This window comes from Microcoleus sp. LEGE 07076, assembly GCF_015207455.1.
GTDB lineage: Bacteria > Cyanobacteriota > Cyanobacteriia > Cyanobacteriales > Microcoleaceae > Microcoleus.
Window position 1 is genome coordinate 1 of the sequence record NZ_JADEWV010000020.1, and the last position, 49,218, is coordinate 49,218.

The 49,218-nt window shown below is 45.5% G+C and carries 44 protein-coding genes; 19 read left to right on the forward strand and 25 right to left on the reverse strand.

The genetic code is table 11. The features are described 5' to 3' along the window. Positions 1–396: 396 nt before the first annotated feature. From IQ270_RS05225 to IQ270_RS05240, 4 genes are all read right to left on the reverse strand, one after another. Entirely contained in the window at positions 397–1,380 is a 984-nt protein-coding gene (locus IQ270_RS05225) for a GntR family transcriptional regulator (RefSeq protein WP_193972188.1), read from the reverse strand. 732 nt (positions 1,381–2,112) lie between these two features. Next, on the reverse strand, positions 2,113–3,801 hold the full coding sequence (locus tag IQ270_RS05230; RefSeq protein ID WP_193972189.1) for an adenylate/guanylate cyclase domain-containing protein: 1,689 nt from the start codon (positions 3,799–3,801) through the stop codon (positions 2,113–2,115). 42 nt (positions 3,802–3,843) lie between these two features. Continuing rightward, positions 3,844–5,235 carry an aminopeptidase P family protein gene (locus IQ270_RS05235; RefSeq protein WP_193972190.1) on the reverse strand — a complete coding sequence of 464 codons (1,392 nt, stop codon included), beginning with the start codon at positions 5,233–5,235 and terminating at the stop codon, positions 3,844–3,846. A 128-nt stretch (positions 5,236–5,363) separates the two neighbouring features. Next, positions 5,364–5,501, reverse strand: coding sequence for a hypothetical protein (locus IQ270_RS05240; protein ID WP_193972191.1), 138 nt, complete (start codon positions 5,499–5,501; stop codon positions 5,364–5,366). A 133-nt stretch (positions 5,502–5,634) separates the two neighbouring features. On the opposite strand from IQ270_RS05240, the gene IQ270_RS05245 reads away from it, so the two are divergent. Then, positions 5,635–6,078 carry a DUF4332 domain-containing protein gene (locus tag IQ270_RS05245; protein ID WP_193972192.1) on the forward strand — a complete coding sequence of 148 codons (444 nt, stop codon included), beginning with the start codon at positions 5,635–5,637 and terminating at the stop codon, positions 6,076–6,078. A 114-nt stretch (positions 6,079–6,192) separates the two neighbouring features. Continuing rightward, a complete protein-coding gene (locus tag IQ270_RS05250) occupies positions 6,193–6,543 on the forward strand; it encodes a Spx/MgsR family RNA polymerase-binding regulatory protein (RefSeq protein ID WP_193972193.1) in 351 nt (116 codons plus the stop codon). Positions 6,544–6,554: 11 nt separating this feature from the next. On the opposite strand, the gene IQ270_RS05255 is transcribed toward IQ270_RS05250, so the two are convergent. The 6 genes from IQ270_RS05255 to IQ270_RS05280 all read right to left on the reverse strand — a co-directional run bounded on the left by IQ270_RS05255 (position 6,555) and on the right by IQ270_RS05280 (position 12,556). Beyond that, positions 6,555–7,001 carry a GNAT family N-acetyltransferase gene (locus IQ270_RS05255; protein ID WP_193972194.1) on the reverse strand — a complete coding sequence of 149 codons (447 nt, stop codon included), beginning with the start codon at positions 6,999–7,001 and terminating at the stop codon, positions 6,555–6,557. Beyond that, entirely contained in the window at positions 6,982–8,601 is a 1,620-nt protein-coding gene (locus IQ270_RS05260) for a cyclic peptide export ABC transporter (protein ID WP_193972195.1), read from the reverse strand. The genes IQ270_RS05255 and IQ270_RS05260 overlap by 20 nt, the downstream gene beginning before the upstream one ends. Positions 8,602–8,708: 107 nt before the next feature. Then, positions 8,709–9,308 carry a Uma2 family endonuclease gene (locus IQ270_RS05265; protein WP_193972196.1) on the reverse strand — a complete coding sequence of 200 codons (600 nt, stop codon included), beginning with the start codon at positions 9,306–9,308 and terminating at the stop codon, positions 8,709–8,711. A 168-nt stretch (positions 9,309–9,476) separates the two neighbouring features. Next, on the reverse strand, positions 9,477–10,076 hold the full coding sequence (locus IQ270_RS05270; RefSeq protein ID WP_193972197.1) for a Uma2 family endonuclease: 600 nt from the start codon (positions 10,074–10,076) through the stop codon (positions 9,477–9,479). Positions 10,077–10,103: 27 nt separating this feature from the next. After that, positions 10,104–10,613 (reverse strand): OsmC family protein, encoded by a 510-nt coding sequence (locus IQ270_RS05275; RefSeq protein ID WP_228056094.1) that lies wholly within the window; start codon positions 10,611–10,613, stop codon positions 10,104–10,106. 383 nt (positions 10,614–10,996) lie between these two features. Further along, positions 10,997–12,556 (reverse strand): NAD(P)H-quinone oxidoreductase subunit N, encoded by a 1,560-nt coding sequence (locus IQ270_RS05280; RefSeq protein WP_193972198.1) that lies wholly within the window; start codon positions 12,554–12,556, stop codon positions 10,997–10,999. A gap of 43 nt (positions 12,557–12,599) precedes the next feature. On the opposite strand from IQ270_RS05280, the gene IQ270_RS05285 reads away from it, so the two are divergent. Next, positions 12,600–12,785: a hypothetical protein gene (locus IQ270_RS05285; RefSeq protein WP_193972199.1), complete on the forward strand. Its 186-nt coding sequence runs from the start codon at positions 12,600–12,602 to the stop codon at positions 12,783–12,785. Positions 12,786–12,858: 73 nt separating this feature from the next. Here IQ270_RS05285 and IQ270_RS05290 read toward each other — a convergent pair whose 3' ends face one another. Continuing rightward, positions 12,859–13,377: a GNAT family N-acetyltransferase gene (locus IQ270_RS05290; protein ID WP_193972200.1), complete on the reverse strand. Its 519-nt coding sequence runs from the start codon at positions 13,375–13,377 to the stop codon at positions 12,859–12,861. 546 nt (positions 13,378–13,923) lie between these two features. Here IQ270_RS05290 and IQ270_RS05295 point away from each other — a divergent pair. The 4 genes from IQ270_RS05295 to IQ270_RS05310 all read left to right on the forward strand — a co-directional run bounded on the left by IQ270_RS05295 (position 13,924) and on the right by IQ270_RS05310 (position 17,946). Further along, complete coding sequence (locus IQ270_RS05295; protein WP_193972201.1) at positions 13,924–14,115, forward strand: hypothetical protein; 192 nt, start codon at positions 13,924–13,926, stop codon at positions 14,113–14,115. Between the two features lie 97 nt (positions 14,116–14,212). Next, on the forward strand, positions 14,213–16,960 hold the full coding sequence (gene topA, locus IQ270_RS05300) for a type I DNA topoisomerase (RefSeq protein ID WP_193972202.1): 2,748 nt from the start codon (positions 14,213–14,215) through the stop codon (positions 16,958–16,960). A gap of 380 nt (positions 16,961–17,340) precedes the next feature. Then, the gene (locus tag IQ270_RS05305; protein WP_193972203.1) at positions 17,341–17,589 is read left to right on the forward strand and encodes a DUF4926 domain-containing protein; all 249 of its coding nucleotides are present in this window, start codon (positions 17,341–17,343) and stop codon (positions 17,587–17,589) included. A 102-nt stretch (positions 17,590–17,691) separates the two neighbouring features. Then, positions 17,692–17,946: a hypothetical protein gene (locus IQ270_RS05310; protein WP_193972204.1), complete on the forward strand. Its 255-nt coding sequence runs from the start codon at positions 17,692–17,694 to the stop codon at positions 17,944–17,946. A 28-nt stretch (positions 17,947–17,974) separates the two neighbouring features. On the opposite strand, the gene IQ270_RS05315 is transcribed toward IQ270_RS05310, so the two are convergent. Genes IQ270_RS05315 through IQ270_RS05325 form a run of 3 tightly spaced genes read right to left on the reverse strand, consistent with a single transcriptional unit; the run spans position 17,975 to position 19,707 of the window. Continuing rightward, positions 17,975–18,613, reverse strand: a complete 639-nt coding sequence (locus IQ270_RS05315) for an MvaI/BcnI family restriction endonuclease (protein WP_193972205.1) — start codon at positions 18,611–18,613, stop codon at positions 17,975–17,977. Between the two features lie 8 nt (positions 18,614–18,621). Continuing rightward, positions 18,622–19,485, reverse strand: coding sequence for a site-specific DNA-methyltransferase (locus IQ270_RS05320; protein WP_193972206.1), 864 nt, complete (start codon positions 19,483–19,485; stop codon positions 18,622–18,624). A gap of 48 nt (positions 19,486–19,533) precedes the next feature. After that, entirely contained in the window at positions 19,534–19,707 is a 174-nt protein-coding gene (locus IQ270_RS05325) for a hypothetical protein (RefSeq protein WP_193972207.1), read from the reverse strand. Between the two features lie 385 nt (positions 19,708–20,092). Here IQ270_RS05325 and IQ270_RS05330 point away from each other — a divergent pair, with 385 nt between their 5' ends. After that, positions 20,093–20,956 carry an Rpn family recombination-promoting nuclease/putative transposase gene (locus IQ270_RS05330; RefSeq protein ID WP_193972208.1) on the forward strand — a complete coding sequence of 288 codons (864 nt, stop codon included), beginning with the start codon at positions 20,093–20,095 and terminating at the stop codon, positions 20,954–20,956. A gap of 52 nt (positions 20,957–21,008) precedes the next feature. On the opposite strand, the gene IQ270_RS05335 is transcribed toward IQ270_RS05330, so the two are convergent. From IQ270_RS05335 to IQ270_RS05345, 3 genes are read right to left on the reverse strand one after another with little or no spacing between them, the layout of a single operon-like run. Then, on the reverse strand, positions 21,009–21,362 hold the full coding sequence (locus tag IQ270_RS05335) for a DUF5615 family PIN-like protein (protein ID WP_193972209.1): 354 nt from the start codon (positions 21,360–21,362) through the stop codon (positions 21,009–21,011). Between the two features lie 4 nt (positions 21,363–21,366). Continuing rightward, entirely contained in the window at positions 21,367–21,693 is a 327-nt protein-coding gene (locus IQ270_RS05340) for a DUF433 domain-containing protein (RefSeq protein ID WP_193972210.1), read from the reverse strand. 55 nt (positions 21,694–21,748) lie between these two features. Then, positions 21,749–21,964, reverse strand: a complete 216-nt coding sequence (locus IQ270_RS05345; protein ID WP_193972211.1) for a hypothetical protein — start codon at positions 21,962–21,964, stop codon at positions 21,749–21,751. A 386-nt stretch (positions 21,965–22,350) separates the two neighbouring features. Between IQ270_RS05345 and IQ270_RS05350 the strand changes: the two genes are divergently transcribed. The 4 genes from IQ270_RS05350 (at position 22,351) to IQ270_RS05365 (ending at position 27,483) form a co-directional block, all read left to right on the forward strand. After that, positions 22,351–24,822, forward strand: a complete 2,472-nt coding sequence (locus tag IQ270_RS05350; RefSeq protein WP_193972212.1) for a phosphoketolase — start codon at positions 22,351–22,353, stop codon at positions 24,820–24,822. A 203-nt stretch (positions 24,823–25,025) separates the two neighbouring features. Beyond that, the gene (locus IQ270_RS05355) at positions 25,026–26,045 is read left to right on the forward strand and encodes an ATP/GTP-binding protein (protein WP_193972213.1); all 1,020 of its coding nucleotides are present in this window, start codon (positions 25,026–25,028) and stop codon (positions 26,043–26,045) included. Continuing rightward, positions 26,038–26,724 (forward strand): DUF3226 domain-containing protein, encoded by a 687-nt coding sequence (locus IQ270_RS05360; RefSeq protein ID WP_193972214.1) that lies wholly within the window; start codon positions 26,038–26,040, stop codon positions 26,722–26,724. The genes IQ270_RS05355 and IQ270_RS05360 overlap by 8 nt, the downstream gene beginning before the upstream one ends. Positions 26,725–26,844: 120 nt before the next feature. Next, positions 26,845–27,483 (forward strand): histidine phosphatase family protein, encoded by a 639-nt coding sequence (locus IQ270_RS05365; protein ID WP_193972215.1) that lies wholly within the window; start codon positions 26,845–26,847, stop codon positions 27,481–27,483. 41 nt (positions 27,484–27,524) lie between these two features. Here IQ270_RS05365 and psaK read toward each other — a convergent pair whose 3' ends face one another. Beyond that, on the reverse strand, positions 27,525–27,785 hold the full coding sequence (gene psaK, locus IQ270_RS05370) for a photosystem I reaction center subunit PsaK (protein ID WP_193972216.1): 261 nt from the start codon (positions 27,783–27,785) through the stop codon (positions 27,525–27,527). Positions 27,786–28,033: 248 nt separating this feature from the next. Between psaK and IQ270_RS05375 the strand changes: the two genes are divergently transcribed. Further along, complete coding sequence (locus tag IQ270_RS05375; protein ID WP_193972217.1) at positions 28,034–29,248, forward strand: acetate kinase; 1,215 nt, start codon at positions 28,034–28,036, stop codon at positions 29,246–29,248. A 178-nt stretch (positions 29,249–29,426) separates the two neighbouring features. On the opposite strand, the gene IQ270_RS05380 is transcribed toward IQ270_RS05375, so the two are convergent. Next, complete coding sequence (locus IQ270_RS05380; protein ID WP_193972218.1) at positions 29,427–34,289, reverse strand: CHAT domain-containing protein; 4,863 nt, start codon at positions 34,287–34,289, stop codon at positions 29,427–29,429. An 84-nt stretch (positions 34,290–34,373) separates the two neighbouring features. Between IQ270_RS05380 and rnhA the strand changes: the two genes are divergently transcribed. Then, positions 34,374–35,279, forward strand: a complete 906-nt coding sequence (rnhA, locus tag IQ270_RS05385; protein ID WP_193972219.1) for a ribonuclease HI — start codon at positions 34,374–34,376, stop codon at positions 35,277–35,279. A gap of 709 nt (positions 35,280–35,988) precedes the next feature. Here rnhA and IQ270_RS05390 read toward each other — a convergent pair. Next, positions 35,989–36,561 carry a dual specificity protein phosphatase family protein gene (locus IQ270_RS05390; protein WP_193972220.1) on the reverse strand — a complete coding sequence of 191 codons (573 nt, stop codon included), beginning with the start codon at positions 36,559–36,561 and terminating at the stop codon, positions 35,989–35,991. A 327-nt stretch (positions 36,562–36,888) separates the two neighbouring features. Here IQ270_RS05390 and blaOXA point away from each other — a divergent pair, with 327 nt between their 5' ends. From blaOXA to IQ270_RS05410, 4 genes are all read left to right on the forward strand, one after another. Continuing rightward, entirely contained in the window at positions 36,889–37,761 is an 873-nt protein-coding gene (gene blaOXA / locus IQ270_RS05395; RefSeq protein WP_193972221.1) for a class D beta-lactamase, read from the forward strand. Between the two features lie 428 nt (positions 37,762–38,189). Beyond that, complete coding sequence (locus IQ270_RS05400; RefSeq protein ID WP_193972222.1) at positions 38,190–39,140, forward strand: ABC transporter ATP-binding protein; 951 nt, start codon at positions 38,190–38,192, stop codon at positions 39,138–39,140. A gap of 51 nt (positions 39,141–39,191) precedes the next feature. Beyond that, a complete protein-coding gene (locus IQ270_RS05405; protein ID WP_193972223.1) occupies positions 39,192–40,850 on the forward strand; it encodes a hypothetical protein in 1,659 nt (552 codons plus the stop codon). 793 nt (positions 40,851–41,643) lie between these two features. Next, complete coding sequence (locus IQ270_RS05410) at positions 41,644–42,282, forward strand: pentapeptide repeat-containing protein (RefSeq protein ID WP_193972224.1); 639 nt, start codon at positions 41,644–41,646, stop codon at positions 42,280–42,282. A gap of 88 nt (positions 42,283–42,370) precedes the next feature. Here IQ270_RS05410 and IQ270_RS05415 read toward each other — a convergent pair whose 3' ends face one another. From IQ270_RS05415 to IQ270_RS31815, 4 genes are all read right to left on the reverse strand, one after another. Continuing rightward, on the reverse strand, positions 42,371–43,432 hold the full coding sequence (locus tag IQ270_RS05415; protein WP_193972225.1) for a TIGR03032 family protein: 1,062 nt from the start codon (positions 43,430–43,432) through the stop codon (positions 42,371–42,373). Positions 43,433–43,683: 251 nt separating this feature from the next. After that, positions 43,684–44,028 carry an endoribonuclease MazF gene (gene mazF / locus IQ270_RS05420; protein WP_339384333.1) on the reverse strand — a complete coding sequence of 115 codons (345 nt, stop codon included), beginning with the start codon at positions 44,026–44,028 and terminating at the stop codon, positions 43,684–43,686. Continuing rightward, the gene (locus IQ270_RS05425; protein WP_193972227.1) at positions 44,025–44,267 is read right to left on the reverse strand and encodes an AbrB/MazE/SpoVT family DNA-binding domain-containing protein; all 243 of its coding nucleotides are present in this window, start codon (positions 44,265–44,267) and stop codon (positions 44,025–44,027) included. Before IQ270_RS05425 ends, mazF begins: the two co-directional genes overlap by 4 nt. A 418-nt stretch (positions 44,268–44,685) precedes the next feature. Then, a complete protein-coding gene (locus tag IQ270_RS31815) occupies positions 44,686–44,871 on the reverse strand; it encodes a hypothetical protein (protein WP_193972228.1) in 186 nt (61 codons plus the stop codon). Between IQ270_RS31815 and IQ270_RS32230 the strand changes: the two genes are divergently transcribed. After that, positions 44,791–48,159 carry a DUF4347 domain-containing protein gene (locus IQ270_RS32230; RefSeq protein ID WP_339384334.1) on the forward strand — a complete coding sequence of 1,123 codons (3,369 nt, stop codon included), beginning with the start codon at positions 44,791–44,793 and terminating at the stop codon, positions 48,157–48,159. The genes IQ270_RS31815 and IQ270_RS32230 overlap by 81 nt on opposite strands. A gap of 97 nt (positions 48,160–48,256) precedes the next feature. On the opposite strand, the gene IQ270_RS05440 is transcribed toward IQ270_RS32230, so the two are convergent. Then, a partial coding sequence (locus IQ270_RS05440; RefSeq protein WP_193972230.1) for a glycosyltransferase family 2 protein occupies positions 48,257–49,218 on the reverse strand: 962 nt, incomplete at its 5' end.

The window sequence follows — 49,218 nt, forward strand, 5'->3', positions numbered from 1 at the left end:
GGCGTGCCTGCTTTCGATCGCAGTTTTAACATTAATTGATGGTTGAATTTCAATTGGCATAAATGATTAGTCAGTTGTTAGTTGTTAGTTGTTATTGGTTAGTTGTTGTTTGTTATTTGTTATTTGTTAGTTGTTAGTTGTTGTTGGTTAGTTGTTATTGGGAATGGAAATTAACTAATTACTGTTGACTGTTGACTGTTGACTAATGACTAATGGCTGTTGACTAATGACTAATGGCTGTTGACTAATGACTAATGGCTGTTGACTGTTGACTAATGGCTGTTGACTGTTGGCTGTTGACTGTTGGCTGCTAACAAATAACCAATAACCAATAACCAATAACAAATAACCAATAACCAATAACCAATAACCAATAACCAACAACTAACAACTGACTTACCCCAAGCCCAACTCGCGCTTGAGCAAATTAATCGACTTAGAGCCGATGTAATTTTCAGAGCATATCAGTTGCGGGGGACGAATAATATCCTCTCTGGCAGCGTTAATGGCAGCTTTTACTGTAGCAAAACTCGGTTGGTCGCAGAAAATTGTTCTCGCCGATCGCACGATCGAGTTAATCTTGTAGGTATCCGACAGCAAAGCCGTCATCACCAGCAAATCCTCGCCCCGGATACTGTGGATGATCACTTCGGTCGATCGCAACATTCCCGGACTCAAGCTGACCAAACCCAAATAACTATCTTTCGGCAAACCCCCCACAAGCTGGATTTCCTGATCGTAATCGTAAATGTCTACGGGAATGACTCGCACCGAACGCGGTGCCGAAATTGATTCTGCTTCTCCGATAAAATAGCGACTCGTGATCACAGTTCCCGAAGAGATTTGATCCAAAAAAATACCTAGCTGTTCCATCGGCACTAATTGTATAGGAATCCGCAAAGCTTGTTCGAGTTCTTTCGCCATCAGCTCGCCCACGCCGATGTCTTCTGTGGGGGCTGTGACGACGACTCGGGCGCTGCACCTGAGCCGCCAGTCAATTTCGGCCAAAAATAATTCCCTCGCTTGGTTGAGCGTACAGCCCTGTCCCAGCAGTTGATCCATACTTTCTTGCACTATTCTGTTAGCGAGGGGATATTCTTCGAGGATCGCCGATTTGACCTTACTGCCACCTTCGTGGCCTTGAGCGCGGACGTAAATGCCCGATCCGGCTTGGGCCTCTACCAGTCCGGTATTTTCAAGCTGTCGGTAGACTTTGCTGATGGTGTTGCGGTGCAAACCCGTCTGCATCGCTAGTTGTCTGGTACTGGGCAAGCGGTGTCCGGGCGGAAACTGGCGCGAGGCGATCGCAAACCTGATTTGATTAAATAGTTGTGTGGATGCGGGGATATCGCTATCTGTTTGAATATGAAATTGAACCATATTAAAGGCTCCGAGGACTTCAACTTAGTATTTTTATAACGTTGAGTACCGCGCGGGATTGCTCGGATATCTCTGTGTATAGCATAATCTGATTTGGTTCATCTGTTGGTGTCGTTTTGCTTGGCTGGCGATCGTGCCTGATTGTTCAGCTACTTTCAAGTCTTAGCTGTAGGGTGCGTCAGGCAAAATAATTCTCAATTCTCACTCCCAATCTCAGAACTGACGCACCATTCATTAGTTGGTGCGTCAGAATCAGATTGTGAATTTCTCGCACAAATTTTACGCTTCTGACGCACCCTACTTCACTGAGGCTTCATTAGTTGGTGCGTCACAATCAGATTGTGAATTTCTCGCACAAATTTTACACTTCTGACGCACCCTACTTCACTGAGGCTTCATTAGTTGGTGCGTCAGAATCAGATTGTGAATTTCTCGCACAAATTTTACGCTTCTGACGCACCCTACTTGACTGAGGCTTCATTAGTTGGTGCGTCACAATCAGATTGTGAATTTCTCGCACAAATTTTACGCTTCTGACGCACCCTACTTGACTGAGGCTTCATTAGTTGGTGCGTCACAATCAGATTGTGAATTTCTCGCACAAATTTTACGCTTCTGACGCACCCTACTTGACTGAGGCTTCATTAGTTGGTGCGTCACAATCAGATTGTGAATTTCTCGCACAAATTTTACGCTTCTGACGCACCCTACTTGATTGACACACTTCTACATTTAATCTCCGGCTATCTCCATCTCCCTTACTGTTTTTCTACCCGTCAGCCAATAAGTCCGCATTTTCCCTTTACCTTTAATCTCGATCTCACCACGATCTTCAAATTCATATTTATCCTGCAGCCACTCATGAGTATAGTGGCTGACTTGAATGCGGCCAGGTATGCCGTGAGATTCCATGCGGCTGGCTGTATTCACCGCATTTCCCCACAGATCGTAAATGAATTTTTTAGTACCGATTACCCCCGCCACCACCGGGCCGCTATTAATCCCGATGCGGATCTCAAAATTCGCCTCTAGCTTCACATTTAATTCCTGAATTGCTACTAGCATATCCAGTGCCATTTCCGCGATCGCCTCTGCGTCATCCGGGCGTGCGATGGGAATACCACCCGCTACCATGTAAGCGTCCCCAATCGTCTTGATTTTTTCTAACCCGTGCTTATCAGTCAGTTTGTCAAAAGTCGAAAAAATTTCATTCAACAAGTATACTAACTTAGTTGCAGACATAGTGGTAGAAATTTGAGTAAAATTCACCAAGTCAGCAAAAAGAATAGTTGCTTTCTCAAACTTGTCGGCAATTACCCCCGGTTCGTGCCTCAACCTGTCGGCGATCGGTTCTGGCAAAATATTTAGCAGTAAATCCTCAGTTTTTTTCTGTTGTTTTCTGAGTGCCGATTGCATCTTCTTGCGCTTGGTGATATCGTGAAAAAATACAGAAATGCCGTCGTAACTAGGAAAAGCCCGGACTTCAAACCACGCTCTTAAGGGACGGTAATATTTGTCAAAATTAACTCCCACTTGTTTGGCTACAGCTTCATGACACTCTTCATAAAATACCGAACTTATTAAATCGGGAAACTCTTCCCAAAAAATTTTACCAAAAAGTTCTTCTGGCGAACGCTGCAAAAATTGCGATGCTTTGTAATTGACGTAAGTAAAACGCCACTGGAGATCGAGAGCAAAAAAAGCATCGCTCATTCCTTCTAAAAAATTGACAATTTGCTCGTCAGTAGAACGGAGTTTTGCTTCAACTTGTTTTTGCCTGAACTGCGCCCGCTTTAATTTACCATAATTAATTCGCAACTCCATTTGGCTAATAACTTGCCTTCCTAAAGTCCGCAGCGCTTCTAGTTGTTCTGGGGTGAGAGCGCGGGGGACTGTATCTATCGCGCACAAAGTGCCGATCGGGAAACCATCAGGAGTTACTAGCGGTGCTCCAGCATAAAACCGAATATTGGGATTGGAAGTTACTAGCGGATTCCCCGCAAAGCGATCGTCTTCTAAAGCATTAGGTATAACTAGCAATTCGTCGGGATTTAAAATAGCGTGAGAGCAAAATGCTATCTCTCTCGGAGTTTCTGGTGCGTCCAAGCCGACTTTTGACTTAAACCACTGTCGGTTAGCATCTACCAAGCTGACTAAAGCAATAGGAGTGCCACAAATATACGATGCTAAAGCTGTGAGGTCATCAAAAGCTTCGTCGGCACCTGTATCGAGAATATTGTAGCTATGAAGTGCTTTTAGTCTCTCTTCTTCGTTGCTAGGCAAAGGTGCAGCTTGCATCGGCGGCGGCGAAGATACACGGTTGCGAAAAATGCGCGCAAGTCTCCTTGCTGCGAACTTTTGGATTTTTGATGCCAGTTTTTCAACTAGCATCAAAAGACCTGTTTGCCAAGCTTTACTCATCTTTATTTATTTTTTCACGCCTGATTGAACTGCGATGGATCCTCATGCACCTAGGGCAACTAACTCCTCAATTTCCTGAGCTTTCGCTGGTAACTTCCCTGTCAATACTTCTCTACCCTCTTCGGTAACAAGTATATCATCTTCAATGCGTATTCCGCGCAGGTCTGCGAATTTTTCCAACTCGTCCCAGTTTACGAAGTCTTTATATTTGACGCGAATTTCTGAGTTATTCAAAATTGCTGGAACTTGATAAAATCCCGGTTCGATCGATACCAGCATTCCCGGACTCAAAACTCGATTCAGCCGCAAAAATCCCAACCCAAACCGACTGCTTCTGACTCTTGGGGCTGCATAGCCTGCCAAATCTCCCAAATCTTCCATATCATGAACATCCAAACCGATTAGATGTCCGATGCCGTGCACGAAAAATAGCGCGTGAGCATCCATTTCCACCAAATCTTCAACATTGCCCCGCAAGATACCCAAATCCACCAATCCGGCAGCTATAATTCGAGCAGCTAACAGGTGAATATCAAGATATTCCACGCCGGGACTAATCTTCTCAATACAAGCATCGTGCGCCGCCAAAACGAGATCGTAAATTGCTCTTTGAGTTGGCGAAAATTTCCCAGAAACAGGCCAAGTGCGGGTCACATCGGCCGCCCATCCCATTGACGATTCGGCACCGACATCTGCTAATAGCAAATCTCCTGTTTGTAGCGGATTGTGATAGTGCTCGCTGTGCAGAACTTCGCCGTGCACCGTGACGATACTGGGATAGGCGCAGGTCATATTTTCTGAGACGATCGCACTTTCCATTGCAGCGCGCACCCCTGCTTCAATTCGAGCATTTCGAGTGGCCGCCATCCCCGCTTTGTGAGCTTCTACGGTGACAGCCGCAGCTTGACGCAATTCGATCAAACTAGCTGCATCGTGACTCAGGCGCAGAGATATGACTGCCTGAGTTAATTCTAGATCAATTCCGGTTGGCGCTTTGGACGGTGCAAGAGGGCGAGCGAGAATTTCACGCTGTTGCAACTGAGTCACAGAATCCTGAAGGGCGATCGTTGCCGCATTTGTCGATCGCGCTTTTAATTCAGTCATTGAAAAAGCAGCATCAGCCCCAATTATTTCAGCAATTTCTGCTCGTTTCGGCATTTCCCCGTGCCAAATAGTGCTGCTAGCAGGTGCGTCATCTAAGAACAGTTCTAATTTGCCCGCTTCTAAGCGAATCGCAGCATTTTCCAACGGCAAACCCGCGAAATATAGAAAGTGACTGCTAGCGCGAAAAGGAAAAGTAAGCGCCGGATAATTGCGAGGAATGCTGCGACCCGACCAAAGAATTACCGGAAAATTTATTAAATTAGCCAGTTTGTGTCGCCTTTGGCGTAAAGCATCTCTTAACAAATCATCACCTTTTGTAGTAATATTCATGAATAAAAACAGATAATTTTGACTTGTGTCTGTAGTAAGGACTTAAATCGGTTAATTTTCAGAGGTAAAATAAATAAAGCCCTAACTTCCAATGTACCAGCTCTTTAGAAAAAAGTCTAATCTTTATATTATTGCTTGCTGTCATCTTTTTCACTGTTTTTTTGAGCGTGTCTGTCCTCATCCCCGAGCTGATTTTGCTCGGCAAAAATCTGCCCCGACTGCAAGGACAAAAAGCCTGAAAGTGCTGCTAGGCAAGTAATTAACATTTCCTGTTGCAACACAGGCGATCGGCAAAATTCCTCGATCGAGTTTTTAGAGATTTTGTGACATAAGCGATCGCCTCTATTGACTGTTTGATATTTGACACTTTAAAGTATAAGTAAATCCACCGAAAATAACATGAAAAGTTCTCACATAACTCGTAAAAATTCCGTACAACTACGTGACTGGCCGATCGAACACCTACCGGGCTTGAGCAATGAAAATCTGTCTCAACTACAACAGTGCGGCATCACCACAACCGCGCAATTAATTCGGATGACGAAAACACCTGCCGCCAAAGCCTTGCTAGCACATCAATTACAGATTAACATTCAATCTGTGAATAAATGGGTAGCAATGGCAGAGCTTGCTCGTATTCCGAGTGTCGGCTGTCAATATTGCGGGCTGTTGCTGCACGCAGGCGTTGCTTCAGCGTCTCAATTAGCTCAAATGCCCGTCGAGAGATTGCACCAACAAATCCTGAGACTGCACGTAGCGACAATGCAGCGCAATGATTTGACTCCTTCGGTCGATCGCGTGCAAAAATGGATTCAACAAGCTAAATTAGTTAGCGGTCATTAGTTATTGGTTATTAGTTATTAGTTATTGGTTATTGGTTATTTGTTGCTTCCAATGCCCAATGCTTTTCGACCCAATTCCCAATTCCCCATTCCCCATTCCCCATTCCCAAATATTATGTCTGTTCAAGTTTACGGAATCCCCAACTGCGGAACCTGCAAAAAAGCTTTCCAGTGGCTCAAAGATAACGCTGTCAATTACGAGTTTGTTAACACAAAAGAACAGCCACCCACTCGCGAAACCATTGACAACTGGGTAGCTACTTTAGGTTTTCAACCAATGCGAAATACTTCCGGTCAATCTTATCGCGCCTTGGGCGACGAGAAGAAAGATTGGACGAGTGAAAATTGGGTGGAAGCCTTTGCTAGAGATGCAATGCTACTGAAACGTCCTCTTTTTGTCAAAGATGGAACGGCTGTTTTAGTAGGTTTCAAAGCAGAATTAATTCGCGAAAAATTAGGGATTTGAACAAACTAAATTTACCGCATTTTTCGCATAAACTTCATTTCACCGATATCATCAGTGAAACCCCAGCGTTTGTAAAATGGGATCATTTTCGGCAAACAGTTAAGATTCATATTCTCCACGGCTTGCAGTTGGGGATGATTTAAGACTGCATCCATCAACACCTTACCCAGTCCCATCTTTCTGCATGTTGGGTGGACAATCACATCCAAAATCGTGCCTCTGTAGACAAAATCAGTCATGACGCGGGTAAAGCCAATTAATCGTAGCTTGCGGGGCGGGACGCCATCGCCCTCATCGACCAAACCTATGATAACATCCGTGGCGGCAAGCATTTTCACCACATCCTCCCGCGTCCGCTTGTTACACCAGAATTCGTTTTTGTACAAATCCATCAAGTCGGAAACCTGACTTTCAGTCAAAGTTGCGACGATTCGGTACTTATCCATGTTGTCGGTCATACTCAATTTTACCGTAATCTAGTTTAATTGCGCGATCGGCTAGATCGAAATAGCGATCGTCGTGACTGATGACAAACACCGTTTTTCCCCGTCGCTTCAACTCCGGTAACAACTGCTTGTAAAAAATATCCCGAAAAAACGGGTCTTGATCCGAAGCCCACTCATCAAACAAATAAATCGGCCTGTCTTCCAAATAAGCTGTCAGCAAAGCCAGCCGTTTTCGCTGTCCCTGAGACAAAGCAGTCGTAGACAAAACCCCATCTTTCACCTCAACCTTCTTATCCAAATGAAACTCTCGCAAATATTCTGCCGCCTGCTTGTCCAAATCGTGGTTAGCCATCCCCAAAAGGCGATCGAACAAATAGAAATCAGAAAAAATCACCGAAAAATGCTGCCTGTACCATTCTCGATTCCCATCGGTAATCGGCTGTCCGTCTAATATAATTTCCCCAGATTCAGGAATATACAAACCAGTAATTAACTTAGCCAAAGTTGACTTACCACTGCCGTTACCGCCAATTATAAACACCAACTCACCCGGATGAAACTTCAAATTCAGTTCGCCCAATATAAAATTGCTATCTTCTTTATCTCCCGGATAGCTGTGAGTTGCCCCCTTTAATTCAAGAGTCTGCCACTCAGAGGTTTCAACCATTTTAACCGCCGAACTTATCTCAGCTTGACTCGCCAAAGCCAATCCCATTCTCTCGATTTTTTCGACGGAAGTATTAGCTCGAAAAATCGCCGGCAATCTTTGCAAAATATTCTGAAACGGAGACATCAAATAGGTACTTGTCAGAATGTACGCCGACAAAACAGGCGTAGAAACGGGCACAAACTTGGGCAAAGCAAATAACAGCAAACCCATTAACATAAAAAATAGCAACTGCCCAACTCCAATCGCAACCGCACCAGTATTCAAAGCAGTCACATTATAATCGCGGGAAGCATCAGCACTCATCTGCAACTCTTCCGTAAAAAACTCTTGTCGGCGCAAATAATGCAGTTTTAGTTCCTTAATTCCGTCAGTAATGCTGCGAAAATGCTTAAACAATATATCTTGTTCTTCTCTAGCTAAATCGAAGAATTTCCGCATTTTGTTTAGCAACAACTGCACCGTACCAATCATCAGCACCAAAAAACCAAATACAACCACAAAAACCGTACTAGAAATCGTGCTTAAATAAGCTAAGCAGCCAACAACAACGGCGATATCAACACACAGAAAAGGAATCAGAAATATAGTATTAGAAAGAGTTCCCACATCATCAGTCAAAGTTGCCAGCAAGCGGTTAGCCCCCAACTCTTCTAAATTCCGTAACGGAGTAGACAAAATGCCGCGACTCAAACTCAGTCGCAGATTATAAACAGCTTCTTGAGAAAGATAGATTAACAAAAATTGAGAGACAAAGCCGCTCAAAAGAGCCAAGATTGCCAATCCCGCAAAATACCAGACTAAATTAGCATTAGAATTGTCGCTGATGGCGCGGTTAATTAGGGCAATTAACATAGCGCTGGAACCGCCGCTGATTAAGCCGGTGAGTATGGCGATGGAAACATTTAACCAAGAAGCTTTTAAGAGTAGCCAGATTACATTCATCCGATTTTATTCCAAATTTAAGCTTTCAACTCAGGCTCTAACTAGGTAGGCATGGATAACCTTAGCAGTGACTGAGTTAAACATCGCATCACCCAATAGCATGAATTTCATTCCTGTACTTCTGTTTCCTCCGTCTCGAATACAACCAGCTCATAAATATCACTCACCAACATTTGCACCCCCACCGAAGTGAAAGAAACTGTTGCAGATTCTCCATTATATTCTTGAAACAACCATTGATTTGATTCATTTTTAATATATTGTTGGATGAAAAATTCTTGTTGGCTGACTAATACGTACTCGCGGAATTCAGGGATAGATCGATAAAACCGAAACTTATCCTCTCGGTCAAAATTTTTGGTAGACTTAGAAAGCACTTCTACAATCAGTATCGGATTGAGTATTTCATCCTTGCGTCCCTCAGTGCAAACTAATTCTCCTTCAACTACCATCACATCCGGGTAAGTTCCCCGTCGGTACTGAGGAATCCACAACCGCAAATCGCTCATAAATGGTCTTGCATTCTTTCCCCGCAAAGCAGATTTTAAGAATGCATAAATATTACCGATTATCTGGCTGTGATTAATTGTGCCGCCTGTCATCTGTACAATTTCTCCATCGCGATATTCATTTCTAAACTCGGCAGCTTCTTCTAATTGTCGGTACTCATCGGCCGTATGAAAATTGGGCTTGGTTTTTACTAACATTTTTACACCTTCACTATCTTTTATCCGCGTCAAAAAGTTTCGACCATTCGGTACTTATCCATATATATCGTCCCTCATAAAAATCAGAGGACTAAATTGCTCACCAACCAAATTAGTATTGTTTTACTGTTCCCAATCTGTAAATTGCATCACCCAACAACATAAAATTTATTCTTGTACTTCTGTTTCCTCTGTTTCAAATACTACTTTATTGTAAATCTCACTCATAGACATTTGGACTCCCAGCGCAGCGAAAGCAACTCTTGCTGCTTCTCCTTCGTATTCCTGAAACAACCATTGATTTGATTCATTCTTAATATATTGTTCCACTAAAAATTCTTTTTGGCTGACTAATACGTACTCGCGGAATTCAGGGATAGATCTATAAAACCGAAACTTATCCTCTCGATCGAAATCCGTTGTAGACTTAGATAGCACTTCTACAATCATGATTGGATTAAGTATCTCATCACTGCGCCCTTCGCTAAAAACTGGTTCTCCTTCAATCACCATCACATCCGGGTAAGTTCCCCGTCGGTGTCGGGGAATCCACAACCGCAAATCGTTGTGAAAAAGCTCAAATGGCTGTCCTTCAAGCAAGTTTCCCAAAACTCTACTCAAATTTCGGATAATCCGACTGTGATTAATTGTGCCGCCTGTCATCTGTACAATTTCTCCATCGCGATATTCATTTCTAAACTCGGCAGCTTCTTCTAATTGTCGGTACTCATCGGGAGTATAAAACTTTGGCTTGGTTTTTACTAACATTTTTACCTCAACGGTTGCGACTGTTTTTTAATTCTTGACTTCAGAAGCATTCATTTCAATAACTGTTGCTTCATTGAACACGGGAAAATTTACCGAATTCGCAATATAACAAACATGATGTGCATTGTCGTGCAAACTGCGTGCTTTTTCCAAATCATTACCAGCTTCGATGGTTGCGTGCGGATGCAAAATTACCTCCGTAAACCGAATTTTGCCATCTTTTTGTGCCATTTTTCCCGTCGCTTCATCCGAGTAAGAAATTACCCGAATCCCAGCACGAGCACACAAAGCGAGATAGCTCAACATATGGCAAGCTGACAGCGACATTACTAATAAGTCTTCAGGATTGTACAGCGCAGCATCGCCTCGAAATGTTGGGTCTGCTGAACCTACGAATGGTGGCTTACCCTCGATATTTATTGTATACTGGCGAGAATAAGCATCATAAGATGAAGTATAACCTTGACTGGCACCTGTCCAAACTGTATGGATGCGGTGTGTTCTTTGGTCATTATATATTAATTGGCTAGTTAACATTATAATTAATATTATATCATATCAATATCGTCTCGCTTTTTATATCAAACAATAAAAAATAATGCAACAGAAATTGTAGGGTGTGTCGCCATCAACAATCCCTAAAAAATATCGACAATTTAACAGCGACGCACCCGATCGACAGGGTCAGTGTAAACAGATACAACATTTGTGTAGCAATCTTTTGTTGAAATGGTATTAGCAGGGGCTATTGTCGCTTGGTGCGGATCCATGAGATTGTTGAGAGAATTCAAGGATTGTGGAGGGCGACACACTCTACGAATACTGTTGCGTTTTTAAAACTAGATAGAAAAATCGCCTAACTTGTTACAGTTAGGCGCTAGATCATCTTTCAAAATTCGCGCAAATTAATCGTTGCGAGATCAAAGATTCGATTCGATTTTTGCAGCAGCTACAACAGGCTGCACGTGACTGATGGCAGACTGCAATATGGGAGTTTTAGCAACAGCATCGTTGGCTAAATTAAACAAAGGGTTGGATAAAATACCTGCCAATGTTGTCGCAACCAAGGTGAGTACGACGCTGACTTGCAAAGGTCGCATTCCCTGAAGGTTCCAGCGAACTTCGGGATAATTTTTCACTGCGTCTGACATCTCTTGAGGTTCTTTGACTACCATCATTTTGACGACGCGGATGTAGTAGTAAATCGAAACTACGCTGGTAATTAATCCCAGGATAACTAAGCCGTAAAGTCCTGCTTGCCAGCCTGCCCAGAACAGGTAGATTTTGCCAAAGAAGCCAGCTAGGGGCGGAATTCCGCCGAGAGAAAGCAGGCAAATACTTAGGGCTAAAGTTAGCAGCGGGTCTTTTTGGTACAAGCCGGAGTATTCGCTGATTTGGTCGGTTCCAGTTCGTAGCGAGAACAGGATGATGCAGGCGAAAGCGCCTAGGTTCATAAACAGGTAAACCAACAGATAAAATATCATGCTGGAGTAACCGGCTTCGGTTCCTGCAATTAAACCCAGCATTACAAAACCGGCTTGGGCGATCGACGAATAAGCCAAAAGCCGCTTCATGCTAGTCTGGGCGAGGGCAACTACATTGCCCAACACCATGCTGAGTATGGCTAAGGCTGTGAATATGAATTGCCACTGGGCGGTAAGTGCGGGGAAAGCACTGGTTAACAACCGGATGGCTAAGGCAAAACCGGCGGCTTTGGAACCGACGGAAAGGAAGGCGACAACTGGTGTGGGCGAACCTTCGTAAACGTCTGGAGTCCATTGGTGGAAAGGAACTGCGGAGATTTTGAAGGCGATGCCGGCGATCGCAAAAACCAAAGCAATTACCAAACCGAGAGATTGACCGTTATTAACTGTAGAAAGGTTGGCTGCGATCGCACTTAGCTGAGTTTCGCCGCCAGACAATCCGTACAGCAGCGAAATACCGTAGAGAAACACCGCCGAAGAAGACGCTCCAATTAACAAATATTTCAAAGCAGCTTCATTGGAACGCGGGTCGCGTTTTGTGTAACCTGTCAGCAAATAAGACGAGATACTCAGAGTTTCCAACGAAATAAAAATCATCACCAATTCATCAGCGCCAGAAAGGAACATTCCCCCCAAAGTAGCGGTGAGCAAAATGCCGATAAATTCCGCTAAAGCAGTACCAGTTTGCAGTACGTAGCGGACGGATATCAAAATAGTGACAGCGGCTGTCAAAGCGATAATTCCGCGAAACACCAAACTCAAGGCATCGCTGTTAAAACCGCCCAGAAACGAGATGGTATTAACGTTGTCCCACTGCAAACACAAGGCAGCGACGGCGGCCAGCAAGCCGGCAACAGCAACGTAGGGAGTCCAACTAGAGGAACTGCGGCCTACGATTAAATCGCCGACGAGAACCACCAAGAGGGTGACGATGACAATTCCCTCCGGCAAGATAGTTCCAGCATTTAGCTGGGCGGCAAGAGTAGCAAAATCCATATTTTCAGACAATTTTGGGTAGTACAAGGCCGAAACGGCTGTAATGGGCAGCGAACTCGTAAAAATTCTTTACCAAACACCGATTGTAGCGGATTACAGCTTCGCCAACCGAGTTGGGCGGGTGTTTGTTGCTGGTGAGGTGGCGGGGATTCTGCCGCAAAAGCGATCGTACTGCGGAAAAATCGCCATTGGGGCCGATCGGGCAAATTTTTTTTCCTTCACCCGTTGACACCGAGGCAACGTAAGGCGTTTAGGATTGATTGATTGGCGATCGACTCTGAACAGAAAGGAGGTAACTGTCTTTACCGCGATGCTATCGCCCTTTGATTCTCCCAATCTGCTCGGCTGAGGCGATAAACAAAGCAGTCATCGTCGCCAAACTTTCGCGGTTCAACAAATTGGAAACCAAGACGTTCGTAGAAGCGGTGGGCGCGGGTATTGTTCGCAAGCGGATCGATCAGTACAGCCGTCACAGCAGAGTCAGCGAAACATCGAGCCAGTGCAAGCTGCATCATTTGTGTGCCGTAGCCTTTGCTCAATTCTTTCTCCTCTCCGATCCAGATATCAATGGCGCGGAGATTGGCAGCAACATCATCACCCCAGTAGTGACTGTCCTCAAGTGCTGGATCGATAATCTGGATAAATCCGATCGGGCGATTGTCGATTTGAGCAATCAATTGTTCTCTCCAGTCGGGAGTGCGATCGAGTTCTATCTCCCAACCCCAATCATCGTTAGTTTTTGCGTCAATTATGTGAGGTTGCTCGTCCCAGCGTCGCAGTAAATTTAAATCTGCGGGGGTAGCAGGGCGTAAATTTATCATGGCTTTTTTGCATCTAAAACTTGTTGCAGCTTTGCTGTCGCGCCCAAACGATCGCCTCTTTGGCAAACATCTGCCGTTTTGCGAAATAGGCGATCGCTAAATCACGGAAACCACTGGATAATTATAACTTTCTTTCACCACTAATATCGTTTTCGGTTGCATCGGAATGATTTAACCTTACTAGAACACAGAGAACACAGAGAGGTCGGAGAGAAATGAATAATTCCGTTAGCATCGGAATTGATATAAACCGTCCTTCAATCCAATAGCCAATAGAAAGCTGATTGCTCTTCGTGTCAATTATTTGACCGTCTATTTTAATATTGCATCTGTGTGTATGTGCCTCACATCTGCGGTTGAATTATCAATCGAAGATTTACGCAAATTTGTAAGGCGTTCCCAAAATCGGATCAAAAATTAGTCCCACAATATCTGATGTTAGCTGGCGATCGCCAATCGGTCAAATAGTCGATCGCGCTTCTAGTCTTTTTGCAGGGAAACCATCAAATCTATCCCAATCTCAAATCTAAAACTTAAAATCTAAAATTGAGGAACCATCCGCCCGCATCCAACAGTCTCAGCATCGAGTTACCTGCAATTCTGCTACAGTCAGTCATGACATCCCCGTGCATCTTCCAGAGACAAGGGTTCCCAGCCTCTGCGCCGACAGCAGTAAAATCCCATCAGCTTGTCGCAGTCAGCCCGATCGGCAATAACTTACAAATTAAGGTAGTTTGAAAATAACCCCTAAAGTTCCCATAAACCTTGACATCCGACCTACACTCTGTAAATTAGACACTCTAACTGCGCCGCCATCCATATTTAAAAAGATGCCATGTCAACTTTAGTCATCGTCGAATCTCCCACAAAAGCCCGCACCATTCGCAACTTCCTGCCCTCCACCTACCAGGTAGAGGCATCGATGGGTCATGTCCGCGACCTCCCATCCTCCGCCGAAGAAATACCAGAAGCGGTTAAAGGAGAAAAATGGGCGCAACTCGGCGTAAACGTGGAGGCAGACTTTGAACCCCTCTACGTCATCCCCAAAGATAAAAAGAAAATTGTTAAAGAACTCAAAGATGCCCTCAAAGGCGCAACAGAACTGATTCTAGCCACTGACGAAGACCGCGAAGGCGAAAGCATTTCCTGGCATTTACTGCAAATCCTCAAACCCAAAGTTCCCATCAAGCGGATGGTGTTCCACGAAATCACCCGCGAAGCCATCCGCGATGCTTTGACTCACTGTCGCGACATCGACAATCGAGTCGTACAAGCCCAGGAAACTCGGCGAATTCTCGATCGACTCGTCGGATACACCCTTTCTCCGCTACTGTGGAAAAAAATCGCCTGGGGTTTGTCCGCCGGCCGAGTCCAGTCAGTCGCCGTGCGACTGTTGGTACGCCGCGAACGCGAACGCCGCGCCTTCCGCCAAGGTAGCTACTGGGATTTGAAAGCCGTTTTGGAAAAAGGCAAAATTTCCTTTGATGCCAAACTCGTCACAGTCGGGAATGTGAAAGTTGCCAACGGTAGCGATTTCGACGAAAATACCGGGCAAATTATTGCAGGCCGCCGCGTCATGTTGCTGAACGAAGACCAAGCCAGGGCTTTACTTTCGCGAATTCAAAACAAACCCTGGACTGTCGGCAATATTGAAGAACGACCAGTCACCCGCAAACCGTCGCCGCCTTTTACGACCTCGACTTTACAGCAGGAAGCTAACCGCAAGCTGAGGCTGGGTGCGCGGGAAACGATGCGAATCGCCCAAAGTCTCTACGAACGCGGTTTTATCACCTATATGCGGACGGATTCGGTGCATTTATCCGAACAGGCAATTACCGCTGCCCGCAGTTGTGTCCAAGAATTGTACGGTAGCGAATACCTCAGCCCGCAACCGCGCAAATACACGACCAAAAGCAAAGGTGCCCAGGAAGCCCACGAAGCTATCCGCCCGGCCGGCAGCACTTTTCGGACTCCGCAGCAAACGGGATTGGATGGCGTGGATTTCCGCCTCTACGATTTGATTTGGAAGCGGACAGTCGCTTCTCAAATGGCAGATTCGCGCCAAACTCACGTGACGCTGTTAACTCAGGTGGAAGATGCAGGTTTCCGTTCCAGCGGGAAACGCATTGATTTTCCGGGCTTTTTGCGCGCCTACGTGGAGGGTTCCGATGACCCGGATGCGGCTTTGGAAGACCAAGAAGTGATTTTGCCGGCGCTGAAGGTGGGGGATAAGCCTAATTGTAAAGATGTAGAAGCTGTCGGCCACGAAACTCAGCCTCCCGCCCGTTTCACGGAGGCTTCTCTGGTGAAGATGTTGGAAAGCGAAGGCGTTGGCCGTCCGAGTACCTATGCGAGTATTATCGGTACAATTGTCGATCGAGGATACGCAAAATTAATAGCTAACGCGCTGATTCCGACCTTCACCGCTTTTGCTGTCACGACTTTATTAGAAACACATTTCCCGGATTTAGTAGACACGGGTTTTACTTCTCGCATGGAACAAACCCTCGATGAAATTGCCACGGGCGAGGCGAAATGGTTGCCGTATTTGCAAAAGTTTTATACAGGGGAAACGGGACTTGCAACGCAAGTTAAGGAACAGGAAAGTCAAATAGACGCGAAAGTTGCCCGAACTGTGATATTGGAGAATATCACAGCCAAAGTTTGCATCGGTAAATACGGCGCTTACCTCGAATCTGAAAACGAAGAAGGCCAGGTAAAAGCATCGATTCCCCAGGATTTGACTCCGGCAGATTTAGACCCAGAAAAAGTTGAGTTTCTGTTAAAGCAAAAAACTGAAGGGCCAGAAAAATTGGGTTTGCACCCGGAAACTGGGGAACCGATTTATGTGCTGATTGGCAATTACGGGCCCTATGTTCAGTTGGGGGATGTTTCGGAAACGAACAAGAAACCGAAGCGTTCTTCTTTACCGAAGGGGACGGATAAGGATAGTGTGACGGTTGATATGGCGGTGAGTTTGTTGACTCTACCTCGGTTGTTGGGGACTCACCCGGATACGGGGGCGAAGGTGCAGGCTAATTTGGGGATGTACGGGCCTTATGTGGTGCATGACCAGGGTAAGGTTGGTAAGGATTATCGATCGATCAAGCCGCCTGATGATGTTTTGACGATCGAGATCGATCGGGCATTAGAACTATTATCGCAGCCGAAAGCCGCCCGCGGCCGCGGTAAATCGGCCACACCTTTGAAGGAATTGGGCGCACATCCAGAGTCGGGAGAACTCCTCAATGTTTACGACGGCCGTTATGGGCCCTACGTCAAACACGGCGATATCAATGCTTCTTTGGCTAAGGATGAATCTGTGGAGAATTTCACCTTACAAAAAGCCCTGGATTTGTTAGCAGCGAAGGAAGCAGCGGGCGGCGGCAAATCTAGCAAGTCGAAGAAGTCAACGAAGACAACTGCGGCGAAGTCGGAAACGGCGGCGAAGAAAACAACTACTGCGAAGAAAACCACTGCGGCGAAATCGGAAACTGCGGCTAAGAAAACCACTGCGGCGAAAAAGACAACCACTGCTAAAAAGACGACGACTGCTACGGCGAGTAAGAAGAAAACAGAGTGAAATTAGTAAGGAGACGTTGAAATTAGTAAGGACACAGCAGTGCTCATAGGTGTCAACTTAAGGTCAAACCCAGTCAGAGACTGTTATTTGACTATTAAATCTAGATCCCCCCTAGCCCCCCTTAAGAAGGGGGGGACAGGAGTCTTTTCAAAGTCCCCCTTCTTAAGGGGGATTTAGGGGGATCTAGACTTAGGTAAAAGCTAGAGATACCAAAGGTTTCAGCCTTAAGTTGACACTAATGAGCAGTGCTGTGTCCCTACAAAACTCACGGATTTCTTTTGGATGATGCGTTATCGAAGAAATAGAAACTTTTTGGCTGCAACGACGGATTGATGGAAAATTTCAGTTTGTGACGCTACAACCTTTTAAGGAGACTTAACATGATTCTAAAGCTATATCAGGAAGTTGCTTTAACTCGTGACTTACCAGAATATCAACTCAGAGCTGGAGATATTGCCACATTGGTTGATTTTGTTCCTCATCCTAGTGGTGGTGAAGAAGGCTGTCTGTTGGAAGTATTTAATGCTGTTGGTGAGTCTCTTACAATTATAGCCGTCCCCATCTCTACTGTAGAAGTTCTCCGCCCTGATGAAATCTTAACTGTTCGTTCTTTGGCAACAGCAGGTTAATATTGATTCACATCCAGGTTGTAGAAACCGTGGCATCGGAACATTTTGTTTTAATGATATAATCAAAACTATCCATGTAGTAATTGGAGTAATTGAATCACCATGATATCTGAACTTATGGTACAACCTTCCTACTGGATCGATCGGGAGATTTCGATGCAGAAAGTCAGAAATCTTTACTTATTCAAATTTACGGAAAACCTGCAAGCCAGATTAGAAGAACTAGCCGAGAGAAAAAAGGCCTATCTTTTAACTTCAGAAGAGGTTGTAGAATTAGCAAGCTTGCTAGAACTCGATCGGATTTTTACCTTAATTAACGCTAAAGTTATAGCAGCTTCATGTCAGTTAGACACTTAATTAATTAGCAGTGGAAATCAGAAATATGTCAAGGCTTGACAGGCAGTGGAACAGAATACCCCTCTCCTAAGATATGTGCGACAAAGCTAGTTCGAGCGTAGAAAGCCCGAGAGGTGCTGCCATGCCCTGGCCCTTTAGTTCTTGGCTGCACAAGTTTGCCCATTTTTCCAGTAAGGCTTGAAAATCCTTGAGTTATAATCGTTTCTCGAACAAGGTTGTAGTCTGCTTTCACTTGCTCGTAGATTTGAGGATTATCAAGATCGAAGGAAGCAACTGAATGCACAAGAGAACGATTATCTGCTTGGCTCTCAAATACCCGTGCAACAACAACCATTTTCTGTAGTTTGTTGAAGAGATGGCTTTCCTCAAATTCTTTGCTTGCGACCTCTACTTGATCTATCATCGTGATTGCCATCGTTTCTTTGACTTTGAGTTCTCCTGTTCGTTTAGGTATTAGTGGAACCAGCTTTAGCTCCCAACTACCAAAATTAGGCGATCGAGATGAGTTAAGGGCTAATCCCAAGTAGCGTTCAATTGTATGCCCAGCCCAACCCTTGTTTTTCTTGTTTTCTTTGCTCCAAACCGTTACACGGTGATAATCTGCTAGTTGTCGAAGATCTTGACCTACTAATGTAGTGAGTCTTTTAATTGCCTCTACTCTTTCCATAAATGACCTTACTTCAATGCCAGCGGTAACTCTACTGGACTGGGATTAATTAAACCGAAGTTATCCCCGGCCGGGGTACTTCCGGTTAAACGTTTAATCGAGAGTTCAACATGACCTGGATCTGCTTCACAACCAATAAATTTCCGCCCTAATGATAAAGCTGCAACTCCAGTTGTGGAAGAACCGGAAAAAGGATCAAAAACTAGATCGTCTGGGTTTGTGCTTGCTCGAAGGCAACGCGCAACAAGTTCAATAGGTTTTTGTGTCGGATGCTTACCATAGAGTTTTTCATGTTTGCCAGGAGTAGACATTCGCCAGACATTCTTCATCTGTTTGTCGCCATTCTCAGCCTTCATTTCCTCATAATTGAATGTGTAACGTTCTTTTCCTTTACGTGCTTTCGTTGCCCACAGGATTAGTTCTGTTGAATGAGTGAAACAGCGACACCCCAGATTTGGAGGTGGAGCTGGTTTTTCCCAAATAATGTCATTGAGAATACGAAAGCCAATCTGCTGCATGGCAAATCCGACTGATGGGTACACATGGAGAGTACCCGTTACCCAGATGGTACCAGTTGGTTTAAGAAGCCGATAACAAGCAGCCAACCATGCTTTGTTAAACTCATGGTCTAGCTCAGGACCTTGACTGCGATCCCATTCCCCCTTGTTTACCTTGACCATACGACCAGCCACGCAGGTAATACCATCATTGGATAGGTTGTAGGGCGGATCAGTCCAGATGCAGTCTACGCTTTCAGCAGGCAGCAAAGCCATGAGTTCCAAAGTATCGCCGTGATAAAGGTGCGACAGTCCATCACGCGATCGCCAAACTAGCTCTGGCTTTACCTGTTCAAGTTGTACTTGTGAAGTCATAAGGCTTGTTTACTGCTAGGTTGATAGTCGAAAAGCACAATCTAGATTTTAGATTGGAGTTGAAAGCTTATCACAAATTTCGATCGCCCAAGGTCGATCGCACAAACCCACCCTATCCCTGACCTCGCCTTGGTCTAAAATCTCCTCAGCCACCAAAAAGACGATATGTGCGATCGACCAAACGAAAAAACTGCGGTAATCCAGAAATAGAAAGCATACCATACCGTAAATTGCCCACACTGGAAAATTTTCATACTTTTCCTGATTAAAAATTGACCCATATCTAAACTATGAACTATATTAAAAACATGGATGCAGCAGACATGATCTAATCATGACATCCCGTTACCCACGAGGTCGAGGAATTCCGGTAAAGACGTTCTGAATACCAAAATTTATATTTTGGCGAAGGCTCCTTAAGGAGCCTTTGTTATTTTAGGGCTTCGGTTTTTGGCATCGAACTTTTAATAAAATTTGAATTAAGGGCGATCCTCTTCGAGGGCTTCGCTAACGCATATTTCGAGATTTCGATAGAGGCCGATCGCATATTTTGCGCGAACCATTATGCAGTAGTATTAATTTGTCTCTCTTTGAGTGCAAATCTTTCATGCGGCGGGATTCAATATTCTACAAACTGTTCGGACAAGCGCCCACCTTACTGTTCGATCTACTAGCGACAACTCCAGCAAATGCTGCCAATTATCGCTTTGACTCGGTGGCAGTCAAAGAACCTAAATTTGAAATTGACGGCGTATTTTTGCCCCCAGAATCGGAGGAACCGGGCATTGTCTATTTTTGTGAAGTTCAGTTTCAGAAAGACGAACAACTTTACGAAAGGTTGTTTGGCGAATCGTTTTTATATTTTTACCGCAATCGCAGTCGTTACAGCGATTGGCAAGCTGTAGTGATTTATCCATCACGCAGCGTCGAACAAAGCGATGTTTATCCTTATCGAGCTTTGCTCAACAGCAATCAAGTGCATCGGGTATGCTTGGATGAGTTAGGGGATATTCGCGCTTTGCCTTTAGGGATTGCGCTGATGGTGTTGACGACTGTCGGGGAGACTCAAGCACCAGCAGAAGCAAGATATTTGCTGAGCCGAGTGCAGCAAGAAGTTCCACCAGCAGCAGGTCGCGAGATTATAGATATAATAGCAACTATTATGTCGTACAAATTTACATCGTTGAGTCGAGCCGAGGTGGAATCGATGTTGGGAATTACATTACAGGAAACGAGATTCTATCAAGAAGCTAAGGCGGAAGGACGGCAGGAAGGACGGCAGGCAGAAGCTTGTGCCCTGATTGTCCGACAATTAACCCGTCGGTTGCGGCAAGAACTTTCTGAGGAAATGCGATCGCGCCTTGCTAATCTGCCCTTGCTAGTGCTCGAAGATTTGAGTGAGGCGCTGTTGGATTTTGCTACTATGGCGGATTTGCAGGCTTGGCTGGAGGTGCAGCAGTCAGAAAGATAAGAATTTAGCGAGTTATGAGGGCTTCAATAGCTGATGCACTTTACTCGCTAAATTAAGATATAGACGGCGGCCCAGAACGATAGACACGAATCAATTGATCTGTTAATGTTTCAAGTGAAGAAATAGCTTCATTAATGTTAGTCGCCATTCTTGCTAAGTCATCATCTGCCTTACAGACAATAATACCAGCATGGTCAGGCTGTAAGCTGTGCAGTCTGATAAAATGACGGCGATTGAGAGTTAAAACAGCTCGATTTTCACTGACTGCAAAAGCTAACACTTCTTCATCAGGAATTTTTTGGTTATCTTTTCCGGCTTCTTGCACTGTCAGAATATTGTGCCCCATCTGGCGCAGCAATTCTACAACCTCTCTGGGAAATTGTTCGTCACCATAAAGACGCGCCATTATCTCAATCCTCGTCATTCTCGCGGATAGCTATTTCAATTTCATCTGGAAAAGCTGCCGCATAAGCCCAGGCATTTGCTAAATCAGTAGCCGTTAGTGTGGGATAGTTATCTAAGAGTCGAGACTCGTTCATACCCAAACGACGAAAGCTCTCCAGCACCCAAACAGGAATGCGAGTATTTCTGATACAAGCATCACCACCGCAGACACCGGGAGTTTTGTTAATTCCTTGCCAGGTGTTAGCTAAGTTTTGGGTTAAAAATTGGATGATTTGAGCTTTCTCGATCGGCGTTAAGGCCAAAAGTTGTGCTTCTAATTCTGGGATTGTCATGGAAATCTTGGGATTTATGTATTTTCTATTGTATCTAATACAATTAAAGCTTGGCTCAATCCCACTCCTCCCTAATTTGTTTCTGGTACTCTAACGGGTCTAGAATTAGTTTAATCACACCCGCATACTTCGCTAAATTACTCTTTTCCGTCTTTTGAATTATCAGAGTCTCTAACAGTTGCTCAATTTTCTGCCAGTCCTCGTAATCAATCAGCACTGCAACTGGACGCATTGCTTCATCGGTGACAAGTTTTTTCTTAACAGGTAGCATTAAGGCTCCCTTCAGATTTAATGTTTAACTTTTTCATTATAGCTCCACAATTAAAAATCGGTATATTTAATATAAATTATTCTCACCTCTATCTTGAGAAGTATCTTTTTATTGCCGAAGCCTGGGGATCAAAATTGCCCGCTTGTTACTCAAAAATTAAGGTTGATTTAAACTTTAATTTAGATCAAGCTGGTATACAATTCAATTGTTTGCTTGTGAAATATGGAGTAAACATAAATTACGCACTCCCACCAAAGAAACCGGGTTTTCCGCGAATCTGCGGGTTGTAACCAAGTATTTTTGTAAAAAACCCGGTTTCTAGACCCCGTACTAATTTCAAAACAAAGTTTACCAAACAAAGAACTAAACACAGGATTGAATCGCGTATGATGCTAGGAACAACCGAAATCCCCCAACTAAAACCGCTTTCCGACTCAGAACTCAGCAAAATCAACGCTTACTGGCGATCGGCAAATTACCTTTCCGTCGGACAAATCTATCTCCTCGACAACCCGCTACTCAAAGAACCCCTCAAAATCGAACACGTCAAACCCAGACTCCTCGGACATTGGGGCACCACTCCAGGCCTCAACTTCATCTACGTTCACCTCAACCGCCTCATCAAAGCCCAAGACTTAAACGCTATCTACATCGCAGGCCCGGGACACGGCGGGCCGGGTTTGGTGGCCAACACCTATCTCGAAGGAACTTATACCGAATATTACTCGAACATTTCCCAAGATGAAGAGGGGATGAAACGGCTGTTCAAACAGTTTTCGTTTCCCGGCGGTATCCCCAGCCACGTCGCGCCGGAAACTCCTGGTTCGATTCACGAAGGCGGCGAACTTGGCTACGCCCTTGTGCACGCTTACGGGGCGGCCTTTGATAATCCCGATTTAATCGTGGCGGCGGTTGTCGGGGACGGGGAAGCGGAAACTGGCCCGCTGGCTGCTAGCTGGCATTCTAACAAGTTCCTCAACCCGGTTCGGGATGGGGCTGTGTTGCCGATTTTGCACCTCAACGGCTACAAAATTGCCAATCCTACCGTGTTGGCCCGCATTCCCCGCGAAGAATTGGAGAGTTTGATGGTGGGTTACGGCTACAAACCTTATTGGGTAGAGGGTTCAGATCCGGAAACGATGCACCAGTTGATGGCTGCAACGATGGATACGGCGATCGGCGAAATTAAGGCGATTCAGGAGAAAGCCCGGACTGAGGGCTATTCTCAGCGCCCGCAGTGGCCGATGATTGTACTTAAAAGTCCCAAGGGTTGGACGGGGCCGAAGGAGGTTGATGGGAAGAAAACTGAGGATTATTGGCGATCGCACCAAGTTCCATTAGCAGAAATGGCTTCTAAGCCGGGCCACGTCCAACTCCTGGAAGATTGGATGAAGAGTTACAAGCCGGAAGAACTGTTTGATGACAAGGGTAAATTGATTGCAGAATTGGCGGAACTTGCACCGAAGGGCGATCGACGGATGGGGGCAAATCCCCACGCTAACGGCGGTATCTTGCTAAAAGACTTAAAAATGCCAAAATTTGCAGACTACGCCGTAGACGTGCAAAAACCAGGCACTGTGATAGCAGAAGCAACCCGCGTCACTGGTCGCTTTCTGCGAGATGTGATGAAACTGAATCAGGAAAGCCGGAATTTCCGAGTTGTCGGGCCCGACGAGACGGCCTCAAATCGCCTCGATCCAGTGTTTGAAGTGACCGATCGGGTGTTGACGGCCCAAATTTTGCCGGAAGATGACCATATCTCCGCCGACGGGCGGGTGATGGAAGTCCTCAGCGAACATCTCTGTCAGGGATGGCTGGAAGGCTATTTGCTAACAGGAAGGCACGGTTTTTTCTCTTGCTACGAAGCGTTTATTCACATCATTGATTCGATGTTCAACCAACACGCTAAATGGTTGAAAACTACTCGCGATATTCCTTGGCGCAGACCGATCGCATCTCTCAACTATTTACTAACATCTCACGTTTGGCGACAAGACCACAACGGTTTTTCTCACCAAGATCCGGGTTTTATCGACCACGTAATTAACAAGAAAGCGGAAGTTGTGCGGATTTATTTGCCGCCGGATGCGAACACTTTGCTGTCAGTAACTGACCACTGTCTCCGCAGTCGCCATTATGTGAATGTGATTATTGCAGGGAAACAGCCGGCTTTGCAGTATTTGGATATGGATGCTGCGATCAAACACTGTACTACTGGCCTCGGTATTTGGGAGTGGGCTAGCAACGATCGAGGCGGCGAACCAGATGTGGTGATGGCTTGTGCGGGGGATGTTCCGACGCTGGAAACTTTGGCTGCTGTTGATATTTTGCGCCGAGATTATCCTGATTTAAAAGTGCGGGTGGTGAATGTGGTGGATTTGATGACGCTTCAGCCTACTAGCGAACATTCCCACGGTTTGTCCGATCGCGATTTTGATGCTTTGTTCACGAAGGATAAGCCTGTGATTTTTGCTTTTCACGGCTATCCTTGGCTGATTCACCGCTTGACTTACCGCCGGACGAATCACTCGAACATTCACGTTCGCGGTTACAAGGAAGAGGGAACGACTACGACGCCGTTTGATATGGTGGTGATGAACGATCTCGATCGCTTTCACTTAGTTGGAGATGTCCTCGATCGCGTTCCGAAACTGAGTTCTGTCGCAGCTTATGGGAAACAAGCTATCCGCGACAAGCTGATCGAACACAGGCAGTATATCACCAAACACGGTGACGATCTGCCGGAAATCCGCGATTGGAAGTGGTCGCACGGTGGCGCGGTTGAGTCGGATGCGCCGCAGGAAACTAAAGATCCGGAGGTTGGAGAACAGGGTGTGCGATCGGGTGCACCTGGATAGGGGCGGCTTCTCTTTATCTGCGTGAATCTGCGTTAATCTATTGTCATCTGCGGTTAACAAATTCTCTTTTTTTAACCGCAGAGAACACAGAGAACACAGAGAAAGATAAGAGAGAGATGAATAATTCTGATGCTAATAAGATATAATTAATCTTAGCATAAATCAATCGCGAGTCAGGATTTGTACATTCAAAAGGATCGGTAATGCTTAAAGAAATAGAAATCCAAAATTTTAGGTGCTTTGAGCAAATCAAAATTTCTGGGTTTGAAAGAGTCAATTTAATCGGCGGTAAAAACAATGCTGGCAAGACAGCCTTGCTAGAAGCACTTTGTCTTAAAATCGATCCATCTATTCGGAGTCTAGCGATACTAAAAGAGCTAAGAAGAGAGAAAGAGACATCAAGTATTCCAGCAACCATGCTATATAGAGCATGGGATAACTTATTTTACAACAAAAACAACGAGGTAAATATAGTAATTATCAGTAAAGACGACAGCGATAACACTGAGTTCGTAAAAATTAATTTAGATATTAATTCAATTTCAATTAAATCTAAAATAATTGTCGAATTGATAAAAAACGAAGATAGTTCTACTTCGCAAGCAGAACTGACTTTTATGAGCCAGTTAATAAGCACTGGCATTTCTCTTACTGAAGAAGGACCGATTGTTCCTTCATTTATCATAAGTTCGGGGAGAAAACTTACGGAAGCATTCGATCGCGCGCGCTTAGATGATAAAGATAGTGAAGTTTTAAAAGCTTTTCAAGTTATCGACCCCGCGATCGAATCTGTAGAAAGTTTTTCTATTGGCGAACCCACACTTTATTTGAGAAGAAAAGGCGAAAAACGTTTACCACTTTCATTGTTTGGAGATGCCATGAATCGAGTGGCACATATTATGATTAAAATGATAAACAGTAAATACAACATACTGCTAATTGATGAAATAGAGAATGGCATTCACCATACAAATCAGCGAGAATTTTGGAGAATTTTATTTCGGTTGGCGGTTGAACTGGATACCAAGATTTTTGCCACAACTCACAGTTTAGAGATGCTGCAAGCATTTGCTGATGTTGGTTTGGAACCAAATCAGAAATGCAGCAGCGCATATTTTGAACTAGCAAGGAAACTCAAAACAAATCAAATAATCGGAAGTCGGCTCGATTTGGAAACTTTGAATTACGCACTAGAGCATAAAGAAGGAGTGAGAGGTGAGTAATATTGTTATAGTAGAAAGTAAAAATGATAAAATTTTTATGCAGGGAATGGTTGAGAAATTAAACTGCGATATCCAGGTAGCATCACCTATTTATATAGATGATTATCAAAGTTTGGAAGGCTTGAGCGAAACAGAGTTAACCAAAGCTTTAAAAAATTTAGAAAGAAAGATTGACCGAAAAGATATCGAAAAAATTGGAATTATTATCGACATGGATAACTATGCAGAGCGAGAACGGCTAAAATTTGTAAATAGATGTATCGAACAGGTATTTGAAGCTGAAACTTTGTCAAGCACTAAACAATTTATCGATATTTACGGAGAGAGTGGAACAAGTGCTAAATTGGCTTATTACTTTACAAATGTTGGAGGTAGAGGGGAACTGGAAACGCTTTTAAAGGCAATCAAGGCTAAAGATTCTCCCTATGCTGATTGTTTGGATAGTTGGAAAACTTGCCTAGAAAGCCAGGGAAAGAAAATCAACCAGAAAGAGTTTGATAAATTCTGGATTAGCAACTATATTAGATTTGATACTTGCTCAAAGCAGGAACAGAAACAAGCAGGCGGGAAATGCAGTATGTCTAAGTTCGATTACGTGATGGAACACAAAAAAGAGATTTGGGACTGGGATAATCCCGCTCTTGATGATTTGAAGGATTTTTTTAAACTCTTTTGTTAATATGATAAAATTCACATAAGTAGGTATCGGAATTATTCATCTCTCTTCTCTCTTTCTCTGCGCCCTCTGCGCCCTCTGTGGTTAATAAAAAAAATCCTGTCCACCAAATAAGACATCTATATGAGCTTAAAAATCTACTTTGTACGACACGGTGAAACGACTTACAGCAAGACTGGCGGCTACTGCGGCGACCTCGACGCAGAATTAACACCGGAAGGTTCTATGATGGCCGAACAATTTGCCGCAACTTATGCAAAATTGCCTTGGAATGCTGTTTATGTCAGCCCCATGAAACGCACGATCGCAACTGCGAAACCTCTGTGCGATGCTGTGGGAATTGAAATGCAACTTCGCGACGGATTGAGGGAAATTAAGTACGGCAAGTGGGAGGGTAAAACAGTTGAGTTTGTTCGTGAAAAATACGCTGAAGATTATATTAACTGGCTGACTGAACCCGCTTGGAATCCACCGACTGAGGGGGAAACTTCTGTGCAAATTGCTAGCCGATCGTCCTTAGTGATTGCAGAAATTCAGGAAAAGTACAAGAATGGTAATGTTTTGGTGGTTTCCCACAAGGCGACTATTCGGATTATTCTGTGCAGTTTGTTGGGGATCGATTTGGGAAGTTATCGCCTTCGCATTGCCGCCTTAGCAGCTTCTGTGAGTGTTGTCAAGTTTGATGTGCGCGGGCCGATGCTGGAGGTTTTGGGCGATCGATCGTACATGGATGAAACTCTCCGCAATTTACCCGGTACTTGAAATGGCGGGTAAGGTGCGGGGGCGCACCGTACAGTCTGAAACTAAATTGCGCCTATGTAAGACAATCCTAAAATCGTACCTGTTCCCAGAATATGACCGAAGCAGAGACTTCCGACAAGCGCACCCAAGCTCAAACCGCCCACCAGATTGGCTGAGGGCGCGGCTGGGCCTGTGTGAGGATTTTTGATGGTTAAGCTCCCGAAAGCAATGGCTGCAACATTGCAAATAATCATAATTAAACCGATTTCGGGGCTCCACTCTACGGTTCTGGCGACAACGGTTAGTAAAATTGGTGTAAACATCGATCGACTCCTTAAAATTTACTAAATGAAAATCTGAGAAAAAGATATATCAAAAAAATGCAACTGTTAGCCACACATTGCATTAATAGTTAACATTTCGACATTTTTCTTTACGATTTCCCCATGCTCTTAAGTTTTCTTAGTCCGCGGAGGCGGACTTCGTTTATGTAGTAGCGATTTCAATCGCCGAGGTATCTAAAAACAGTTTTTGAATTATAATTTAAACCTTTACCTGAGTTGATTTGGCGATGAAAATATTGGTTTTAAATGCAGGTTCTAGCAGTCAAAAGAGCTGTGTTTACGAGTTAAACGATGTTTTGCCCGAGATCCCTTTGCAGCCCCTGTGGGAGGCGCAAATTGACTGGACTCACCAGCAGGGTATAGCAGAGTTGAAAGTCGAAACAGCAACAGGTATTCAACTTGAGGAAGAATTAGCCTCAGATTCTCGCGAAGCCGCTATTTCTCGAATGCTGGAGACTCTGTGGAAGGGGAAAACTCAAATTATTAACGATTTAAACGAGATTGATATTGTCGGTCATCGCGTCGTACACGGCGGCCAAGACTATCAGCAAAGTACCTTAATTTCACCGGAAGTAAAAAAGGCGATCGCCCGTTTAGCAGTTTTCGCCCCTGTACACAATCCCGTTAACCTCGAAGGCATTGAGGCGATCGAGAATATCCTCCCAAATGTGCCGCAAATAGCAGTTTTTGATACAGCTTTTCACGCACAATTACCCCCCGCCGCCTTTGTGTATCCCGGCCCCTACGAATGGCTGGAAAACAAGATTCGCCGCTACGGTTTTCACGGGATTAGCCATCAATATTGCGCGCGCAGGGCTGCTCAAATTCTCAACCGCGATTCTGCCGATTTGCGACTGATTACCTGTCATTTGGGCAACGGGTGTTCTCTGGCCGCTATTCGTGGTGGCGTGAGTGTGGACACGACGATGGGATTTACGCCCTTGGAAGGTTTGATGATGGGAAGTCGATCGGGTTCGATCGATCCGGGTATTATCATTCATCTGTTAAAACAATCCGATCTTACTTCTGAGAAACTTGATGATATTCTCAATCGAAATTCTGGTTTGAAAGGAATTTCTGGGGTGTCTGGCGATATCCGGCAGATTGTCGAGGCTATTACCCAAGGTAATGAGAGAGCTCAACTTGCTTTGGATATTTACATCCACCGTTTGCGATCGGGAATTGGGGCGATGCTGGCGAGTTTGGGAGGGTTGGATGCTTTAATTTTTACGGCTGGTGTTGGGGAAAATTCGACTGTTGTCCGGGCTGCTGCTTGTGAAGCTTTTGGATTTATCGGATTAAAATTGGATGGCGAAAAGAATCAACAGTTGTCAGTTGATGAAGATATTGCGGCCGTGGATTCTGCGGTGCGAGTTTTGGTAATTCATACGCAGGAGGATTGGGAAATTGCACGAGAATGCTGGGATATTTATCGCCGATAATTTGGTAGTTGAGGTAGGTTGAGACGGCAGCTAAGAAGGCACCGCCCCTACCTGTTCACTGTTTGAACAATACTGATGCAACCGGAAATGATATCAACCGCATTTATATGGCAGAAATTTATTTTTGTAGGTTGAAGATTCGGCAGTTTCAACCGCCGCCTGCAACCTAAAAACAAGATTACCACGGACTTCCAATCATCACAAAAGCCGACCAATAATAAGGATGCGACAACTTCAAATCAGCAAACCCTTGCAAAGATTGTGGCAACTCCACTCCCTCACCACGACTCGAACCCCGCAACCTGCCGCCCTCCAAACGCACATCACCCCGCAACATCGCAATTTGCGCTTCTCGCAGCGCCGCCGCCTTAATTGGCGCTGTCTTCAAATGCTGGTAAAACTCATTCATCAATCCCAAAGTACCCTCATCCGAAACATACCACAAACTACCCAAAGCTGTTTGCACCCCCGCTTGTAGCGCCAATCCCCCAAAACCCAACTCCGCACTTTCATCACCCACCGCAGTCCGACAAGCACTTAAAACAAACAAATTTACCTGCGGATTATTCAAGCTCAAATTCTGCAACTCATTCAGTCTCAGCCGACTATTCCACAACTGAATAAAAGAATTACTCGGTGCCCCCGGACGAAATTCGCCGTGAGTAGCTAAGTGAATAATTCCAAAAGGCCGGCTTTGATGCTGTTGTTTCAAATTCTCTAAAGTGAAACCCTCATTCAGAAAACTTGCTCCCGGCCACTCTCGCGAAATAGCAGCTATTTCTGCTGGCACCGCAGGTAAAGGATTCAACTCGGAAAATTGCGACGCGCCCATTGCTAAAACTTGAGATTTTCTGATGTCTACGTAGCGGCTATCTGTTAAATTAATGCTGGGCATCAAGCTGAGACTGTACTTTTCCACCAAAAATTGTTTTCCGTCGTGCAAAGCAGCAAAGGGCATTCCTCTCAAACCTCGATCGACAACAAAGGAAATAGTATCCGTTTCGCACTTTTGCAAATCGTCCTCCAAAGGCGCAACCATCCACTTATAAAGCTTTTGGGCTGATGGTAGATAACTGGTAGTAGCCCGCGCCCCAGGCTTAGTAATCTCACTCCTGAATTCAGTTACAACTTTCAGCATTTCTTTTCGGTTTGCTTGCGGCACGGTTTTGTGAACAACTGCACCGCAAGAAGTTACTAACATTAAATCTAATTTTTCTGCTCGCGAAAACACATAAATCAAGCTGGGTTTTGTCCCCGTTTCTGCACCGACGGATGCTAACTTTTTCTTGATTTCGTCTGGGGATAGCAACTCCTCGCTGCTGACGTTGATACCGAAATATTCCCGAAATTCTTGGCTGAAAGATTTGTCCAGTAGAGACAAAGCTTCCGAGATTTTGCCGCTCTCCAAATTTCTGCCGATTTCACTGCGAAATGGTTGCCCCAAAATGGGTTCTGTAGAATTTCCACCGATGAAATTTCTGATTTCTTTCGCAGATTGCATTCTTTCCGGCGGTATCCTTTCTCCGGGTTTTCCTATAATATCTCGCGATATTATGTTTTGATTCCGTTGCTGTTGGGAGTTAAGGGGTTCGTTTGGTTCTGGAAAAACCCGTTTTCTATCAGATGGAAATCTACCGCTTGGCGATGGTGGCGGTGGAGTTATTCCCGGTGGAGTTATTCCCGGTGGAGTTATTCCCGGTGGAGTTATTCCCGGTGGAGTTATTCCCGGTGGAGTTATTCCCGGTGGAGTTATTCCCGGTGGAGTTATTCCCGGTGGATTATTTGGTTGGTTGGTAGTGACGATCGCACTATTGCTCTGAGTGTAAGAATTGATGAAAGATTGCCCCTGAGCAATTGTACCCGCAGCATTGCTGGCGATCGCCCCAGCAGTCCCGTTAACCCTCGCATCTCCCACCGCAAAAGGTATCGGCGGATTGACATCCCCGCCGCCGTGGGCGATCCTGACTGTACCCGGTTGAGCGCCACCAAGCGTTGAGACACTCACAGTGCGGTTTTGGTCAAAAGTACCAGTCACTCGCACCAAACCCGGAGTTGCGATATCAACTTTAGCGCCCGGAGCATAGACCGATACAATGCTAATATCATTTTGAGCGTTAATATTGACTGCAGGATTGCGGCCGCGCCCCGAAAGATTAACATCTATTTCCCCAGTTCCGATCTGCCCTCCCGCTAAAATATCCACAATTGATGAAGCATTAATATTACCAGTAGTGACATTTCCCCTGCTGCTAACTAAATCAACTATAACTCCCTGCAAATTTCCCGAAATCACATTTTGAGCGGCTTGCAAATTAATATTTCCTCCAGCAGCGTTAACATCCCCAATTCTCACATTCCCACGGCTGTTAACATCAACTGCAAATCCCCTCAAATTTCCAGCATTGACATCGCCAGATGCTGTCAAGCTCACCCCGTTAGCTGCGGTAATATTTGCAGTTTGAAGGCTGCCAGCATTACTATTAACTGAAACATCACTTCCCTGTAAAATTCCTGAATTTATATTGCCCAAAGCTGTCAAATTCACATTGCTGGTGGCGGCGGCACTGGTAACTCCAATTGTCCCCGCACGGCTGTTAATATTAACAGCCACACCCCGCAAATTTTCTGAGTTCACATTTCCCGCACTTCTTACATTGATATTTCCAGTTGACGCAGTATTGCCGATCGCAATATTTCCCCCATCACTGTTAACATCAACTGCCGCCCCCTGCAAATTCCCAGTATTTAAGTCGCTAGAAGCTCTCAAAGCAATGCTGGCGGCGGCAGCATCAATCGATGCCACATTAATATTAGTTTGCGCGTCCAGATTGACTGTGGGAATCGCAGGATTAACTGGATTTGTGGCAGGATTAACAGCGATCGCCCCCGTGTTGATTTGTTGTCCGGCTAAAATTCTGACATCTCCCGCAGTGGCGATCGTACCCGTAGCGACACTTCCGCTGCTGCTGCTAGCCCTGAGAGTCGCAGCCGCCAGGTTCCCTACGGTTAAGTCGCCCGAAGCTGCCAAAGTGAGATTTTCGGTGGCTGTAATATTGGCGGGTGTTGTATTCGGGACAATTGTATTGGGATCGCTGACAACTCCCAGAGCACCTGAACTACTGGTAAGATTAACTTGAGAACCCTGCAAATTCCCAAAATTGACATTGCCGGAGGCTGTAAGTGCGATCGCCCCAGAATTCCCAGTGTCGATCGCACCGGTTACAATATTACCCGCAGTCGAATTCAGATTAATATTGCCGTTGATATCAGCACGAGAGATATCATTAGTTAATATAATATTGTTGAGAGCTTGAATATTAATTGTCGAACCAGACGTTAATCTGCCCCCAACTACTACTCCAGCTTCCCTGCTTTCGAGACTAATTTCTCCGCCGTTAATATCACTTGTTCCCACATCTCCCGTTGCCGACAAAATCACCGGCCCGCCTGCTACAATATTTTCCACAGCAATCAAATTTCTGCCAAAAACTGGCTCAGCAGTGAAATTTGTATCCTCACCTAAACTGTCAGGAGAAATATTCACCGGATTTGCCAAATTTGCCAATCCCGCCCGCAGAATCAAAGCCGGACTCCTGGTTAAAATCGCAATATCCGGATCGCCCAGATTCACATTTTCAGTCTGCAATGCAGTATCAGGACCAGTAATGGTAATATTCTCACCAATAATGCTCCCCCTCGCCTCGATTTTCAGGGAAACACCAGTATAATCACCAAAAAAAACATCTCCTTCGGAACTGATAATCGGGTCAAATAAACTCACAAAATTTCCCGGCATTCCCGACAGATTCCGCACCGAAAAATTGCCTCCCGAAACAAAGTGAGAATCCCCCGAAATCACGCCGTTGCTAACTAAACTCAAATTGCCGCCGCTTTGAAATTGTGGGGGAAGAGACAAGCCGCCGATCGCGTTTTGAGTGAGAATGTCGATCGCGCGATCGGCCCGCACCTCCAAATTCCCCCCAGCCCGCGCCAAAAACGGATTCTGAACGCTATCTCTCACCCGCACCGCATCCCCTGCCAGCAAACTCAAATCCCCCGCAGTTTGCAGTCTAGCGCCCGCTAACGAGAGATTTCCCGCAGCCCAGATTGTCGCGCTTCCGGCATTCAATTGATCCAACGCAGACACATTCCCAGCAGCAATAGCCACATCCCCAGAATTCACCACCAAACCAGAACCCACAAGCCGCACGCTACCGTCATCCGCAACCGCAACACCAGTCGCCTGATTTTGCCCCGTACCTGTCAGCAACTGCGGCAAAGAAACAGGATTTAAAGTTTGTTGAAAACTCCCAAAATTCCCGCCCGCTGGTATTTCCAAACTCAACAAAAGCCCCGGTTGACTAACGCGCAAAACATTCTCGGCCCCAACCGCAGCAACAATAATTTGGCCTCGCGGAGCCGACAACTGTCCCGTACTCACAACCGTACCGCCGAGCAAACTCAAATTTTGTCCCGAAGTCACAGCCAAATTGCCAGCATTAACAATACTTCCCGGTTGAACCGCACCAAAATAAAAAGCATTTGGCGTACCAACTAACGCGCTAAAATTATTTTCACCCGTCGCATTAAACCAATTAGAACCAAAACCGACATTCGTCGCAGTAGTCGCAGTGAAAGCCCCCGGCACATTCAAACTCGCGTTAGGGCCAAACACAATCCCCGCCGGATTAATCAGAAAAAGATGAGAATTGCCGCCGGTGACAGTAATTAAGCCGTTAATTAGCGAAGCGTTCCCAGAAATTCGAGCTAATATATTTTGAATAGCCGAATTAGTCAAAAAATTAGCAATTTGACCTTCATTCAAGCCAAACTGCCCAAAACTGTGAAAAAGATTTGCGCCGTCTCCCGACAAACGGCCGCCGTTGATATCGTAGCGGTTGCCGCTGCGGGTAACGGCAGTGCCAGTACCGTCAGTAGCGGGAACTATGGGCTGTGCTTGCGCGCAAGTATTAAAAATTAACAAAGAAAACGGACAAATAAATAGCGCGAGTTTTTTAATCTTTAAGTTAGTGTTTTTCATAGCAGCAAGTCAAACTATCTCAATTGCCTCAATTATCGCACCTGCAAACAAAATAATCGTAAAAAATAACAAATTAACTCGACCATGACAACTCCCACCATCAAAAGCTTGTACACAGACGGCGCTTGTTCCGGCAATCCGGGCCCCGGCGGCTGGGGTGCAGTAGTTTGCTTCGCCGACGGCAACTGTCACGAACTCGGGGGAGCAGACCCCCAAACCACCAACAACCGCATGGAAATGCAGGCTGCGGTGGCTGCGCTCGAATTTTTTGCCAATTCCGGTCAAACCGAACCAGTCACCGTTTACACCGACAGTGAATACGTTAAAAACGGCATTACCAAATGGATTCAAGGCTGGAAAAACAAAGGCTGGAAAACCTCAACGGGCAAAGAAGTCGTCAACCAAGACCTCTGGCACCTGCTAGATAAGCTGAATTCCCGACAAGTGAAGTGGGAACACGTCCGCGGCCACTCCGGCGACTTCTACAACGATAGATGCGATGAAATTGCCCGCAGCTTTTCTCACAATCTGATTCCCAAACTGCAACAGCAGAAAGCAACAGCAGACGGGGAACTGGCCCGCACGGGGGCACCGCCCCTACACTTGCAAAACCCAATTGTTTTGGAAGAAACGGACACAACTGGTAACAAAACGATAGAATCCTATGTCATAACTTCTGACCTTTCGATCTGCAACTCTACCATGATGGATTCAACTGCCGATACCCTGGAGAACTTGCCCCGCGAGGTGAGGGTTCAGGAACTCCGCAACCTGATCGAAACCTTGCACATAGCCGACGAGGTAGCCACCAAAGGCTACTTGATTACCAGTTCCGAACTGGCTGATTTGATGGATGTAAATGCCAGCGCTGTCACCAGTCGCGGAGATAATTGGGTGTGGCGAAATTGGGTAGTTTCTCGCGTGCGGCGCGAAGGCAACCAAATTCTCTGGCAATTAGAGAGAATCGACCACGTTAGTACGACTGATTAGTCATTAGTGATTAGTCATTAGTGATTAGTCATTAGTGATTAGTGATTAGTCATCAGTCATTAGTCGATTAATGACTGATGGCTAGTGAGTGTCTCAAAGCAATGTTTGTCAAAATGCCGCCGGGACACAACTTGAGTTGTGTCTTTATATCAATTCCGGTTGCATCGATATTGTTCAAATAACCAACAGCCAACAGGTAGGGGCGGTGCCAAGAGTGCCCGCCCTCAACAATTAACAATTAACAATTAACACTATGCCGCAGGGACACAACTTGAGTTGTGTCTTTATATCTTTTCCGGTTGGATCGGTTTTGTTCAAACAACCAACAGTCAAGAGTCAACAATTAACGGGAGTGCAACCGGAATTGATATTACCTGGATCTTTACCTGTATTGCAGGCAAGATAAAATTGTTGCAAAGTTGTAGGTGCGCCGCTCTTTAATCTTTGTTTGGGGCGAGAATTGTGGGTGCGGCGCACCCTACTTTTACTAATAGGTGGTAAGATCCAATGAACCGCGAAGACGCAAAGAGCGCGAAGTCAGAGAAAGAAGAAGATGTATGTCCTTCCTAACCTACCCTTGGGGAACGGCTTCGTGTTCGCGGTTTAATGATTCCGATGCTACCGGATTTGAGAGCGCCGGTAATATCATTTCCCGTCGATTACCCCCTCTGATTGTAGGGACTCCCCTCACCAAAAAGTCGCCCGGATTTTAGTCTGTGTCGGTCGATCGCGCATGATACAAGTTCTTCCCAAAATCACGGCGGCAGCAATCTAACAAAGCATCGAGTTCTCCAGCAACTTGCCAGGGATTTCGACCTTTCAAAAAAGCAGCGATCGCAGCTTCGTAGGGATTTCTGCCAGTTTTTTTGACGGCCGCGATCGCCTCTTGGTTAGAAAATCCCCGCCCGCTAACCAACCAAGCAGCCAAAACCTGTCCTGTGCGCCCAATCCCGCCACCACAGTGAACTACCACCCGATCGCCCGATCGACTTGCAGATATCAAAAACGGTAAAATGCGATCGACTAAAATGGAGCGATCGGCCAATTCAAAATCGGCGATCGGAGCCCAGCATACCCGATCGCGCCCAAAAACATTTCGATAGCTTCCCAGCAAATCACCATAGCGGACGAGTTGAGCATCAGGAAGCAAGCAACAAACTCGATCGATCGTCTGACACCGCATAAAATCAATCCACCGAGCAACTTCCTCATCGCGGTAGCCCGGTCTTGCCGCACCAAACACAATTAATTCATGCTCCGAAGCCGCCGCAAATTTGTACATAATTATATGATAATTGCTATAAAGTTATACTATTTAAATAAAAATGTATTTGCGTTGATTTGCGTCAATCTGCCTGACATCTGCGGTTGACTCAATCAAAATTTTACACGAGCAGTCTAGTCCAGTACATCAAAATTTATGAACAGCATATATTGTAGGGTGCGTCAAGCCCAAAATCTAATTATTTCCCACACAGCCTAAATCTGACGCAGCTTTTTGTAGTTGATAACTTACACAACGATCGCATATATTGTAGGGTGCGTCAAGCCCAAAATCTAATTATTTCCCACACAGCCTAAATCTGACGCACCTGGTACATCAAAATTTATGAACAGAAGATTTCGCGAGCTCGCTCTGATTTTAATCGTATCAAGCTGCATTACTGCTGTTTTAATTCAGCCATCGCAATCTGCCTTAACCGCACCAACTCCAGCGCAGCAATTCGGGTATAGAGGAGGAGATGTCGCTCAAACAATCAATTTTGGACGGCACTTTCAAGAATTAGGCGTTGAAGGCTCGATCGCCATTTACGACTTGAATAGCGATCGGCTTTACCAACACAATCCGCAGCGCAATGCAACAGATTTTTTACCCGCATCTACATTTAAAATTCTCAACTCCCTGATTTCCTTAGAAACAAACGTAATTTCCAATGAACTTGCAATTCTCACTTGGGATGGAATTCAAAGGTCAATTCCCGCCTGGAATCGAGACTTGAACATGAGAGAAGCCATCAAACTTTCCGCCGTCTGGTTTTACCAAGTTCTCGCGCGCCGAGTCGGACACGAAAAAATGCAAAAATGGGTAGCCAAAGCCGATTATGGCAACCAAAACATTGGAAAAAAAGATGATATTGATAAATTTTGGTTAGAGGGAAAACTGCGAATCACACCCAACCAGCAAATTCAATTTTTGCGCCGTCTCTACAAAAACGACTTACCTTTTTCCGAGCGATCGCTCTCTCTAGTTAAAGACATCATGATTGTCGAACAAACTCCCGATTACACAATCCGGGCAAAAACAGGCTGGGCAGGTTTTGGAGAACAAACAAAGGCTCAAATCGGCTGGTATGTCGGTTATTTAGAGCAGAATAAAAATGCTTATTTTTTTGCCACAAACATTGACATTCGCAGCAAAAACGACGCAGCCGCCAGGATAGAATTGACGCGCCGTTGCTTCAAGGATCTGGCGCTGCTTTAGGTGCGTTATCTCAAATCCTCTCTTCATCGGAATAGTAAATTGACTGTTGACAGTTAACAGTTGACAGTTAACAGTTAACAGTTAACATCATGTATGAGTGCAACCGGAATTGATATTATCTGTTCTCTAATCACAAACCTGTAAATAATTCTTCTAAAATCTTACCCTCTCACATCTTGAAAAACATCTGCGTGTATCTGTGTTAATCTGCCTCAATCTGCGGTTTCCCGATCGCTCAAAAAATCACGCCATAAGTTTACCAATTGTTAATTACGTTTTTCCCAACCTTACCAAAACTCAAAATCTTTTTAATACTTAACAATTTATTTTCCGAAATGTGGGTGACAACTGCTGTATCAAAAGGCTAAACTAGTTGCAAGCTTTGAAGCTAGGCACGAAACGCAGCAAATTTCAATCGCCTTTAAAATATGGCAAAAGAATTAGCAATAGATACTCGCGGACTCACCAAACAATTCGATCGCCATATTGCCGTTAATGACATCGACTTGCAAGTCGCCACCGGCGAAATCTGCGGGCTCATCGGCCCCAACGGTGCCGGCAAAACTACCTTGCTGCGAATGTTGGCCGCCGCTGAAGAACCGACAACAGGGGAAATTTACATTAACGGCAGCCGCTTGCTGCGCGATCGATCTGAACCCACCCTCAAACAGCGCATCGGCTTTCTTCCCGACGACTTTCCCCTGTACGGCGACTTGACTGTTTGGGATTATTTAGATTACTTTGCCCGACTCTACAACCTGCGGCAGCCGCAGCGCCGAGAACGCATCGGTACAGTTTTAGAACTCGTGCAATTAACCAACAAGCGCAACAGCTTAATTTCCACTCTTTCGCGGGGAATGAAACAGCGCTTGAGTTTGGGTAGAACTATTATCCACGAACCGCTTTTGCTGCTGTTAGACGAACCAGTTTCCGGTTTAGATCCGATCGCCCGATCGCAATTCCGTGAAATCATCAAAAGCTTGCAACAAGCTGGCATGACCGTACTCATATCATCCCACGTTCTCAGCGACTTAGCCGAACTTTGCAGTTGGGTGGGAATTATGGAACTCGGTTATCTTGTCGAAAGCGCCCCTTTGCAAGAACTTTACAAACGACTAGGAAAACAGCAAATATTCCTGTCAACTTTGGGCGATTTAGCAGCGCTAATATCGGAACTAAAAAACTTTCCTTGGGTTGAAAGCTGGGAAATAGTGCCGGAAACTCAGCAGGTTTGCGTTCAGTTTTCAGGAAGCCGGGAAGATGCAGCAAATCTATTGCGATCTCTGGTTATTGCCAACATTCCCTTAACCGAATTCCACTGCACTCAAGAAAATTTAGAAACCATTTTCCTCAAAATGGGACACCAGCAAGCATCTTGAGAGTTGACAGTTTAGGGCCACTTTTTCAATCACAACTCAAAACTATTACCTATGATTCTCAACATACTAGACCAAATCGGTAACTGGAATCCCCAGTTATTTCGCGAAATCAAAGGCCGGCTGAAAATCGGCAATATTGCCATTGCCAGCATCTTATCTATCTGCGCTCAACTGCTGCTATTCTGGACTTGCCGCACCGAGATACCAATTGCGCCTCCAGCAGGTGAGTACAATAACCCCACCTACAACAAATTTTGCTTTAGCTTGGATGCCAATAATCCAATATGCCTCAGAGATGCTGCCGGCAACTTTCAGATTAACTGGCAGTATTGGTACCTCGAACTGTTTGTTTATCTGAGTATATTTAGCGCGATCGCACTTTTAGTAGCCGGCACTTATCTGCTAGTGAGCGACCTCGATCAAGAAGAACGCCGCGGCACTCTCAACTTTATTCGCCTCAGCCCCCAATCTGCCAAAACCATTTTTCTGGGCAAAATTCTCGGCGTTCCAATTTTACTTTACCTAGCAGCAATTCTGACCGTACCCCTGCACTTGTACAGCGGGTTAACAGCTCAAATACCCCTGCATCAGATTTTATGTTTCTACGGGGCGATCGCAGCTAGCTGTGCTTTATTCTACAGCGCTGCAATGCTATTCGGCTTAACAACCAGTTGGTTGGGAGGGTTTCAACCTTGGTTGGCGGGCGCAGCAGTTTTGATTTTTACTACCACAGCTTTTAATCTGCCGTCGCCACGCAACGCTGCTGACTTAATAACATTCTTGTCTCCGGCTGCTGTTTTGAAATACTCAGTCAATGGAGTAATAGAATTCGGCAATTCAAACTTGCACTGGTTAATTAAAAATTGCGAAAACGTAAAATGGTTTAATTTGCCGATCGGCAACAGCTTTGCACTGTCTACAATTTTATCTCTGTCTATCTGCGGGGTTTTAACCTATTGGATGTGGCAGGGATGGCAGCGGCGCTTTCCCAACCCCAGCAGCACAGTTTTGAGCAAGCGCCAAAGTTACTTGCTCGTGTTCTCCTGTCAGCCAATTATTTTAGGATTTGCACTTCAATCCCCAGGCGGAACGGACAATATCACCTTTGTATTCCTCCTGAATTTGGTAGTTTTTGTAGGTTTAATTGCTGCTTTAACCCCAGAAAGGCAAGCTTTGTACGATTGGGCAAGGTATCGCCAACAAATCGTTCCCAGCAGTCATAAATTGTGGCGGCGCTACCCCATGCTCGATTTAATTTGGAGCGAAAAAAGTCCCGCTATAATTGCGATCGCCCTCAATCTCCTAATCTCGACCTTGATTTTAACACCTTTGCTGCTAGGGGAGAACAACGGCTTGTTCGGCATAATTGTTTGGCTGAATCTAATCGCGATTTACGCCACCGTTGCCCAGTTATTCCTATTTGCAAAAATCCGAAACCAGGCAGTTTGGGCGGTTTGTACAGTCGGAGGCGCGATCGTTTTGCCGCCAATCATTTTATCTATGCTTTCCCTCACCCCCGAAAAAAATCCTTTGATTTGGATGTCAACAGTTCCCTTCGTTGGGTTGGGCCTGGAAAACACGTCTGGACATATCTTTTTGCTCTCCGCGATCGGTCAGTGGACTGTCTTAGTGCTGCTGAACCTGCAATTGAGTCGGCAACTGAAAATCGCAGGCGAATCAGCCTCTAAAGCTCTGCTGAGGGCCCGATAAGCACGAGAACCAAGCCCGATCGCGACTGGGATGGGCTGACTGAGATTGTTACTCAGAATCAAAAATTGTCAGTGAAGTGAGATTCTACTAATACCAATTTCATAAACTTATGCTACATACAAAGTTTGACTCCCCCTCATAACAAGGAGGGGTTGGGGGGGGAGATATGTAGCGCTATTTTATGAAATTGGTATAAGCTGCCGCACATTTAAATTGTATGTGCAGGGCCGGCGGGACACCCCACTCATTGTTTTATTTTTTTCGTTCTAGCTTAGCAAGCCGAGTGTTTTAAATCTTTGATAACTTACGCAAAAAAACAGCTTTCTCCGAAAAATTGTGGATTATTCCCATAGATTTTGACGCAGAAACCGGGTTTTTTGACCCGCGTGCGTAAGATAAAACCCGTTGGTATCGGAATTATTCATCTCTCTTTTCTATGACTCAGCGCCCTCTGTGGCCTCTGCGGTTTAATCATTCCTAGGACTTATACCAATTTTTTATGAATCTGCATAGAATCAGATCCCCCCAGCCCCCTTAAAAAAGGGGAGTAAGAATTCAAAGTCCCCCTTTTTAAGGGGGATGCGAGGGGGATCGGGATATGTGCAATTTCAGATTAAATTGGTATTACGCACAAACCAAGTTTATGAACGAAAAATCTGGATTTTACCGGCAAAATCTGGGTCAGTGCGTAGGTTGGGTTGAGGAACTAAACCCAACATTTTCGCTACAATTTTTTTCATACCCAAGCTGATTGTACTATAATTAAGAAAGACCCACAAACCCTGAATCAAAAATGAAAAACAACAGCTCAATCACCTTAATGAACTGGCTGCAACCCAAACCAGAAACCGTTTTGCTTTGCGACTCAATTGCAGCAGCTTCCGAGATGGCATTTATGCTCAACGGTGAGTGGGACGGGTGTAATAGTTTGGTTCTGCCTAAATGCGACAAGGTAGCGATTCAAGCAGCCGCTAGTTTGCTGGAAACATCGTGGTGCTACCAAAATACTTGCGAACCGGTTTTGATTCGGCTAGAAGTAGACGAATTGCTCAGCCGTTATACAGGGGGAGACAGGTTTTTTATTAATGCTAACTTGCGATGCGCGCAATTGAGCGAACTTTGCTTGGAAAACATCGATTTGAGTTATGCTAAATTAAATTTAGCTAACCTCAGCGGCACTAATTTAAGCAAAGCAAACTTAATTGCTGCACAGATGCAATCCGCAAATTTGAGCGGCAGCAATTTGAGTAAATCGCAACTTGTGAGAGCAAATTTATCAGGAGCAAATTTATCTGATGCTAATCTTAGAGGTGCCGATCTGAGTTATGCAGATTTAAGCAATGTTTGTTTCACAGGTGCGGATTTAAGAGGTGCAAATTTAGCTCGAACAGACTTAAGAAAAACAAGCTTAGATGGGGCGATTGTTGAGTAATACCAAATCCCGCTTAAATATACCCTCTGCCTACATCCTATCAACATTTATCCGCGTCCATCCGCATAGATCCGCCACCATCAGCGGTTTACAATTCCAAAGTAATTAACTGAGCAATTTCATCGGTTTGAAAACCCAAAGCCATCGGCTTTTGCACTCCCCCAATCACCTGCACATCATACAGTTCCGTGACAATTCCTTCAAACCGCAACCAATGAACGATCGCCCCACTATTCAAATCTATCACCATCATCCCACACCGAGCCTCAGCATCCTTAGCTACCAACAACTCATCCAATTCCAAACCGCTAAAAGTATTGTCACCGCCCCTCGGTTTCGACAAGCCAACAATCGCCCAATTTTGCCAAAAAGCCAGTCCTCGGACATATCCCGGACAAAATGCGATCGCCTCAAATTTCCCCGTCTCTAAATCCACATAACCCAATTCCCCCCGCCCCGAATTCAGCAACCACAACTTATCTCGATACCAGCGAGGTGAATGCGGCATTGACAATCCCGTGACGATAATATCATTAGATGCGACATCAATCACTATACCGCCGTTTTTTCGGCGATCGCGCCAGCCATCCACCACATCCGACTGACTCGACGCTGTAACATATTTCGCCTCCCCATCCACCATCGCCAAACCGTTAAGGTGACAGCGGTCTTCATTGATGTATTGTGAGATAAAACCTGGTTTCCAGAGAGGTCTGCAACTGTGGCGATCGCTCAAAGTAGCGATACAATTAAACAACGTGCTAATAAACAGAATTTGGTTATTTTTATCGACAGCGATATCGTGAATGTCGATATCTCCCGTAGTATAGGCAATTCTTGGTATATATAGTTTATCGTAACCTTGATGTTGTCCACCCTCCGCTAGCACATTATCTAATTGCCAGAGTTGATATTTTGAGCTTAGATAAAGGCGTTCCGGCGTGCAGAAAAGTCCCATAGCGCGATCGAATATTCGCCAAAAAGCCGATATTCTGTTGGTTTCGGGTGCAGCACCGATTAACATCAACCTGCTGGTTTGATAGGTAGTGCAAGCGAGGCTGATGTGTTGTTCGGTTAACCAAGATGGCAAATCGCGATCGCCAAAAATCTCATGTTCTTCGACTGTATTCAAAATTGTGTCGTTATTCATAAAATCTATAAAATTTTAATTTCCGTAGGGGCGGTTTTACCAACAATAATTGCCTCAAATTCACAATATCATAAACCCGCCCCCAAGCAACTCGTTTGTATCGAAGTCTAGATCCCCCTCGCATCCCCCTTAAGAAGGGGGACTTTGAGACTCTTGCTGCCCCCTTTTTAAGGGGGGCTGGGGGGGATCTGTCTTATCTGAACCATAATTGCCTAAAACCCACAATCTCATAAACCCGCCCCCACCAAACCTCACAGTAACAATGGCTCAATTTTGATTTGCACCTCCTCAATCACATCTTCAGATACAGACTCAACGAATCGAACACCGCGAACTTTCCAGTCTAAACACTTGATTTGATCGGCAAGAATTACTCCCTGAACTTTCAATCCAGTCGGTAGGGAAACTTCAAAAGGATACCCTTTTTGTTGCTTTGTAATCGGCAGAAATAAAGCTAAAGAGCTTTTCTGATTGTAAGCACGAGGTGACAGCACAAAAGCAGGTCTAAGTCCTTTTTGTTCGTGTCCCTTTGTTGGGTCAAAGTCTAAATAAACGATATCACCTCGACTCGGAATGTAGGGATTCGATCGAGTCACCAAACTTCATTCCCCACAGCAACTCCACTATCAATCTCAGTATGAAGATTCTCTGGGGTAATCGCCTCAACCAACTCCTCAAGCGAATAACGCCGACGAGCGATCGGCTCGATCGTCAGTTTACCATCTATCAACACAAGCTGCACTTGGGAACCTTCAGCTAAGTTAATCTCTTTAGCTAAATGCTGTGGAATCCTCACAGCAAGACTGTTTCCCCATTTGGCGATCGTCCCAACCATAGTTTCATCCTCTAGTTAGTGATATCACTCTCAGGATTTCACCCTTTTTTTAAGGATGTATATACAGAGTGTCTACAGCATAGCAACTAAGAAAAAGGTTGACAAGTTGTAACGGGCGGGTTCACCAACCATAATTGCCTAAAACCGATGATCTCACAAACTCGCCCCGACTTCGACTTTTAATAATTTGTTTAAAATAACCACAGAAATATAAAGATTTAGTAAATGAGAAGCTAAAACACTGACTTTACGATCGCACTTTGCTAAGCTCCTAGTAATTTAAAATCTAGCGTGTCATCTGCCATTAGGTAGAATTACCGCCGATCGCAATTCAATCGATAAATTTTTGCACCTCAAAAACAAATCATTCTACCGGAAGCAAAAACAGATGAACACCATAACTCAACTTAACCCCAACTCAAAAAAAAATTTTCCCTTGGTTGGTTGTATCTAATGCAACCAACCAAGGGAAATCGTCATCCTTGACGCTACAATACCGGACAGCGATCGCATAGCCCAAGGCATCAAACCAGATACGGCTACCTACATCCTCGAAAACAAGGTAAATGCGATCGAGCAAATCACCACAATCCTCGATCGGCATCAAGGCATCGAATCGCTACACATCATCACCCACGGCGGTTCCGGCAAGATTTACTTAGGCACGACAGAACTCAACAGCAGCAACATCGCCAACTACAGCCACCAATTGCAACAGTGGCGAAGGGCCCTGAGTGCCAACGCCAGCATCATCTTGTATGGCTGTAACGTAGCAGCCGGGAAATCCGGGCACCAATTCCTGACTCAACTGAACCAACTCACAGGCGCAAACATCGCCGCTAACTCCCAACCTACAGGTAACAGCAAACTCGGTGGCACCTGGGACATCCCCCAACTCATTCCCCCATCGCCCCAAAAGCCCAAACTTGCTCTGACAGAAACCACCCTCAAAACCTACAGTGGCGTGCTCAGCTTCTCCCCCCAAGTTGAATTCCCAACTAACATTGGCCCCGAATCCGTCAGCATCGGCGACATCAACGGCGACGGGAAACTTGACTTAGCAACGGCGAACCGCGGCAGCGCCAGCGCCTCGATCTTGCTCAACACCACCGCCACCAACGCCACCACCCCTACCTTTGCCACCAAAGTAGACTTCACAACTGGCGATGGCCCCAACTCAGTCAGCATCGGCGACATCAACGGCGACGGGAAACCTGACTTAGCTGTGGCGAACGGGAACAGCAGCACCGCCTCCATCCTGCTCAATACTACCGCCACCAACGCCACCACCCCCACTTTTGCCACCAAAGTTGACTTCCCTACTGGCACTAGCCCCTGGTCTGTCAGCATCGGCGACATCAACGGCGACGGGAAACCTGACTTAGCTGTGGCGAACTTCAACAGCAAAACCGTCTCCATCCTGCTCAATACCACTGCCACCGGAGCCACCAGCCCCACTTTCGCCACCCAAGTCACCTTCGCTACTGGCGATCGTCCCGCTTTCACCAGCATCGGCGACTTCAACGGCGACGGGAAACCTGACTTAGCTGTGGCGAACGGGAACAGCAGCACCGCCTCCATCCTGCTCAACACGCCAACGCCAGTAACTCCCACGCCAACGCCAGTCACTCCCACACCAACGCCAGTAACGCCAACGAATAATAACAACCCCCCAGTTGTAAATCTTTCTGCCTTTTCGCAAAGTGGAGCACTAGGTTTTGATCAAACTGGCAATGTGTTTACCTTGGCTGCAAACACCGATACTGACCCCGATCCGGGCGACATCATTAATTATTCGATCGCCCTGGCAGATTTCAATGCGTTGAATGAGTCGGCATTTACATGGAAGATCGATCGGAGTCGCGGTTACTATCGTCAGCCTGTAAATGGGTTAAGTTTTCCTGAGATTCCTCTCCCTTCATGGTTAACTTTCAATCCCGCAACTCGCAAAATTGAGCTCGGCGCGACTCGCCCGCAGAAATTTGACTACTGGATGAAGATAATAGGAACGGATTCGTCTGGTGCCAATGTTAGCGAACTTATCCGGTTCAAAAGTTACGCTTTTGGCGGTTTTGTAATCGACGACTATATTGCCGGTGCGAATGTCTTCTTTGATGCTAACAAAAATGGCATCCTCGATCCGAACGAACCCAAAGGCACAACTGACAGTCAAGGTGCATTTGGTTTTGATATTACTTCCAGCAGTTTTGACACTAATAATAACGGCAAACTCGATCCCAGTGAAGGTAATTTAGTTGCTTTTGGCGGCACCGACATCGGTACGGGTTTACCTCTAGAAACTCCGCTCAAAGCGACACCCGATGCAGAAATAATTACTTTACTGACTAGCATTGTAGCTGAATTAGCCGATCGCGGTTTAACCGTCAACGAAGCCAATGCCAAAGTCACCAGCGCTTTCGGTATTCCCAGCGACATACCCCTGAATTATGTCGATCCGATCGCCGCTACCCAAGGCGGACAACCGGGTGCTAAAGAAGCATTAACGGCAATGCTGGCAGCCCAAAACTCGATCACTCAAACGGCGGGATTAATTGAAGGTGCGAGTAATCTAACTATGGGTGATGCTGTCAAGCAAATAGTTAGCGCGATCGCCGATCGCATCCTAACAGGAACCTTAGATTTCACCAAACCCGAACAAGTGGCGGATTTAATCGGCAAGGTGGGCGATCGGGTAAAGGCGATCGATCCTAATTTTAACGCCCAAGAGATATCAGTGGCGGCACCAGCACTAGCGCAGGTAATCGCAGCATCCAATCAAAAGATCGTTAGTGCGATCTTAACTAATACCGATCTGACACAACTGCAAAAACAAGTAGCAGCAGTCCAAAAAATTGCTTTAGGTGAAACAACTAAAGACTTTAAGGCATTTGGTGCCGGTCAAAAAACCCTCGATTCTCTAGTTGCAGAAAACACGGGTGCGGCGTTAGATGAACAAATTTTGACTGGTGGTAATAACCCTGTAACTCCAACACCAATACCTATAGTCACAACACCAATACCTATAGTCACAACACCAACACCCGCAGTCACAACGCCAACACCCGCAGTCACAACGCCAACACCCGCAGTCACAACACCAATACCTATAGTCACAACACCAACACCAGTCACAACTCCTACACCGACACCGACACCGACACCGACACCGACACCGGAAGTACAGATAGCAATTGCTACGCCAAAAGCATCGGTATCAACATCGAGTAACGTGCGATCTGGTTTACCAGAAAACACTCGATTGGGAGATGTTTACCTGCTAACAGATGGCAACGATACCAGCTTCCCAGCAGCAGCATTAGGTTTAAGCGTATTTGCCCTTTCCGGAAACGATTCCTTAACCGGATTAGACTTCCCAAATACCTATTTTGGGAATCAAGGAGAAGATACTTTAATAGGTGAAGGAGGTAACGATCAACTTTTTGGCGGTAAAGGTTCAGACTCGCTTGATGGCGGTATTGGCAACGATTTTCTTAGCGGGAATAATGATAACGATATCCTGCTAGGTGGAGAAGGCGATGATACCCTACGCGGTGGTAAGCAAGATGATATCTTGTCAGGCGGTGCGGGGAACGATCTCCTGAATGGAGATTCCGGTTTTGATATCCTTACGGGCGGATCGGGAAATGATATCTTTGTCTTGCAAGATACGGCGACTGAACTATCTCAATCCGATCTGATTACTGACTTAAGTTCCGATGATAAAATCAAGTTAATTGATGTCACTTTCAGTCAATTAACTTTTGAGTCAGTTAGTGTGGTTTTAGATGGTGCAAGTGCTGTATTATCAACGGCAATTAAATCGGGGAATGACTACTTGGGAGTGGTTTACGATTTGAATCCAACGGCTCTTAATAGTAGCTCGTTCTTGTAAAAAATGAAAAGTACGCGCGCACGAAGCTATCCCGTAGGGATAGCTTCGCACGCGCGCACTTCTACCAATTTTGAAATATCCAGCAAAAACTTAACGATTATTCATACTTGCGGCCGCGCCACTGAGTAGGCTGATTTAACGCAGAAATTAGAATACGCAAAAACGCCAGCGGATCGGCCAAAGGTGACAGCCAAAACAGCCATTTACCAGAAGCCCCAGTTGTATCGTAACTCGGAGCGATCGCCAAACACAAAGCCGATCGCACCGCCACCAAAAATACATTCAATCCCCACAGCCAAAACTGCGGAAACGCCCCCACAGAAGGCACAGAACCAAACAGCAAATAGCACAATACAATCGGCACCGGCAAACCTTGAACCGCGAATAACAGCCACAAATCGCCCCAAATTTGACCGCCAGAAGCAGCATCTTTCAAATCGAGCGATCGCCCCCACTCATTCCAAGTCTCGATCGCCCCCTCATACATCCGCACCTGCAACACCTTCGCCCCATCCAAAAAACCCACCTTAAAGCCCTTAGCAGCCGCATAGCGAGCCAGAGTCACATCATCGCAAAAAGAACCTTTTGCCACCTCATAGCCCCCTAACGCCACCAAAACCTCGCGCTTACAGAGGAAACACTGACCGTTTGCCATCACCCGTTCCGGCACATCCCCGCCAGTCCCCGTCGGGCCGAACCGATAAACCAAAGTCATTAACAGCGCAGGTTGCAGCCACAACTCCCCCGGATACTTGAGGATAAACTGCGGCGACAGCGAAATCAGATCGTAATTTCCAGCTTTCGCCGTTTTGAGCAAACTCGCAATCAAACCCGGATGCGGCACAGTATCGGCATCTATCCCCAAAATCCACTCGCACTTCTGGGAACTTGCCAAAAAACCCCAATTCAGCGCCCACGGCCGCCCCACCCAGCCCGCCGGTAACGGATCGTCGTTAATCAACCGAAACCGAGGGTCTTTTTCGGCCGCAGCCTTGACTAAATCTCCGGTTCCATCTACCGAATAGCTGTCAACAACTACAACCTCTCGGAGTTCGTAAC

Coding starts and splice junctions, on each gene's coding strand:
- IQ270_RS31815 (WP_193972228.1), bottom strand. CDS start 44,871: ATGCCGATCGAGGATTGTGGTGATTTGCTCGATCGCATTTACCTTGTT.
- IQ270_RS05235 (WP_193972190.1), bottom strand. CDS start 5,235: ATGAATATTACTACAAAAGGTGATGATTTGTTAAGAGATGCTTTACGC.
- IQ270_RS05330 (WP_193972208.1), top strand. CDS start 20,093: ATGCGGCGGGATTCAATATTCTACAAACTGTTCGGACAAGCGCCCACC.
- topA (WP_193972202.1), top strand. CDS start 14,213: ATGTCAACTTTAGTCATCGTCGAATCTCCCACAAAAGCCCGCACCATT.
- IQ270_RS05340 (WP_193972210.1), bottom strand. CDS start 21,693: ATGACAATCCCAGAATTAGAAGCACAACTTTTGGCCTTAACGCCGATC.
- IQ270_RS05270 (WP_193972197.1), bottom strand. CDS start 10,076: ATGTTAGTAAAAACCAAGCCAAAGTTTTATACTCCCGATGAGTACCGA.
- IQ270_RS05305 (WP_193972203.1), top strand. CDS start 17,341: ATGATTCTAAAGCTATATCAGGAAGTTGCTTTAACTCGTGACTTACCA.
- IQ270_RS05225 (WP_193972188.1), bottom strand. CDS start 1,380: ATGGTTCAATTTCATATTCAAACAGATAGCGATATCCCCGCATCCACA.
- psaK (WP_193972216.1), bottom strand. CDS start 27,785: ATGTTTACACCAATTTTACTAACCGTTGTCGCCAGAACCGTAGAGTGG.
- IQ270_RS05250 (WP_193972193.1), top strand. CDS start 6,193: ATGTCTGTTCAAGTTTACGGAATCCCCAACTGCGGAACCTGCAAAAAA.
- IQ270_RS05280 (WP_193972198.1), bottom strand. CDS start 12,556: ATGGATTTTGCTACTCTTGCCGCCCAGCTAAATGCTGGAACTATCTTG.
- IQ270_RS05260 (WP_193972195.1), bottom strand. CDS start 8,601: ATGAATGTAATCTGGCTACTCTTAAAAGCTTCTTGGTTAAATGTTTCC.
- IQ270_RS05230 (WP_193972189.1), bottom strand. CDS start 3,801: ATGAGTAAAGCTTGGCAAACAGGTCTTTTGATGCTAGTTGAAAAACTG.
- blaOXA (WP_193972221.1), top strand. CDS start 36,889: ATGAACAGAAGATTTCGCGAGCTCGCTCTGATTTTAATCGTATCAAGC.
- IQ270_RS05275 (WP_228056094.1), bottom strand. CDS start 10,613: ATGTTAACTAGCCAATTAATATATAATGACCAAAGAACACACCGCATC.
- IQ270_RS05290 (WP_193972200.1), bottom strand. CDS start 13,377: ATGATAAATTTACGCCCTGCTACCCCCGCAGATTTAAATTTACTGCGA.
- IQ270_RS05355 (WP_193972213.1), top strand. CDS start 25,026: ATGCTTAAAGAAATAGAAATCCAAAATTTTAGGTGCTTTGAGCAAATC.
- IQ270_RS05400 (WP_193972222.1), top strand. CDS start 38,190: ATGGCAAAAGAATTAGCAATAGATACTCGCGGACTCACCAAACAATTC.
- IQ270_RS05405 (WP_193972223.1), top strand. CDS start 39,192: ATGATTCTCAACATACTAGACCAAATCGGTAACTGGAATCCCCAGTTA.
- IQ270_RS05410 (WP_193972224.1), top strand. CDS start 41,644: ATGAAAAACAACAGCTCAATCACCTTAATGAACTGGCTGCAACCCAAA.
- IQ270_RS05425 (WP_193972227.1), bottom strand. CDS start 44,267: ATGGTTGGGACGATCGCCAAATGGGGAAACAGTCTTGCTGTGAGGATT.
- IQ270_RS05245 (WP_193972192.1), top strand. CDS start 5,635: ATGAAAAGTTCTCACATAACTCGTAAAAATTCCGTACAACTACGTGAC.
- IQ270_RS05335 (WP_193972209.1), bottom strand. CDS start 21,362: ATGGCGCGTCTTTATGGTGACGAACAATTTCCCAGAGAGGTTGTAGAA.
- IQ270_RS05375 (WP_193972217.1), top strand. CDS start 28,034: ATGAAAATATTGGTTTTAAATGCAGGTTCTAGCAGTCAAAAGAGCTGT.
- IQ270_RS05380 (WP_193972218.1), bottom strand. CDS start 34,289: ATGAAAAACACTAACTTAAAGATTAAAAAACTCGCGCTATTTATTTGT.
- IQ270_RS05325 (WP_193972207.1), bottom strand. CDS start 19,707: ATGGTATGCTTTCTATTTCTGGATTACCGCAGTTTTTTCGTTTGGTCG.
- IQ270_RS05285 (WP_193972199.1), top strand. CDS start 12,600: ATGGGCAGCGAACTCGTAAAAATTCTTTACCAAACACCGATTGTAGCG.
- IQ270_RS05315 (WP_193972205.1), bottom strand. CDS start 18,613: ATGGAAAGAGTAGAGGCAATTAAAAGACTCACTACATTAGTAGGTCAA.
- IQ270_RS05350 (WP_193972212.1), top strand. CDS start 22,351: ATGATGCTAGGAACAACCGAAATCCCCCAACTAAAACCGCTTTCCGAC.
- IQ270_RS05390 (WP_193972220.1), bottom strand. CDS start 36,561: ATGTACAAATTTGCGGCGGCTTCGGAGCATGAATTAATTGTGTTTGGT.
- IQ270_RS05415 (WP_193972225.1), bottom strand. CDS start 43,432: ATGAATAACGACACAATTTTGAATACAGTCGAAGAACATGAGATTTTT.
- IQ270_RS05265 (WP_193972196.1), bottom strand. CDS start 9,308: ATGTTAGTAAAAACCAAGCCCAATTTTCATACGGCCGATGAGTACCGA.
- IQ270_RS05310 (WP_193972204.1), top strand. CDS start 17,692: ATGATATCTGAACTTATGGTACAACCTTCCTACTGGATCGATCGGGAG.
- IQ270_RS05255 (WP_193972194.1), bottom strand. CDS start 7,001: ATGACCGACAACATGGATAAGTACCGAATCGTCGCAACTTTGACTGAA.
- IQ270_RS05320 (WP_193972206.1), bottom strand. CDS start 19,485: ATGACTTCACAAGTACAACTTGAACAGGTAAAGCCAGAGCTAGTTTGG.
- IQ270_RS05365 (WP_193972215.1), top strand. CDS start 26,845: ATGAGCTTAAAAATCTACTTTGTACGACACGGTGAAACGACTTACAGC.
- rnhA (WP_193972219.1), top strand. CDS start 34,374: ATGACAACTCCCACCATCAAAAGCTTGTACACAGACGGCGCTTGTTCC.
- IQ270_RS05240 (WP_193972191.1), bottom strand. CDS start 5,501: ATGTTAATTACTTGCCTAGCAGCACTTTCAGGCTTTTTGTCCTTGCAG.
- IQ270_RS05345 (WP_193972211.1), bottom strand. CDS start 21,964: ATGCTACCTGTTAAGAAAAAACTTGTCACCGATGAAGCAATGCGTCCA.